The sequence below is a fragment of the Pseudomonas sp. SDO5532_S415 genome, from assembly GCF_054071155.1.
In genome coordinates, this window is the sequence record NZ_JBSVWS010000033.1 from 1 (window position 1) to 41,306 (window position 41,306).

40 protein-coding genes and 3 tRNA genes are annotated in these 41,306 nt (G+C 59.1%); 17 read left to right on the top strand and 26 right to left on the bottom strand.

Going from position 1 to position 41,306, the window contains the following annotated elements:
• Window positions 1–77: 77 nt before the first annotated feature.
• Window positions 78–2,117, bottom strand: coding sequence for an oxidoreductase (locus tag ACW9HW_RS11050; protein WP_095192784.1), 2,040 nt, complete (start codon window positions 2,115–2,117; stop codon window positions 78–80).
• A gap of 210 nt (window positions 2,118–2,327) precedes the next feature.
• Here ACW9HW_RS11050 and ACW9HW_RS11055 point away from each other — a divergent pair, with 210 nt between their 5' ends.
• Both ACW9HW_RS11055 and ACW9HW_RS11060 read left to right on the top strand, forming a co-directional pair.
• A complete protein-coding gene (locus tag ACW9HW_RS11055; RefSeq protein ID WP_457399858.1) occupies window positions 2,328–3,458 on the top strand; it encodes a nitrilase-related carbon-nitrogen hydrolase in 1,131 nt (376 codons plus the stop codon).
• A 3-nt stretch (window positions 3,459–3,461) separates the two neighbouring features.
• Window positions 3,462–4,502 carry an AraC family transcriptional regulator gene (locus ACW9HW_RS11060; RefSeq protein ID WP_457399860.1) on the top strand — a complete coding sequence of 347 codons (1,041 nt, stop codon included), beginning with the start codon at window positions 3,462–3,464 and terminating at the stop codon, window positions 4,500–4,502.
• A 340-nt stretch (window positions 4,503–4,842) separates the two neighbouring features.
• Here ACW9HW_RS11060 and ACW9HW_RS11065 read toward each other — a convergent pair whose 3' ends face one another.
• The 10 genes from ACW9HW_RS11065 to ACW9HW_RS11110 all read right to left on the bottom strand — a co-directional run bounded on the left by ACW9HW_RS11065 (window position 4,843) and on the right by ACW9HW_RS11110 (window position 14,993).
• Window positions 4,843–5,685, bottom strand: a complete 843-nt coding sequence (locus tag ACW9HW_RS11065; RefSeq protein WP_095192787.1) for a DUF2242 domain-containing protein — start codon at window positions 5,683–5,685, stop codon at window positions 4,843–4,845.
• A gap of 201 nt (window positions 5,686–5,886) precedes the next feature.
• On the bottom strand, window positions 5,887–7,758 hold the full coding sequence (locus tag ACW9HW_RS11070) for a SurA N-terminal domain-containing protein (RefSeq protein WP_095192788.1): 1,872 nt from the start codon (window positions 7,756–7,758) through the stop codon (window positions 5,887–5,889).
• Between the two features lie 102 nt (window positions 7,759–7,860).
• Window positions 7,861–7,938, bottom strand: a tRNA-Leu gene (locus tag ACW9HW_RS11075).
• 53 nt (window positions 7,939–7,991) lie between these two features.
• Entirely contained in the window at window positions 7,992–8,264 is a 273-nt protein-coding gene (locus ACW9HW_RS11080; RefSeq protein ID WP_002552737.1) for an HU family DNA-binding protein, read from the bottom strand.
• Window positions 8,265–8,413: 149 nt separating this feature from the next.
• The gene (lon, locus tag ACW9HW_RS11085; protein WP_095192789.1) at window positions 8,414–10,810 is read right to left on the bottom strand and encodes an endopeptidase La; all 2,397 of its coding nucleotides are present in this window, start codon (window positions 10,808–10,810) and stop codon (window positions 8,414–8,416) included.
• A 161-nt stretch (window positions 10,811–10,971) separates the two neighbouring features.
• The gene (gene clpX, locus ACW9HW_RS11090) at window positions 10,972–12,255 is read right to left on the bottom strand and encodes an ATP-dependent Clp protease ATP-binding subunit ClpX (protein WP_007946893.1); all 1,284 of its coding nucleotides are present in this window, start codon (window positions 12,253–12,255) and stop codon (window positions 10,972–10,974) included.
• Between the two features lie 112 nt (window positions 12,256–12,367).
• Window positions 12,368–13,003, bottom strand: a complete 636-nt coding sequence (gene clpP / locus ACW9HW_RS11095) for an ATP-dependent Clp endopeptidase proteolytic subunit ClpP (RefSeq protein ID WP_090456702.1) — start codon at window positions 13,001–13,003, stop codon at window positions 12,368–12,370.
• 93 nt (window positions 13,004–13,096) lie between these two features.
• Window positions 13,097–14,407 carry a trigger factor gene (gene tig / locus ACW9HW_RS11100; protein WP_095192790.1) on the bottom strand — a complete coding sequence of 437 codons (1,311 nt, stop codon included), beginning with the start codon at window positions 14,405–14,407 and terminating at the stop codon, window positions 13,097–13,099.
• A gap of 401 nt (window positions 14,408–14,808) precedes the next feature.
• A tRNA-His gene (locus ACW9HW_RS11105) sits at window positions 14,809–14,884 on the bottom strand.
• A gap of 32 nt (window positions 14,885–14,916) precedes the next feature.
• Window positions 14,917–14,993, bottom strand: a tRNA-Arg gene (locus ACW9HW_RS11110).
• Between the two features lie 275 nt (window positions 14,994–15,268).
• Between ACW9HW_RS11110 and folD the strand changes: the two genes are divergently transcribed.
• Together folD and pbpG are read left to right on the top strand one after the other, a co-directional pair.
• Entirely contained in the window at window positions 15,269–16,123 is an 855-nt protein-coding gene (gene folD / locus ACW9HW_RS11115; RefSeq protein ID WP_095192791.1) for a bifunctional methylenetetrahydrofolate dehydrogenase/methenyltetrahydrofolate cyclohydrolase FolD, read from the top strand.
• Window positions 16,124–16,361: 238 nt separating this feature from the next.
• Window positions 16,362–17,300 (top strand): D-alanyl-D-alanine endopeptidase, encoded by a 939-nt coding sequence (pbpG, locus tag ACW9HW_RS11120; protein WP_095192792.1) that lies wholly within the window; start codon window positions 16,362–16,364, stop codon window positions 17,298–17,300.
• Window positions 17,301–17,359: 59 nt separating this feature from the next.
• On the opposite strand, the gene ACW9HW_RS11125 is transcribed toward pbpG, so the two are convergent.
• The 3 genes from ACW9HW_RS11125 to ACW9HW_RS11135 all read right to left on the bottom strand — a co-directional run bounded on the left by ACW9HW_RS11125 (window position 17,360) and on the right by ACW9HW_RS11135 (window position 18,618).
• The gene (locus tag ACW9HW_RS11125; protein WP_095192793.1) at window positions 17,360–17,575 is read right to left on the bottom strand and encodes a hypothetical protein; all 216 of its coding nucleotides are present in this window, start codon (window positions 17,573–17,575) and stop codon (window positions 17,360–17,362) included.
• A gap of 17 nt (window positions 17,576–17,592) precedes the next feature.
• On the bottom strand, window positions 17,593–17,799 hold the full coding sequence (locus ACW9HW_RS11130; RefSeq protein ID WP_095192794.1) for a DUF6021 family protein: 207 nt from the start codon (window positions 17,797–17,799) through the stop codon (window positions 17,593–17,595).
• 90 nt (window positions 17,800–17,889) lie between these two features.
• A complete protein-coding gene (locus tag ACW9HW_RS11135) occupies window positions 17,890–18,618 on the bottom strand; it encodes a peptidase C39 family protein (RefSeq protein ID WP_095192795.1) in 729 nt (242 codons plus the stop codon).
• A gap of 167 nt (window positions 18,619–18,785) precedes the next feature.
• On the opposite strand from ACW9HW_RS11135, the gene ACW9HW_RS11140 reads away from it, so the two are divergent.
• Window positions 18,786–18,956, top strand: a complete 171-nt coding sequence (locus ACW9HW_RS11140) for a hypothetical protein (protein WP_170948626.1) — start codon at window positions 18,786–18,788, stop codon at window positions 18,954–18,956.
• 78 nt (window positions 18,957–19,034) lie between these two features.
• Here the strand turns inward: ACW9HW_RS11140 and ACW9HW_RS11145 are convergent, their stop codons facing one another.
• On the bottom strand, window positions 19,035–19,784 hold the full coding sequence (locus tag ACW9HW_RS11145) for a TerC family protein (protein ID WP_095192797.1): 750 nt from the start codon (window positions 19,782–19,784) through the stop codon (window positions 19,035–19,037).
• Window positions 19,785–19,813: 29 nt separating this feature from the next.
• Window positions 19,814–20,056, bottom strand: a complete 243-nt coding sequence (locus ACW9HW_RS11150) for a hypothetical protein (RefSeq protein WP_095192798.1) — start codon at window positions 20,054–20,056, stop codon at window positions 19,814–19,816.
• A 135-nt stretch (window positions 20,057–20,191) separates the two neighbouring features.
• Between ACW9HW_RS11150 and nhaR the strand changes: the two genes are divergently transcribed.
• Window positions 20,192–21,091 carry a transcriptional activator NhaR gene (gene nhaR / locus ACW9HW_RS11155; RefSeq protein WP_095192888.1) on the top strand — a complete coding sequence of 300 codons (900 nt, stop codon included), beginning with the start codon at window positions 20,192–20,194 and terminating at the stop codon, window positions 21,089–21,091.
• A gap of 4 nt (window positions 21,092–21,095) precedes the next feature.
• Here the strand turns inward: nhaR and ACW9HW_RS11160 are convergent, their stop codons facing one another.
• Window positions 21,096–22,250: an MFS transporter gene (locus ACW9HW_RS11160; protein WP_457399864.1), complete on the bottom strand. Its 1,155-nt coding sequence runs from the start codon at window positions 22,248–22,250 to the stop codon at window positions 21,096–21,098.
• Between the two features lie 406 nt (window positions 22,251–22,656).
• On the opposite strand from ACW9HW_RS11160, the gene sstT reads away from it, so the two are divergent.
• On the top strand, window positions 22,657–23,889 hold the full coding sequence (gene sstT / locus ACW9HW_RS11165; RefSeq protein WP_095192889.1) for a serine/threonine transporter SstT: 1,233 nt from the start codon (window positions 22,657–22,659) through the stop codon (window positions 23,887–23,889).
• Between the two features lie 125 nt (window positions 23,890–24,014).
• On the opposite strand, the gene ACW9HW_RS11170 is transcribed toward sstT, so the two are convergent.
• Window positions 24,015–24,524 (bottom strand): DUF1993 domain-containing protein, encoded by a 510-nt coding sequence (locus ACW9HW_RS11170; protein WP_457399865.1) that lies wholly within the window; start codon window positions 24,522–24,524, stop codon window positions 24,015–24,017.
• A 139-nt stretch (window positions 24,525–24,663) separates the two neighbouring features.
• On the opposite strand from ACW9HW_RS11170, the gene ACW9HW_RS11175 reads away from it, so the two are divergent.
• Entirely contained in the window at window positions 24,664–25,311 is a 648-nt protein-coding gene (locus tag ACW9HW_RS11175) for a YceH family protein (protein WP_457399866.1), read from the top strand.
• Window positions 25,312–25,435: 124 nt separating this feature from the next.
• On the opposite strand, the gene ACW9HW_RS11180 is transcribed toward ACW9HW_RS11175, so the two are convergent.
• On the bottom strand, window positions 25,436–25,954 hold the full coding sequence (locus ACW9HW_RS11180; protein WP_095192802.1) for a cupin domain-containing protein: 519 nt from the start codon (window positions 25,952–25,954) through the stop codon (window positions 25,436–25,438).
• A gap of 201 nt (window positions 25,955–26,155) precedes the next feature.
• Window positions 26,156–26,974, bottom strand: a complete 819-nt coding sequence (locus ACW9HW_RS11185) for a shikimate 5-dehydrogenase (RefSeq protein WP_457399868.1) — start codon at window positions 26,972–26,974, stop codon at window positions 26,156–26,158.
• Between the two features lie 245 nt (window positions 26,975–27,219).
• On the opposite strand from ACW9HW_RS11185, the gene ACW9HW_RS11190 reads away from it, so the two are divergent.
• The 3 genes from ACW9HW_RS11190 (at window position 27,220) to ACW9HW_RS11200 (ending at window position 28,399) form a co-directional block, all read left to right on the top strand.
• Window positions 27,220–27,582 carry a hypothetical protein gene (locus tag ACW9HW_RS11190; RefSeq protein ID WP_095192804.1) on the top strand — a complete coding sequence of 121 codons (363 nt, stop codon included), beginning with the start codon at window positions 27,220–27,222 and terminating at the stop codon, window positions 27,580–27,582.
• 315 nt (window positions 27,583–27,897) lie between these two features.
• Window positions 27,898–28,092, top strand: coding sequence for a hypothetical protein (locus ACW9HW_RS11195; protein WP_034149937.1), 195 nt, complete (start codon window positions 27,898–27,900; stop codon window positions 28,090–28,092).
• A gap of 115 nt (window positions 28,093–28,207) precedes the next feature.
• On the top strand, window positions 28,208–28,399 hold the full coding sequence (locus ACW9HW_RS11200) for a hypothetical protein (protein ID WP_095192890.1): 192 nt from the start codon (window positions 28,208–28,210) through the stop codon (window positions 28,397–28,399).
• On the opposite strand, the gene ACW9HW_RS11205 is transcribed toward ACW9HW_RS11200, so the two are convergent.
• Complete coding sequence (locus ACW9HW_RS11205; RefSeq protein WP_095192805.1) at window positions 28,396–29,457, bottom strand: AI-2E family transporter; 1,062 nt, start codon at window positions 29,455–29,457, stop codon at window positions 28,396–28,398. The two genes, ACW9HW_RS11200 and ACW9HW_RS11205, sit on opposite strands and share 4 nt — an antisense overlap.
• 162 nt (window positions 29,458–29,619) lie before the next feature.
• Between ACW9HW_RS11205 and trhP the strand changes: the two genes are divergently transcribed.
• On the top strand, window positions 29,620–30,945 hold the full coding sequence (trhP, locus tag ACW9HW_RS11210; protein ID WP_095192806.1) for a prephenate-dependent tRNA uridine(34) hydroxylase TrhP: 1,326 nt from the start codon (window positions 29,620–29,622) through the stop codon (window positions 30,943–30,945).
• 105 nt (window positions 30,946–31,050) lie between these two features.
• On the opposite strand, the gene ACW9HW_RS11215 is transcribed toward trhP, so the two are convergent.
• Window positions 31,051–31,914 carry a LysR family transcriptional regulator gene (locus ACW9HW_RS11215; protein WP_095192807.1) on the bottom strand — a complete coding sequence of 288 codons (864 nt, stop codon included), beginning with the start codon at window positions 31,912–31,914 and terminating at the stop codon, window positions 31,051–31,053.
• 98 nt (window positions 31,915–32,012) lie between these two features.
• Between ACW9HW_RS11215 and ACW9HW_RS11220 the strand changes: the two genes are divergently transcribed.
• On the top strand, window positions 32,013–32,921 hold the full coding sequence (locus ACW9HW_RS11220) for a DMT family transporter (RefSeq protein ID WP_457399871.1): 909 nt from the start codon (window positions 32,013–32,015) through the stop codon (window positions 32,919–32,921).
• A 180-nt stretch (window positions 32,922–33,101) separates the two neighbouring features.
• On the opposite strand, the gene ACW9HW_RS11225 is transcribed toward ACW9HW_RS11220, so the two are convergent.
• Window positions 33,102–33,809 (bottom strand): FadR/GntR family transcriptional regulator, encoded by a 708-nt coding sequence (locus ACW9HW_RS11225; protein WP_095192891.1) that lies wholly within the window; start codon window positions 33,807–33,809, stop codon window positions 33,102–33,104.
• Between the two features lie 281 nt (window positions 33,810–34,090).
• On the opposite strand from ACW9HW_RS11225, the gene ACW9HW_RS11230 reads away from it, so the two are divergent.
• Window positions 34,091–35,437, top strand: coding sequence for an MFS transporter (locus ACW9HW_RS11230; RefSeq protein ID WP_095192809.1), 1,347 nt, complete (start codon window positions 34,091–34,093; stop codon window positions 35,435–35,437).
• 39 nt (window positions 35,438–35,476) lie between these two features.
• Window positions 35,477–36,820: a glucarate dehydratase gene (gene gudD / locus ACW9HW_RS11235; RefSeq protein ID WP_457399874.1), complete on the top strand. Its 1,344-nt coding sequence runs from the start codon at window positions 35,477–35,479 to the stop codon at window positions 36,818–36,820.
• A 63-nt stretch (window positions 36,821–36,883) separates the two neighbouring features.
• Here gudD and ACW9HW_RS11240 read toward each other — a convergent pair whose 3' ends face one another.
• Complete coding sequence (locus tag ACW9HW_RS11240; protein ID WP_457399876.1) at window positions 36,884–37,762, bottom strand: LysR family transcriptional regulator; 879 nt, start codon at window positions 37,760–37,762, stop codon at window positions 36,884–36,886.
• 221 nt (window positions 37,763–37,983) lie between these two features.
• Between ACW9HW_RS11240 and ampC the strand changes: the two genes are divergently transcribed.
• A complete protein-coding gene (ampC, locus tag ACW9HW_RS11245; RefSeq protein ID WP_457399881.1) occupies window positions 37,984–39,066 on the top strand; it encodes a class C beta-lactamase in 1,083 nt (360 codons plus the stop codon).
• 155 nt (window positions 39,067–39,221) lie between these two features.
• On the opposite strand, the gene ACW9HW_RS11250 is transcribed toward ampC, so the two are convergent.
• Complete coding sequence (locus tag ACW9HW_RS11250) at window positions 39,222–39,785, bottom strand: DUF4174 domain-containing protein (protein ID WP_095192813.1); 564 nt, start codon at window positions 39,783–39,785, stop codon at window positions 39,222–39,224.
• A gap of 180 nt (window positions 39,786–39,965) precedes the next feature.
• Here ACW9HW_RS11250 and ACW9HW_RS11255 point away from each other — a divergent pair, with 180 nt between their 5' ends.
• Window positions 39,966–40,334 carry a VOC family protein gene (locus ACW9HW_RS11255; protein ID WP_457399877.1) on the top strand — a complete coding sequence of 123 codons (369 nt, stop codon included), beginning with the start codon at window positions 39,966–39,968 and terminating at the stop codon, window positions 40,332–40,334.
• A gap of 9 nt (window positions 40,335–40,343) precedes the next feature.
• On the opposite strand, the gene ACW9HW_RS11260 is transcribed toward ACW9HW_RS11255, so the two are convergent.
• The gene (locus tag ACW9HW_RS11260) at window positions 40,344–41,129 is read right to left on the bottom strand and encodes a sulfite exporter TauE/SafE family protein (RefSeq protein ID WP_457399879.1); all 786 of its coding nucleotides are present in this window, start codon (window positions 41,127–41,129) and stop codon (window positions 40,344–40,346) included.
• Window positions 41,130–41,306: the final 177 nt, after the last annotated feature.

Consider the following 41,306-nt stretch of genomic DNA (forward strand, 5'->3'; position numbering starts at 1 on the left):
TTGATCTTCGGTGCTACCAAGATCCAGTGTGGGAGCGAGCCTGCTCGCGAAAGCCATTGGCACGCCTGGCCTGCGAATTACAACTCAGCCGCCAGTCGCGACCCCTGATTGATCGCCCGCTTGGCATCCAGCTCCGCCGCGACGTCCGCGCCGCCGATCAGATGCACGTTCTGCCCCGCTGCCACCAGGCCGTCCTGCAACTCCCGCAACGGGTCCTGGCCGGCGCAGATCACGATGTTATCCACCGGAAGCACTTGCGGTTCACCGGTTTCGCCGATGCGAATGTGCAGGCCGTCGTCGTCAATCTTCAGGTATTCGACGCTGTTGAGCATCTGCACCTGCTTGTTCTTCAGACCGGTACGGTGAATCCAGCCGGTGGTCTTGCCCAGGCCATCACCGACCTTGGATTTCTTGCGTTGCAGCAGGAACACTTCGCGGGCCGGTGCATGGGGCGCCGCCTTGATCCCGGCGACACCACCACGCGCTTCAAGATGCGTATCGATCCCCCACTCTTTCCAGAACGCTTCGCGGTTCAGGCTGGTGGCCTGGCCCTGGTGAACCAGGAATTCCGAGACGTCGAAACCGATACCACCGGCGCCGATCACCGCGACACGCTTGCCCACCGGTTTGCGCTCAAGCAGCACGTCCAGGTAGCTCAGCACCTTGGCATTCTCCACGCCGGGAATCGCCGGTAGCCGCGGTGCAATGCCGGTGGCCAGGATGATTTCGTCGTAACCGCCCTCGACCAGCTTCGCCACATCCACGCGGGTGTTCAGGCACACCTCGACGTGGGTGGTTTGCAGTTTGCGGCCGAAATATCGCAGGGTTTCATAAAACTCTTCTTTGCCCGGCACCCGTTTGGCGACGTTGAACTGACCGCCGATTTCGCTGGCCGAATCAAACAGCGTCACCTGATGGCCACGCTCGGCAGCCACGGTCGCGGCGGACAAACCGGCAGGGCCCGCACCGACCACGGCGATTTTCTTGAGCTGTTGTACCGGCAGGTAGTTGAGTTCGGTTTCGTGGCAGGCACGCGGGTTGACCAGGCAGCTGGTCAACTTGCCGCCAAAGGTGTGGTCCAGGCACGCCTGGTTGCAACCGATGCAGGTGTTGATTTCATCAGCGCGACCTTCAGCCGCCTTGTTGACGAAATCCGGGTCGGCGAGGAACGGCCGCGCCATGGAAACCATGTCGGCATCGCCTTCGGCGAGGATCTGCTCGGCGACTTCCGGGGTGTTGATGCGGTTGGTGGTAATCAGCGGAATGTTCACTGAACCACGCAGCTTGGCCGTGACCTTGCTGAACGCCGCCCGTGGAACCTTGGTGGCGATGGTCGGAATCCGCGCTTCGTGCCAGCCGATACCGGTGTTGATGATCGTCGCGCCGGCCTGCTCGATCGCCTTGGCCAACTGCACGATTTCTTCCCAGGTGCTGCCGCCTTCCACCAGGTCGAGCATCGACAGGCGGAAAATAATGATGAAGTTCGGGCCGACCGCTTCACGGACCCGGCGCACGATTTCCACCGGCAGGCGCATACGGTTTTCGTAGCTGCCGCCCCAGCGGTCGGTGCGGTGGTTGGTGTGGGCGGCCAGGAACTGGTTGATGAAGTAACCTTCCGAACCCATGATTTCGACGCCGTCATACTCGGCCTGTTGTGCCAGGGTCGAGCAGGTGACGAAATCGCGAATCTGCTTCTCGATGCCTTCCTCGTCCAGCTCTTTAGGCTTGAACGGGTTGATCGGCGCCTGAATCGCGCTTGGCGCGACCTGCTTCGGGCTATAGGCATAACGGCCCGCATGGAGGATCTGCATGCAAATCTTGCCGCCCGCCTCGTGCACCGCGCGAGTCACGATCTGATGTTTGAGCGCTTCTTCTTCGGTGGTCAGCTTGGCCGCACCCGAGTACACGCCGCCCTCGTCGTTCGGACCGATACCGCCTGTGACCATCAGCCCGACACCGCCACGGGCACGCTCGGCGAAGTAGGCCGCCATGCGCTCGAAGCCACCGGGTTTTTCTTCAAGACCGGTGTGCATCGAGCCCATCAGGGTGCGGTTGCGCAACGTCGTAAAACCCAGGTCCAGCGGGGCCAACAGGTGCGGGTAATGAGCGGCGGTCATCGGTAACTCCACATCGAACGATCACGGGAATAATGTGGGCGCTCTGCGGCGCCCCTCTGTCATGGGTTACAGACTATGAGCAGTCCAGTGCGCGCTCAATGACCGTAACTGACAACTTATTGATCCAAATGCGCAGCAGCCCTTGGCAATCGTCGGCATGGGTCATACCCTAGGCATCGAACCCTGCACACGGCCGTCGACTGCTTTCCCATGCGCAAACTTCTGTACCTGACCTTCTCCATGGCGTTGATCGCCGCTCTAACGACCTACGCCATGTGGGCCGCGGATCGCCCGGTGGGCCATTACCTCTCGGACCTGCGGATCGATCTGGCGATCGATGAGGGCACTCCCGCCGACCGCGGCAACCTGTTGGGCATCCAGCCCGAGCTGTTTCCCACCGATTATCAAAGCCCCGAGCGCCTGCACCGCAAACTCGCGGCCTACCTGCACAAAGCCCGGGAACAGGGCTTGCTCAACGACAAAACCATCGTGGTACTGCCCGAACACGTCGGCACCTGGCTGATGGTCAGCGGTGAAAAGGATGAGTTGTACCAGGCCGCCACGCTGAAGGAAGCCATGAACTGGCTGGCCGTGAGCAATCCGTTGAAGTTTGTCCGTGCGTTGATCAGTGCCGAGGGCGGCAGTCGCCTGGATGACGCCCACTTGCGCATGAAAGCCAAAGGCATGGCCAAGGAGTATCAGGCGCTGTTCGGCGGCCTGGCGAAAGAGTTTCAGGTGACGTTGGTGGCAGGTTCCATCGTGCTGCCCGAGCCCAGCATCATCGACGGCACCCTGAAAGTCGGTCGCGGCGCACTGTTCAACAGCAGCGTTGTGTTCGGCCGTGACGGTGTGCCCATCGGCCAGCCACAGCGGCAGATGCACCCGGTTTTTGAACAGCAGGATGCGATCGAGGCCAATGGCGAGCACACCCTCAACGTCGTCGATACCCCGGCCGGTCGCCTGGGCGTGCTGATCGGCGGCGACAGTTGGTACCCGGACAACTATCGCAAGCTCGACGATCAGCAGGCACGGATTGTCGCGGTCCCGGCGTTCGTGGCCGGCCGTGGCACCTGGGATCAACCGTGGCGTGGCTACAAGGGCTCGTCGACACCCGGTTCCGTCAGTCTCAAGGCCGGGGAGATCAGCGAAGGCCAGGCCTGGCATCGCCTGACCCTGACCGCTCAACCACCGTCCAGCCAGGCGATCGCCGGCATGAGCGTGTTCTTGCGTGGACAGTTCTGGGATCAGGCCAGCGCCGGCCAGAGTTTTCTCAGCAGCAACGGTCAGCACTTCGCCGACGGCAACGCCCGTGGCGCTCGCCTGCTGAACCTGTGGTTGTAAGCCATGAAACCGCAGCCGATGCGTCTGGGCGATCTATCGGTCGGCTTCGTCCACAGCCTGGCCGACGCCGTGCGCAGCCATGGCGTCGACCCGCAGCCCCTGCTGGAACAATATGGACTTGATGCGGCGCGCCTCAGCGAAGCGGGTGCCCGACTCTCGATTCCGCGCTACATGCGCCTGGGCCACAGTGCCATTCAGTTGACCGACAACCCGGCGCTCGGCTTGCGCATGGGGCAGCTCAGCCGCCTGAGCCAGGCCGGCCTGGCCGGCGTCACCGCTGCCCAGGCGCCGACGGTGCGCGAGGCGGCACGCTGCCTGATTCGCTTTGAAGCCTTGTATGGCTCCAACTATCGCGGTCAATCGAGCTTTCACGAAGACCCTCAGGGGGCCTGGCTGCGCTTCTATTCCATCAGTCCCTACAACAGCTACAACCGCTTCGTAGTGGATTCGATCATTGCCGGGTGGTTGCAGCAATTGTCCAGCGTGAGCCCTGCCCCACTGCGCGCCGAACGTATCGATATCGAATTCGAAGCACCTGACTACCACGCGGCCTACGACATGCTGGGCGATTGCCCGATTCAGTTTGGCGCCGAGCACAACCAATTGCGCCTGAGCCTGGCCAGCCTCGCCCAGCGTAATCCGCAACACTGTCCGAGTACGTGGCGGCACTTGTTGATGTTATGTGAACGGGAACTGGAGCAACTGACACGCACCCGCAGCCTGCGTGAACGCATCATTCAGTTGCTGGGGCCGTTGCTCAATGGTGGCCGGGAACCCGACCTGGAAGAAGTGGCGGCACGCCTGAAGCTGCCCGTCTGGACACTACGCCGCAAACTGGCCGAAGAAGGTACGCAGTTTCGCGCGATTCTCAACGACACACGTCGCGACCTGGCCATGACCTACATCCGCGATACAGAACTGGCGTTCGGCGAAATCGCCTACCTGCTCGGCTTTGCCTCAGCCGAAGCGTTTCAACGTGCCTTCAAACGCTGGACTGGCCAGACACCCGGCGAGTTTCGTCGCAGTCACCGCCAATCCGCCTGACGCTCACAGTTCTGTAGCATCTTCCGCCGGCTCCAGCGGGTCCAGTTCAAAAGCCTGATACTCGAGCAGTTCTTCCTGATAATCGTCCATTTCGAATCCCCCGCAACTCATTGAAAAAGTCTTAATAAATGACCAGTGCCCCGAGCATAAAGTCCCCGCATGAAAGAAAAATGACGCGGACACGACGCTTCGTCGCTACTGGATAAAACGTAGCAGGCAGTCAGGAATTTATCACAGGATTTTTTCGATACAGCGCGCAGGACAGCGGTGTATTTGACGCGGATCAATCTTTACCGCAGCTACGGGACCGGTGCGGATTCACCTGGCCCCGTAACGCCAATCATTGCCCGGTAATCGGCATGGCCTGAATCGGCTCCGAAGGAGGCGGGATGTCGCTGGGGTTGGCGGGTGGTGTGATCGTTTCCGTGGCCGGCGCCGGCTCGGCACTTGGAGTGGCGGCAATCGGCGCGGCTTCAGGCGGCGGTGCTACCGGCTCGGACGCCGCTGGAGCCGCTTCGGCCGGCGTCGTTGTCGCTTGCGGAGCCGGGGCAGGCTCTGCCGCCGCTTCCGGGGCCAGTGGGGCCGGTGTGGCCTTGGGTTCAGGCACGCCCAGATCGGCTTTCGGCTTCTCCGGGATATGGGCCGCTGCTTTCACTTCCTTGGGCAGGAACAGCTCGACCAGGGCGAAGAAACGCTCGTAAAACTTGGCCGACGATACGGTTTCGCTCGCGACCTTGACCATCGAATCGTCCGAAGAGCCGATCGGCATCGAGACCGAACCCAGCACGCCGACACCGAGACTGGCGGAGTTATTGGTCTTCTTCAGTGCATAACGGTCCTGCAAGGCGTTGGCGAACACCGTGGCGTGATGCCCGGCGCTGCCGTCATCGGCACAGACCACACTGAAACTGATTTCCATGTGGGTCTCACCGGTCTGCTGGAAGCTCTTGTGCCCGCTCACCAGCTTCGGATCACTGCTGGTGATGATGTAGCCCTGGCTCAGCAAGGCCCGACGAGCAGCTTCGCAACTCTGAACATCAGTCACGGGGTAGTTACGGGAGAATGTTCCGGAGTCGTCGAAGTTCTCATGCTCATAGATGGCGGCTTTCTTCGACGAGCACCCGGCCGCGGCGGCCAGCACCAGCGCCAGCCCGGCAACACGCATGGGAAGTGATTTAAACATTGAACATCCTGAGGAAAACGGTCCGGGGCGTATTGTGCAACAGATCGATGGTTAGCGTCGCATCGATTGTGTCTTAAAACAGTTACAGGGGTGTTGACTGCGATATTAAGCAAAAGTCCCCCACGATTGTCAGTGCAGCTGTAACAAAAAACCCCGGCCTTTCGGCCGGGGTTCCTGTGTAGCGCATCGCTCAGGCTGACATCAGAAACGCTTGATGTCGGCCTCGCTTTCCAGCTGCTTGCGATAAGCCGCAAAGTCTTGCTGGCCAACGCGCGAAGCGAGGAAGCGACGGTATTGAGCCTTCTCTTCTTCAGTCGGCGCTGCGGCTTCATTGACGCCGCTCAGACGCACGATCATCAGACTGCCATCAGGCAGGGTCACGCTCGTGAACGTCGGCTTGTCCTTGGCGGCAGGCTTGGGCATGCGGAACAGCGCCTGCAGCACGGTTGGGTCGATCCCTTCCTGAGCGCGGGTCGCGGCTTCGGTAACCTTCCAGCTCTGACCGTCGACTGGTTTGTCCAGAGCGGTCTTGCCATCGCGCAGGCTGGCAATCAGCTCATCAGCCTTGGTCTTGGCGGCAGCACTGGCGTGCTCCTTGGCCAATTGCGCACGGATCGGGCCAGACACGCTTTCCAGCGGCAATTGCGCAGGCTTGAGATGTTCCTTGGCACGCAACACGATCACGGTTTCCGGATCGAGCTCGATGGCGGTGCTGTTGGCACCCTCTTCCAGCACTTCCTGGCTGAACGCCGCGGTGATCACGGCACGGTTGGCCGCAATGCCCTCGCCACCTTCACGGCCGAACGGCTTGGAGGTGTGAACGGTCAGTTTCAGATCCTGTGCCGGTTGGGCCAGATCGGAAGCTTCGAACGAGGCGTCTTCCAATTGCTTGGTCGCTTCGACGAAACGCTGCTCGACCTGTTGAGCCTTCAATTCGCGGGTCAGCTTGTCTTTCAGGCTGGCGAGCGTCGGCACTTCAGGCGCTTCCACACCCAACAGCTTGATCAGGTGGAAACCGAAGTCGGTGCGAACCGGCTCGGAGACCTGATCCTTGGCCAACGAATACAGGGATTTTTCGAACGCTGGATCATAAACGCCAGGACCTGCGTAGCCGAGGTCACCGCCATTGTTGGCCGAACCCGGATCCTGGGAGAACTCCTTGGCCAGGGCTTCGAACTTCTCGCCTTTGGCCAGACGGGCCTGGATATCGTCGATCTTGGCCTTGGCTTGCGCCTCGGTGGTCTTGTCGTTCACTTCGATCAGAATGTGCGCAGCCCGACGTTGCTCGGACAGGTTTGCGATTTCTTTCTGATACGCCGCTTGCAGGTCTTCGTCCTTGACGCTGACCTGATCGAAGAAGGAAGCCTTCTTTAACTCCAGATAATCGATGACCACCTGATCCGGCGTCATGAATTCCTTGGCGTGTTCGTCGTAATAGGCTTTGACTTCGTCGTCGGTCAGTTTCACAGCCGCCGGGTCAGCCTTGATGTTCAGGGTGGCGAAATCGCGGGTCTGTTTTTCCAGACGGGCGAATGCCAGAACCTGTGTATCAGTGACAAAACCGCTACCCGCCAGACCGGCGCGTAGCTGGCCGATCAGCATTTCCTGGGCCAGCATCTGGCGGAACTGCATACGGCTGTAACCGAGTTGACGAATGACCTGGTCGAAACGCTCAGGACTGAACTTGCCGTCCACCTGGAATTCAGGCGTTTGCAGGATGACCTGGTCCAACGCCGCTTCGGAGAAAGCGAATTTCGAGTTTTCTGCGCCTTGCAGCAGCAGCTTGCGATCGATCAGGCCTTTGAGGGCCGATTCGCGCAGCATCTTCTCGTCGAGCAAGGACGCATCGAAATCCTTGCCCAGCTGTTGCATGAGTTGACGGCGTTGCATATCGACCGCCTGGCTCAGCTCGTTCTGGCTGATTTCTTCGCCATTGACCTGCGCCGCCTCGTTTTTGTTCGTCGTGGCCTGAAAAATGGCGTCGAAACCGGTCAAGGCCATCAGTACGACGATGACCCCGATAATGGTCTTGGCAATCCAGCCTTGTGAATTGTCCCTGATATTCTGCAGCATGCGTCCCCCATAAACGGTTGAACTTCAAAATTAGGCAACCGTGGAGCGTGGGTAGAATCCGGATAGAAGAAAGGCGCATCCGAGGATGCGCCTTCTCGTAACTGGCGGAGCGGACCGATGACTCGAACTTGCGAGCCTCGGTGTCTCGGACCGGCGACCTGCCGACTGGACTACCGCTCCGCTGCCAGGTCAGGCATGACCCCGACCCGGATAGGCAAAAACCTGAATCGAACTTAGTTGACAGCTTCTTTCAGTGCTTTACCGGCTTTGAAACCTGGTTTTTTGGCTGCTGCGATTTCCAGCGTCTTACCGGTCTGTGGGTTACGACCAATGCGAGCTGGACGATCAGTTACGGAGAAGGTACCGAAACCAACCAGAACAACAGAGTCGCCAGCCTTGAGAGCGCCAGTGACGGATTCGATTACAGCGTCCAGCGCACGGCCAGCAGCAGCTTTCGGGATATCAGCGGATGCAGCGATAGCATCAATCAGTTCCGACTTGTTCACTCTAAGTCCCCTTATATCTATTTGAGTATGATTCTAAGTTTTTTTGGTGAAAGCAAAAACGAGTGCTGAATGGCCTACAGACACTTAAGAGCCGCTTTATAACAAGGGCTCTAAAAAGCTGTCAAGGAAGCCCCCCAGGCAAATACGTACTAATGCGTGCTAATTCTTTCCTTAGAATCGGACTCGCGCTTTTCATCCTTCGCGACAATCTCCGGAGCCACATCAGGCAAGGGCTCCGGCGCGTATTGCAGCGCAATTTGCAGGACCTCGTCAATCCATTTAACCGGTTTAATCTGGAGATCTTGCTTGATATTGTCAGGAATTTCCTTCAGATCGCGAACATTCTCTTCGGGAATGATCACAGTCTTGATTCCGCCACGGTGAGCAGCGAGCAGTTTTTCTTTCAAACCACCAATCGCCAACACTTGACCACGCAAGGTGATTTCACCGGTCATGGCCACGTCCGCACGCACAGGAATGCTGGTCAATGCCGATACCAGCGCCGTGCACATGCCCACACCGGCGCTAGGGCCGTCTTTCGGCGTCGCCCCTTCCGGCATATGGATGTGGGTGTCGCGCTTCTCGTGGAAGTCCAGGGGAATCCCCAGGCTCTTCGCGCGACTGCGCACCACGGTCAAGGCGGCGGTAATCGATTCGACCATGACGTCACCCAGGGAACCGGTCTTGATCAACTGGCCCTTGCCCGGCACGACGGCGGCTTCGATGGTCAGCAATTCGCCGCCCACCTGAGTCCACGCCAACCCGGTCACCTGACCGATCTGGTCCTGTTGCTCAGCCAGGCCGTAGCGGAACTTACGCACGCCCAGGAAGTGTTCCAGATCCTCAGCGGTGACCTTCACCGAGAAGCGTTTTTCCAGTGCATGCTCTTTGACCGCCTTGCGGCAAACCTTGGCAATCTGGCGCTCCAGGCCACGCACACCGGCTTCGCGGGTGTAGTAGCGAATGATGTCGCGGATCGCTTCCTCGTCGAATTCCAGTTCGCCTTTTTTCAGGCCATTGGCCTGAATCTGCTTGGGCGAAAGGTATTTGACGGCGATGTTGATCTTCTCGTCTTCGGTGTAGCCCGGCAGACGAATCACTTCCATCCGGTCCAGCAGCGCCGGCGGGATGTTCATGGAGTTCGAGGTGCACAGGAACATCACATCGGACAGGTCGTAATCGACCTCCAGATAGTGGTCGTTGAAGTTGTGGTTCTGCTCGGGATCGAGCACTTCAAGCAACGCCGACGCCGGATCGCCACGCATGTCGCTGCCCATTTTGTCGATTTCGTCGAGCAGGAACAGCGGGTTGCGGACGCCCACCTTGGTCATTTTTTGAATCAATCTTCCTGGCATCGAACCGATGTAAGTACGGCGATGACCGCGAATTTCCGCTTCATCACGCACACCGCCAAGGGCCATGCGCACGAATTTGCGGTTGGTGGCGTGAGCGATCGACTCTGCCAGAGAGGTTTTACCCACCCCCGGAGGACCTACCAGGCACAACACCGGACCACGAATCTTCTTCACGCGTTTTTGCACGGCGAGGTATTCGAGAATCCGCTCTTTGACTTCTTCCAGACCATAATGGTCGGCATCAAGAATGTCTTCAGCGCGCGCCAGATCCAGGCGCACCTTGCTCTGAGCCTTCCACGGCACCTGGACCAGCCAGTCGATGTACGAACGCACCACGGTCGCTTCCGCGGACATTGGCGACATTTGCTTGAGCTTGTTCAGTTCGGCCTGGGCCTTGGCAAGCGCGTCTTTTGGCAGGCCGGCGGCATCGATACGCTTTTTCAGCTCTTCGACTTCGTTGTGACCTTCATCGCTGTCGCCGAGCTCTTTCTGAATGGCCTTCATCTGCTCGTTCAGGTAGTACTCGCGCTGACTGCGCTCCATTTGCTTTTTGACGCGACCGCGAATGCGTTTTTCGACTTGCAGCAGATCGATCTCGGCATCAAGCAACGCCAGGACATGCTCGACCCGTGCCGACAAATCGATGATCTCGAGGATTTCCTGCTTCTGCTCGATTTTGAGGGCCATGTGCGCGGCCATGGTGTCGACCAGGCGACCAGGCTCGTCGATGCTGTTGAGCGACGACAGGACCTCGGCGGGGACTTTCTTGCCCAGCTGCACATATTGTTCGAACTGAGACAGCAGGCTGCGAACAAACACTTCCGACTCGCGCTCCGGCGCGTCGACTTCGTCGATCAGCGAGACTTCGGCACGGCAGTGACCGTCCACTTCGCTGAAGCGCTCCACGGCGCCCCGCTGCTCGCCTTCGACCAGAACCTTGACTGTGCCATCAGGCAGCTTCAGCAGCTGCAGAACGGTCGCAATCGTACCCACGCGATAAAGTGCGTCTTCACCAGGGTCGTCGTCAGCAGGGTTTCTCTGGGCCAGCAGAAGGATCTGCTTGTCGCCTGTCATCGCTGCCTCGAGGGCTTCGATGGATTTCTCGCGCCCCACGAACAGCGGGATAACCATGTGCGGATAAACCACGACATCACGCAATGGCAGGAGAGGCAATTCGATGGTTGTCTTCATGATTTCGCCTCTACGGCGGCCATAAGGCCGGAAACAGATGGAAGTAAGCTTGAAACCAAGATGGGGGCAGCCTTGAAAAAAAACAAGCACAAAGAGAGTGTAAAAACCTGCAAAAAGCAAAGGGGCCCGAAGGCCCCTTCTTTGTACCGGCTGCGTGACGCTTAGGCGTCTGGCGCGGCCTTGGCAGCAGGCTCACTGTTTTCGTAGATATACAGTGGCTTGGACTTGCCTTCTATAACGCTTTCGTCGATCACTACTTTACTCACCTCGGACTGCGAGGGGATTTCATACATAGTGTCGAGCAACACACCTTCGAGAATCGAGCGCAGGCCACGAGCACCGGTTTTGCGTTCCAGCGCGCGCTTGGCGACCGATTTCAGCGCGTCGGCCCGGAATTCCAGGTCCACGCCTTCCATCTCGAACAACTTGGCATACTGCTTGGTCAGAGCATTTTTCGGCTCGGTGAGAATCTGCATCAACGCAGCTTCATCAAGCTCGTCCAGCGTCGCAAGGACCGGCAGACGACCGACGAACTCCGGGATCAGACCGAACTTGACCAGATCGTCAGGCTCGACTTCACGCAGGGATTCACCGACTTTCTTGCCTTCTTCCTTGCTGCGAACTTCTGCGTTGAAACCGATGCCGCCCTTGGTGGAACGGTTTTGAATAACCTTTTCCAGACCGGAGAACGCACCACCGCAGATGAACAGGATGTTACGGGTGTCGACCTGAAGGAATTCCTGTTGCGGGTGCTTGCGACCGCCTTGAGGCGGAACGGAAGCGACCGTACCTTCGATCAACTTGAGCAGGGCCTGCTGCACGCCTTCACCGGAAACGTCCCGGGTGATCGACGGGTTGTCGGACTTGCGCGAGATCTTGTCGATCTCATCGATGTAGACAATGCCCATCTGGGCCTTTTCCACGTCGTAATCGCACTTCTGCAACAGCTTCTGAATGATGTTCTCGACATCTTCACCCACGTAACCCGCCTCGGTGAGGGTGGTTGCGTCGGCAATGGTGAACGGAACGTTCAGCAAGCGGGCCAGTGTTTCGGCAAGCAGGGTTTTACCCGAGCCTGTCGGGCCGATCAGCAAGATGTTGCTCTTGCCGAGTTCGACGTCGTCATTCTTTTTGTCACGCTGGTTAAGGCGCTTGTAGTGGTTGTACACCGCTACGGCCAAAACCTTTTTCGCGCGCTCCTGACCAATCACATACTGATCAAGGATGCCGCTGATTTCTTTAGGCGAAGGCAATTTATGCGCGCTGCTCTCGGCCTGGGCTTCCTGCACCTCCTCACGGATGATGTCATTGCACAGGTCGACGCACTCGTCGCAGATAAAGACCGAGGGGCCGGCAATCAATTTGCGTACTTCATGCTGGCTTTTGCCACAGAAGGAGCAATAGAGCAGCTTGCCGTTGTCCTCGCCGTTGCGGGTGTCAGTCATTCGTTCGATCCAAATCCGATAGGCTTGCAACACAAGATGAAGGCTATTGCGGGCTTTTTCAAGCCCGCTGGTGATCAGACCAGCCGACCAAGCCTATTTTGAGCTGCTTATTTTAAGCGGGGCGCTGGGTGATCACTTCATCGATCAAGCCGTACTCACGTGCAGCGTCTGCACTCATGAAATTATCGCGGTTGGTATCGCGCTCGATCTCTTCAAGCGTGCGCCCGCTATGCTTGGCCATTAGCGTGTTGAGACGCTCGCGGATGAAGAGGATTTCCTTGGCATGGATTTCGATGTCCGATGCCTGGCCCTGGAAACCGCCCAGAGGCTGGTGAATCATCACGCGCGAGTTCGGCAGGCAGTAACGCTTGCCAGGGGCACCGGCTGTCAGCAGGAACGCGCCCATGCTGCACGCCTGGCCGATACAGGTGGTCGAGACGTTGGGTTTGATGAACTGCATGGTGTCGTAAATCGACATGCCGGCTGTCACCGAACCGCCCGGGGAGTTGATATAGAGATGGATGTCCTTGTCCGGGTTTTCCGCTTCAAGGAACAGCAATTGCGCACAGATCAGGTTGGCCATGTAGTCCTCTACCGGGCCAACCAGAAAAATCACTCGTTCCTTGAGAAGGCGCGAGTAAATGTCGTAGGCGCGTTCGCCACGAGCGGACTGCTCGACAACCATCGGGACCAGGCCGCCTGCGGCCTGGATATCAGAGTTCTGCTGAATATACGAATTACGGAACATGCTCTGCAGTCACTCCCAAATAGTTATGTCTTGAATACGCATAAGCCAGCTCGAAAGCTGGCTTATGGTGTGTACTTCTTAACGCAGCAACAATCAGTCGGCTTGTGGAGCTTCTACCGGCTTGACCGCTTCTTCGTAAGAGACCGATTTGTCGGTCACGCTAGCTTTCTGCAGAACAGTATCCACAACTTGTTCTTCCAGCACAACCGAACGGACTTCGTTCAGTTGCTGGTCGTTCTTGTAGTACCAGGACACAACCTGCTCAGGCTCTTGGTAGGCCGAAGCCATTTCCTGAATCATTTCACGAACGCGGGCTTCGTCAGGCTTGAGGTCGAATTGCTTGACCACTTCAGCGACGATCAGACCCAGGACAACGCGGCGCTTGGCTTGTTCTTCGAACAGCTCGGCCGGCAGTTGGTCAGGCTTGATATTGCCGCCGAACTGCTGAACAGCCTGCACGCGCAGACGATCAACTTCGTTGGACAGCAGAGCCTTTGGCACTTCGATCGGGTTGGTGGCCAGCAGACCGTCCATTACCTGATTCTTGACCTTGGATTTGATCGCCTGACGCAGTTCACGCTCCATGTTCTTGCGAACTTCGGCGCGGAAGCCTTCCAGACCGGTTTCCTTGATGCCGAATTGAGCGAAGAACTCTTCGGTCAGCTCTGGCAGTTTTGGCTCGGAAACAGTGTTCACGGTCACGGTGAACTCAGCGGTTTTGCCAGCCAGGTCGAGGTTCTGATAGTCCTCTGGGAAAGTCAGGTTCAGAACGCGCTCTTCGCCAGCCTTGGCGCCAACCAGACCGTCTTCGAAACCAGGGATCATGCGGCCGGAACCCAGTACCAGCTGGGTACCTTTGGCGGAACCGCCAGCGAACACTTCACCGTCGACCTTGCCGACGAAATCGATGTTCAGCTGGTCTTCGTTCTGAGCGGCACGATCAGCCACTTCGAAACGGGTGTTCTGCTTGCGCAGGATGTCCAGCATCTTGTCCAGATCAGCATCGGACACGTCAGCGCTCAGGCGCTCTACGGTGATACCTTCGAAACCGGCGACGGTGAACTCAGGGAACACTTCGAATACAGCAACGTATTCCAGGTCCTTGCCTGCTTCCAGCGATTTAGGCTCGATCGAAGGCGAACCAGCCGGGTTCAGCTTCTGCTCAACGACTGCTTCGTAGAAAGAGGACTGGATGACGTCGCCCACGGCTTCCTGACGCGCTTCAGCACCGAAGCGGCGCTTGATTTCGCTCATTGGCACTTTGCCTGGACGGAAGCCTGCGATCTTGGCCTTTTGGGCAGTCTGCTGCAGACGCTTGTTGACCTGAGTCTCGATGCGCTCAGCCGGCACGGTGATGCTCATGCGGCGCTCAAGAGCAGAAGTATTTTCAACAGAAACTTGCATGGATATTCCTCGTTGCACAGACGTTAGCCGGCCGTTTCCGACCCCAGAATCAAGGGCATGCATTCTAGTGGGTCAAACTCAAGAAGTCACCCTACTGAAAACGGGTAAAAACGCAGCAGGCAATTTATAGGTGCGAATGCACGGATGCACCTCGCCCCGGTGGCAAATACAGCCAATAACGCCAAGGCTCTGCGCCAACCCTTCTATATATAGAAGAGGTTGCCGATCATCTCCCTGACAGACGACCTTGCAAGCAAGGCCGGCGGGGAGCGCGGTATCATCGAGAAACATAAATACGACGAAACGCCCTGCCCCTGCGACCCGGTACTGCAGCCGCTGGATACTCAAATCCCTGAAACAAAAAAGGCGCCAGACTGTTAAATCTGGCGCCTTTCGAAATATGGGGTGGACGATGGGGATCGAACCCACGACAACGGGAGTCACAATCCCGTGCTCTACCAACTGAGCTACGCCCACCATATCGCGCTACTTGTGCCAAAGCTGCCTAATGGCGCACCCGGCAGGACTCGAACCTGCGACCATCCGCTTAGAAGGCGGATGCTCTATCCAGCTGAGCTACGGGCGCCTTATTAATCTGTACTCTTGGAGGACTACAAACTAAATGCTTTCCAGCCTCGCAGAACCGTAATTCCACTTGACCTTCTTAACCAGTGCTAGGCTGTGCCCGACAAGTGCGACGAATAGTATAGAGCCCCCCGAAGGTCGTCAAATCCTTTTTAAAAAAAATTCATTTAATTAAAGGAGTTAGGGGAATTTGCAGACCAAGCGCCTTTGCCCTCACCGCATGACATGCGAGAATGCGCTCTCTTTTTTTCCCCTCTCGATGGTTAATCACGCGCAATGACTGCACAACTAATCGACGGCAAATCGATCGCCGCCAGCCTGCGCCAGCAGATCGCCCAACGCGTCACCGAGCGTCGTCAGCAAGGCCTGCGCACGCCGGGCCTCGCGGTGATCCTGGTCGGCAGCGATCCTGCCTCTCAGGTTTATGTCTCGCACAAGCGTAAAGACTGTGAAGAGGTCGGCTTCCTTTCCCAAGCTTATGACCTGCCTTCCGAAACCACTCAAGAAGCGCTGACCGATCTGATCGATCGCCTCAATGACGACCCGGCGATTGACGGCGTCCTGCTGCAGCTTCCTCTTCCCGAGCACCTGGATGCGTCCAGACTGCTGGAGCGCATTCGCCCGGACAAAGACGTCGACGGCTTCCATCCTTACAACGTCGGTCGTCTGGCCCAACGCATTCCGCTGCTGCGCCCGTGCACCCCCAAAGGCATCATGACGCTGCTGGAAAGCACCGGTGCCGATCTGTACGGGATGAACGCCGTGGTGGTCGGTGCTTCCAATATCGTTGGCCGCCCGATGGCGATGGAACTGTTGCTGGCCGGTTGCACCGTAACCGTCACTCACCGTTTCACCAAGGATCTGGCCGGCCACGTCGGCCGTGCCGACTTGGTCGTAGTGGCCGCCGGCAAGCCTGGCCTGGTCAAGGGTGAATGGATCAAGGAAGGCGCGATCGTGATCGACGTCGGTATCAACCGTCAGGACGATGGCAAACTGGTCGGTGACGTGATCTACGAAACCGCCCTGCCCCGCGCCGGCTGGATCACTCCGGTGCCGGGCGGCGTCGGTCCGATGACCCGCGCCTGCCTGCTGGAAAACACGCTGTACGCAGCCGAAACCCTGCACAGCTGAGATCTTTTGCAGAGGTAGCCAGCGACTCAAGGAACCCCGCCCATGGCGGGGTTCTTTTTTGCCCGGGGAACAGGATTGACCATCCGCCGGAAAGTGACTTTTTTTTCATGTTTACAGGCACTTTCCCCCCTCCCCCGAACAACCATCGACAGTTATTCAGCCATACTCCAGAATGTCGCGCTTTTTAAGAATTAGCCCGTTACATAACGGTGTATCAACACTTTATGAGTCTGCCAGCGTGAAAATCCGTCTATCCATCCTGAGCCTATTTTTTGCAGTTACAGGGACTTTCATCACGCCAATTGCCAGCGCTGGCGAAACCACCGCAGCGCCTCGAGACACCTCGCAACTCAAGCTCGCTTCCGGCAGCACCTTGTTGCTGGACATGCAGACCAACAAAGTCATCTATGCCAACAATCCCGACGTGGTTGTTCCCATCGCATCCGTCAGCAAACTGATGACGGGCCTGGTCGTGGTTGAAGCCAGGCAGAACATGGACGAATACATCAACATCAACATCAGTGACACCCCGGAAATGAAAGGCGTGTTCTCCCGGGTAAAACTGAAGAGCGAACTGCCACGCCGGGAAATGCTGCTGATCGCGCTGATGTCGTCTGAAAACCGCGCCGCCGCGAGCCTGGCCCACCACTACCCGGGTGGATACGCCGCCTTCATCGCCGCGATGAATGCCAAGGCCAAGGCCCTGGGCATGACCAACACCCATTTTGTCGAACCCACCGGTCTCTCGCCGCGCAACGTATCCACCGCTCGCGACCTGAGCAAACTGTTGATTGCCGCGCACAAATACCCGCTGCTGACAGAGTTGAGCACGACCAAGGAAAAAACCGTCACATTCCGCAAGCCCAAATACAGCCTGGGCTTTCGCAACACCGACCATTTGGTCCGCAAGCCAGACTGGGACATCCAGCTGACGAAAACCGGTTTCACCAACGAAGCAGGCCACTGCCTGGTGCTGGTGACCCGGATGAGTAACCGCCCGGTTGTCCTGGTACTCCTTGATGCTTATGGCAAGTACACACACTTTGCCGATGCCGCGCGTATCCGCAATTGGGTCGAAACCGGCAAAAGCGCCAACGTCGCGTCTGCGGCCTTGCAGTACAAATCGGACAAGAACCTCAAGCATCGCCAGAGCGGCGTGGTTGAAGCTTCGAAGTAACCTCACGGCAACCGCATGAAAAAAAGCCCCGAACATTCGGGGCTTTTTTTCGTCAGCGATCAATCGTTGGGTAACGGCATCTGGTCATCATCCGGAATGCCATCCCCCTTGCTGGGATCTCGCCAGCCCTGCGGATGTTCCGTCGGTACCACCGTCGGGCGGGCCAGCGGATCTCGCAACGGACTGTCCGGATCCAACACCGGATCGACACTTTCTTCGGGCGTGGTCGGAACGTTTTCCGGACGCTTGTCATTGAAGCTCGAATCGGTAGACATACGCACCTCCATGGGATCTAGGGCTTCAGATCACCGAGCGGATCATAGGGCTTTGCCGGAGTCTTGGGATTGTCACCCGGTTTCACATCCCTCGGCGCCTTGGCCGGTCCGACGGGGTCGACCTGAGGGTCGGCAAGATCCGGGGAATCCGGGTCGAAACCCAACTCATCGCCGGACGAATGTTCGGACGAGTGCGGGCCGGAAGGGGTATTGGAATGTGCCATGGACGCCTCCTGAAAGCGGCCCGAAACATCCGGGCCTTAAGTATCAGATACCTCCAGCGTGCCGCAGTGCCTGACAGATGACGAACGGGCTTATTGCGCGCGCAAGGCCTTTTTGGCCGTCGCTGCCGCCTGCTCCTGGCCGGCCTGAGCAAGATCGTTCGCCGCCTTGAGCCAGCGCTGCTGATCGACTTCGGCGGGAATCTGCGTCGGCGCCTGAATCAACACCGCCCAACCACCGGCGTCTTTGAAAGCCGATTCGAACGAGCCGAAGCTCATCAGCAACCGCTGATCCATCCCAGCACGCAACAGCACGGTCTGTTTCTGGCGGTTATACCCGGACAAGATGGCATAACGCGGCTCGGCCCAGAGTGCAGAACCCTCGGTAAAGCGCACCATCACCGGATAACCGGCCGCCACCTGGGTCAACAAGGCCGGCAGATTGCTGTCCAGCGGATAGACCATCATCCCGTACTCACGGGCCAGGCTCTGCATGTTTTGCTGCAACTGGGCCTCGGCGCCCGGCAAGTGCAACGGTTTATCAAGCAAGCCCGGGGTAATCACGATGCCTTGCTGGGACAACAGGCTCGCCAGCACTTGCGGGCCGCTCTGATTGGCCACGCCGCGATAGAACCGGCCGCTGAGTTCGACACGCTCCGGCAGACGCTTGATCTGCGGCGCTACGCTGCCGGCGCAGCCGGCCAGCCCCGCGACGCATCCGACGATTACCGCCGCCGATAGAATTCGAGAAATTACCCGCACCATCATCACTCTCTTGATCAGACGCCAGGCAATCCGCTTCCCGGCTTGGCCGTCGATCATAGGACGCCACGCGGCGGCGGTATAGCCTTAACCGGTAGTTGACCAGGTTCGATAGAGCGAACTGGTTGGTCCCAGTCGACCTTCGGTCAATAGCCTGCAACACACCAGCGGCTAGACTGTCACTTGCAAAGCGTGTGCGCCCGCTGCAGGGCAAAGAGGAGGCATCGATGAGCCTGACAATGACAATCGTGATGTTGATCTCCGGCTGGCTGGCCGTCGCCGCCGCCATGTTATGGGGGGTTCTGCGCATTACCCGTCGCCACCATCACCACCCTGCCCGGCCGGCACCCTTGGTGAAATCCGACAAAGCCGCCACGCGTCACGCCTCCGCCCACTGATCGACATTTTCCAGCGCACATAAAAAAACGGTCACCTGGACTCTTGCGAGTTCAGGTGGCCGTTTCGTTCAGCGCCAGTTATGCGTCAGCGGTTACACGCTTGTGCTTCGCCCGACGGGACATCATGTTCAACACCTCGATCGCAGCCGAGAACGCCATGGCAGCGTAGACGTAACCTTTCGGTACGTGGGCGCCGAAGCCTTCAGCGATCAGCGTCATGCCGATCATGATCAGGAAGCCCAGGGCCAGCATCACCACCGTCGGGTTGTCGTTGATGAACTTGGCCAGCGGGTCAGCCGCCAGCAACATCACCAGTACCGACACCACCACCGCAATGATCATGATCGGAAGATGCTCGGTCATGCCGACAGCGGTAATGATGCTGTCGATGGAGAAGACCATGTCCAGCATCAGGATCTGGCCGATCGCCGCGGCAAAGCCCAGAGTCACGGTAGAAGTCGCCGACTTCGGATCTTCCGGTGCCGGGTCCATGCTGTGATGGATTTCGGTGGTGGCTTTCCACAACAGGAACAGGCCGCCCGCGATCAGGATCATGTCTTTCCAGGAGAACGCGTGGCCGAAGAGGTCGATCACAGGCTCGGTCAACTGGACGATGAACGCGATGGTGCTCAACAGGCCGAGTCGCAGGATCAGTGCCATGCCGATACCGATGCGCCGCGCCTTCTGCCGGTGCTGCTCGGGCAGTTTGTTGGTCAGGATCGAGATGAAGATCAGGTTATCGATGCCGAGCACGATCTCCATCACTACCAGGGTGGCCAGGGCAACCCAGGCGGTGGGGCTGGCGGCTAGTTGTAAAAGGTATTCCATGGGTCAGTCCTGACTCGCTGTAAGACGGTTTAGATTTCCTGGGAGGAAGATTCGGATTTATCCGCGTCTTTTTCCGATGATTCTTTCTTGCTGATCAACCCGCCCGTGGCTTCGCTGAGCGCCTGCTCAGCAGCTTTGTGGGTGTCGTCGATGGCTTGCTTGGCACTTTCGGCAGCCTTGCCCATCAGTTGCTGAGCGCTTTTTTCGGCCTGATCACAACCGGCCAGTACCAGCACAGACGCAATCAGCAGAGCCGTGGTTTTAAGCTTCATGATGTTTTCCTCGATAGAACAAACGGGACCGTTACGATGGCCCGTTGATAGCGACGCATTCTAGGGAGATGAACACTTCAGGAAAATTCGTATTTTCAGCGGTTATACTTCGACTTTTACGAACTGTAGATGATCATGCTCAACTATCGACAACTGCATTACTTCTGGGTAGTCGCCAAAACCGGCAGCATTGTCCGCGCCTGCGAGCAGCTGAACCTGACGCCCCAGACGATCAGCGGGCAGATATCGCTGCTCGAACAAACCTACGGCATCGAGCTGTTTCGCCGGGTCGGCCGGCAACTTGAACTCACCGAAGCCGGCCGCCAGACCCTGCCCTACGCCGAGCAGATGTTCCAGCTGGGCGGCGAACTGGAATTGATGCTGCGGGCACAACCCAATGAACAGCAGATTCTGTTTCGGGTCGGCGTGGCCGACGTGGTGCCCAAATCCATCGTCTATCGGCTGATCGCACCGACCATGGAACTGAGCGAGCCGCTGCGCATCACTTGCCGCGAAGACAAGCTTGAACGTTTGTTGGCCGATCTGGCGATCCAGCGCCTGGACCTGGTGATTTCCGACAGCCCAATGCCCTCGCACCTGGACATCAAGGGCTACAGCCAGAAACTCGGTGAATGCGGGATCAGTTTCTTCGCCACCGCCGAATTGGCGACGCGCTACGGTCAGGACTTTCCCCGCAGCCTGCACGGCGCTCCCCTGCTGATTCCCGGGCCTGAAACCGTGGTGCGCAGCCGCTTGCAACGCTGGTTCGCCGAGCAGCAGATCCAGCCGCAGATTGTCGGCGAATTCGATGACAGCGCATTGATGCAGGCTTTCGGTCAATCCGGCAGCGGGATTTTCATTGGCCCGAGCGTGATTGCCGATGAAGTGAAACGCCAACTTGGCGTAGAGGTGATTGGCCAGACAGACGCGGTGAGCGAGTCGTTCTACGCCATTTCGGTGGAACGCAAGGTCAAGCACCCTGGCATTGTCGCCATTACCGAAGGTGCCCGACGCGAGTTGTTTACCGAATTGTGACGCCTCAGACGCAGACTTCGCGGGGCTTGAAGGTCATCAGCGCGATGGCCAACAGGATCGAGGCCAGGATAAAGCCGGCCGCGGCGAAACCAAGGCCTTGCAGGCCGACACTGTCGATCACGCGCCCGCCGATCATGGCGCCCAGGCCGATCCCCAGGTTGCCCCCGGCGATGTTCAGCGACGCCGCAAATGCCGGCGCTTCAGGCGCAGCCTTCATCAGGCGCACGTGACTGACCAGGAACAACGCAGCCTGGGTCACACCCCAGATGCCCATTGCCGCCGCCAGTCCGAGGGGCGAATGAATGTTCGGCACCAGCGCCACCAGGCCGGCAATCATGAAGGCGCAGAACATCATCGAGGCTAGCAGCGGATGGCGATCCACCGCGCGACCACCCAACGAGTTGCCGATCAGCCCGACCGCGCCGAAACCCATCAGGCACCAGCCGACCACCGCGCCGTTGAATCCGGCCAGGCGTTCAAGGATGTCCGCCAGGTAGGTGTAGGCGGTGAACATGCCGCTGAACACCACGATCGACAGCAGCACATGCCCGACCATCAAGGGGCTGCGCAGGATCTTGAACTGTGAGAGGAAGCTGACTTGATGCTGATGCAGGCTGGTTTTCGGCAGGTAGATAAACAGCAGCAACGCCTTGGCAAAAGCGATCAACGCCAGAAGGGTGAAAGCACTGCGCCAGCCGAACGCATCGGAAATCAGTGTACCCACCGGAATGCCGAACACCGTGGCGCAAACAATGCCGAAGCCAATCTTGGCCACGGCGCGCCCGGCCTGATCCGGCCCGACGATGTCCACCGCCGTCTCACTGGCCAGTGACCAGAACACCGGCAAGCCCAATGCCGGAATCAACCGGGCAAGGGCCATCACCCAGATGTTCGGCGCCAGCGCCGCGAGGATGTTGGCCAGGCCAATCATGATCAGCACCGAGATAAACAGCTTGCGCCGCTCGAAGCGGGCGAAATATGCCGTGAGGAACGGCCCGAACGCGGCGACGGTAAAGGCAAACAGGGTCACCAGCAAACCCGCTTGCGGGATGCTGACGTCAAGGTCGCGGGCAATGGCCGGCAACAGGCCGACGATGATGAATTCCGTGGTCAGCACCGTAAAACCGGCGGCTGACAACAGAAGAATGGGCAACAACATGCAGAACTCCAGAAAACGACGACACCAGCGATAGCCCGAAGGCCCACTGGCAAAGATGAAAATGAGGATGGCGAAGCTTAACAGAGTGTTTCCGCACACGGTTGCATGAACCTGCACATTGCGCCGCACATTTGGGTGGCAGATCGTCACAGGGCTGAAGGATCGGGCCCCCGCTGTGATAAAGTCCGCGCCCTTGTGGCGAGGGAGCTTGCTCCCGCTGGCCTGCACAGCAGGCCCATTTGTCGGTGCCGTTTCGCTGCCCGGCGGGAGCAAGCTCCCTCGCCACCGGAATCAGCGCCGGCATTAGCCCCGTGTTCCCTCTTTCGGTTTCCCGCCTGCGGCCTGCCCTGTTTCTTGCTGCAAACCTGCGGAACCATGCATTTATAAAAAACCAGAGATGCCGTTCATGACCGCTTCATCCCCTTCGCTATTGCAACGCCTGAAACGCACCAGCCTGGTCACACAAATCATCATTGGCTTGATCGCCGGGATTGGCCTGGCCCTGATTGCGCCTGAAGCGGCGAAGTCCACCGCCTTCATTGGCAAAGTCTTCGTGTCCGCCCTGAAGGCGGTCGCGCCGATTCTGGTGTTCGTGCTGGTCATGGCGTCGATCGCCAACCACAAGCACGGCCAGGAAACCCACATCCGGCCGATCCTGTTTCTGTATCTGCTGGGCACGTTCGCTGCCGCCGTGGTCGCGGTGGTTGCCAGCATGATGTTCCCATCGAGCCTGGTCCTCTCGACCCAAGACGTAGCCGTCACCGCACCAGGTGGCATCAGCGAAGTGCTGCAAAGCCTGTTGCTCAGCGTGGTCGACAACCCGGTCAGCGCACTGATGAACGCCAATTTTATCGGCATTCTGGCCTGGGCCATCGGCATGGGCGTCGCCATTCGCCATGCCGGTGACACCACGCGCGAGGTGCTGGGTGACTTGTCCAACGGCGTGACGGTGATTGTGCGTCTGGTGATCAGCTTTGCGCCGCTGGGGATTTTCGGCCTCGTGGCCTCGACCCTCGCCACGTCCGGCTTCGGCGCCTTGATCGGTTATGCGCAACTGCTCGCCGTGTTGCTGGGCTGCATGCTGTTCGTGGCCCTGGTGATGAACCCGGTCATCGTGTTCTGGAAACTGCGCCGCAACCCGTATCCACTGGTGTTGATGTGCTTGCGGGAAAGCGGTATCACCGCGTTTTTCACCCGCAGTTCGGCGGCGAACATTCCGGTCAACCTTGAGTTGAGCAAACGTCTGGGCCTGCACGAAGACACTTACTCGGTGTCGATCCCGCTCGGCGCCACCATCAACATGGCCGGAGCGGCTATCACCATCACCGTGCTGACGTTGGCGGCGGTGCACACGCTGGGCATTGCCGTGGACATTCCAACGGCCATTCTGCTGAGCGTCGTCGCAGCCATTTGCGCCTGTGGTGCCTCGGGCGTGGCCGGTGGTTCGCTGCTGCTGATCCCGCTGGCGTGCAGCCTGTTCGGCATCCCGAGCGAAATCGCCATGCAGGTGGTGGCGGTCGGTTTCATCATCGGTGTGCTGCAGGATTCGGCGGAGACCGCGTTGAATTCTTCGACCGATGTACTGTTCACGGCGGCGGCTTGCCTGGGTGAAGAACAAAAGACACAGCGATTGGCGTGACAGCCAACCCTGTAGGAGCGAGCTTGCTCGCGATGATCGACCAGACACCGCGGGCAATCAGACAGCTCGCGTTATCGTTGACGACCATCGCGAGCAAGCTCGCTCCTACAGGAACTCCGGGCGGTTTAGAACGCGCCCATGTAATCGCGCTTGCCCACTTCCACGCCGTTATGACGCAACAGTGCGTAAGCCGTGGTGACGTGGAAGAAGAACTGCGGCAAGCCGTAGGTCAGCAAGTAAGCCTGGCCGGAGAAGCGCTTCTCTTTAGGCGTGCCCGGACGGGTCACGATTTCGATGCCTTCCTTGCCGTTGATCTGCTCCGGTTTGATCTCGCCGATGAACGCCAGCACCTTGGCGATCAGCGCTTGCAGTTCGGCGAAGGTGGTTTCGGTGTCGTCGTATTTCGGCAATTCGATCTCGGCCAGACGCGCGGATACACCTTTGCTGAAATCAACCGCGATCTGCACCTGGCGCACCAACGGGAACATATCCGGGTACAGGCGAGTTTGCAGGAAGGCGTTCGGATCGATGTTCTTGGCGGCGGCATGGGCCTCGGCCTTTTTCAGCACGTCGCTCAGGGCGTTGAGCATTTGCTGGAAAACAGGAACGGAAGCGTCGTACAGGGAAATGGTCATGGCAGTCTCATGTGATGACAGGAGGGAAACGTCGGCCGATTATAGCCATGCCCGCCCCTCCTGCGGCTTGTCTTTTATCCTGCAAGGATTAGGCTAGGCGGCTTCGATGGCATGCTTCGACTGCATAGGGAAAAGCGCGATGAGCACTGAACAACAACAACAGACCTTCGACGAACCGCGCCTCAACAGCACGGAAATCCGCATTCTGGGTTCGTTGATCGAGAAACAGGCCACCAGCCCGGAAACCTATCCGCTGACCCTCAATGCGCTGGTAATTGCCTGCAATCAGAAAACCAGTCGCGAACCGGTGATGAACCTGACCCAGGGTCAGGTCGGCCAGAGCCTGCGCGCGCTTGAAGGACGCGGCTTCACCAAACTGGTGATGGGCAGCCGCGCCGATCGCTGGGAGCATAAGGTCGACAAGGCCCTGGAGCTGGTGCCGGCGCAGGTGATTCTGATGGGGTTGCTGTACCTGCGCGGCCCGCAAACCGTCAATGAACTGCTGACCCGCAGCGGGCGCATGCATGATTTCGAAGACAGCGAGCAGGTCGTGCATCAGCTTGAACGGTTGATTGCCCGGGGGCTGGCGCTGCTGATTCCACGCCAGGCCGGACAGCGGGAAGACCGCTATATGCATGCCATGGGTGATCCGGCGGATATCGAGGCGATTCTGGCCGCGCGGCAGAACCCGGTTGAGCGCAGTGGCGGCGGTGTTTCGGTCGAGCGGATCGAAGAGCTGGAAGCGCGGATTGCGGCGTTGGAAGAGCGGTTGGCACGGTTGGAATAGCGACACGATCCAACTGTGGGAGCGAGCCTGCTCGCGAAGGCGGAGTATCAGACACCATTAATGTGACTGACAGACCGCTTTCGCGAGCAGGCTCGCTCCCACAGTGGCTTGGAAGTCGCTGTTACTATTCCCCCTCCCAATAATCCACCCCATCCCCCTGCCGGGCCACGGCGACGAATCCCGAGGCATTGCCCTCGGCGTCGACCTTGAAGTCATCCATCACCACATACTTTCCGGAATCCGGGTATTCGCAGATGTCCGGTGATTGCTGGGTGCTGACCGCCAGGTAACGCAGTTCGCCGTTACTGGTATTGATGATCTGATGCGCCCTTTCCGGACCACCCGCCGGGCAGGCAATCACGTCACCGGCGCGGATCGCAAAGCGCTCGGAGCCAAGACGCACCTCCCCTTCCCCGGCCACGACGTAGAACATTTCCTCATTGACCCGGTGGCTGTGAAACGGGCTGCCGCGCATGCCGGGCTCCAGCGCATACAAGCGATAACCGAGCTTCTGTGCGCCCAGTTGCTGACCGATACGCGCAATGCGTTGTTGATAGCGACCGGCGGTTTCTCCGGTCGGGGCAAATTCTTCGGGCAGTGGTTCTAACTCGACCTGATCCAGATTGAGAATCGCGGGGTGCATGGGAACCTCGGTCACGGTGATTGTTGTTGGAGGGCAAGTCTTTGCTTGCTGGCCAGCAGTATAAGCCGAGGAGCACCTGCGAGACCGAGTCGCCGCTTTCGCGAGCAGGCTCGTTCCCACAGGTTATGTGAGCGCCACAAATCCCTGTGGGAGCGAGCCTGCTCGCGAAGCCGTCAGTCAGGTCGGCAAATAACCTGAAGATCACCCCCGCGCAAACGCCACCGCCGCCCGAAACTGCTCCTCCGTCGGCCGCACGCCGGTGTACAACACAAACTGCTCCAGCGCCTGGATCGCAATCACTTCCAGCCCGGTAATCACCTGCTTACCCTCGGCACGTCCCCGCACGATGAGCGGGGTTTCCGAAGGAATCGCCACCACATCGAAGACAATGCCCGCAGCTTTGATGACATCTGCCTCGAACGCCAGTTGACCCGCCTCCGGCCCGCCATCCATGCCGACCGGAGTGACATTGACCAGCATTTGCGGACGCCGCGAGCCCAGCTCGGCTTGCCATGGGTAGTCCAGGGATTCGGCCAGGGCACGGCCGGCGCGCTCGTTCCGGGCCACGATCAAGCCGTTCTTGTAGCCACCGTCGCGCAAGGCACTGGCCACGGCCTTGGCCATGCCGCCGCTGCCGCGCAGGGCAAACGTGGTGTCCTTGGGCACCGCGTGGATGTCCAGCAACTGGGCAATGGCGATGTAATCGGTGTTGTAGGCCTTGAGGTGGCCGTTGGTGTTGACGATGGTGTTGATCGACTGGATGGCAGCGGCCGAGGCGTCCAGCTCATCGACCAGGGCTATGCAGGCTTCCTTGAATGGCATGGACACGCCGCAGCCGCGAATACCCAAGGCGCGAATGCCGCCCACCGCCCCCGGCAAGTCCTGACTGCTGAACGCCTTGTAATAAAAATTCAACCCCAATTGCTCATACAGATGATTGTGAAATCGCAGGCCAAAGTTCCCGGGGCGCCCGGAGAGGGACATGCACAGCTGGGTGTCTTTGTTCGGGTTCATCTGCATGCGGATCTCCTTGCAATACACTTTCGGATGGACGGAAACAGCCGGCCGACCTGTTCTGTTCGATCATGATTCCATGCCTGCACACGGCCTCGTTCGACCGTCAGCAAGCCGGTACAGACCTTACACAAAATTTACCCAACGGCTGTGCTGATTCTCAAAAAAAAGCTGTCTTAGAAGTATCCCCGCGACAATCCTTGGGCCTATTGCAGACACAAGCGCCGGGGGCGATGAACCGAGGAACTATCATGATCCGTAAAATCCCCACAGTTGCCTTGCTGATTGGTGCTCTGGCTATCACAGGGCAAGCGCAAGCCCATGGTGGTGGCAATGACGCGGCGGTATTCGGGGCGATTGTGGGTACGGCCATCGTCGGCTCCGCCCTGATCAACGCCAACCGGCCGGTGTATGTCGCGCCACAACCGGTCTATGCCCCACCCCCTCCGGTTTACTACGCACCGCCTCCTCCGGTTTATTACCAGCCGGCGCCGGTGTACGTGCAACAACCGATCTACTACCGTCCGGCACCGGTCTACTATGGACCACCCCGTGGTTATTACGGCCCGCCACGCGGCTACTACGGCCCTCCCCGCGGCTATGGCCGCTGGTGACAGACGCATCATGGCCCCGCCTTTGTAGGAGCGAGCTTGCTCGCGATGGTCCCGAGAGCGCCGCGCACACCCGCTATGCACGCGTTATCGTTCACATCCATCGCGAGCAGAGCTCGCTCCTACAGATGTCAGCCGTTCGTCGGCCCGCGTCTGGATAAATCTCGTCAGTGTCGTTATCGGGACAGCATCGGCTGTTCAAGCGGGCAAGATTGACTCGCCCCTGCCATTGGGGAAACAGTCATATTTATGTCATGTCAGCACCGCAAGCTTGAACCTGTCCGCCAACAACAGGTTGATAACAACAAGGACGCCCTCATGCCCACGCAGAACCCGCACCGCATTGTCGGTCTATGCACCTCCAGCAAGGTGTACAACGCCCTGACCGAACTCAAGCACCTGGAAGGTCATCGCAGCGCCAAGTTTCTCTCGCTGCTGACGCAAAACCTGGTGCGCAAAGGTCTGCTCAACGAGCAGGAAGTGGTCCATATGCTCGATCAGGTGGTCGACTGAGCGACAGACGGCCAGTTGGCCTCAACGACATCAATGACCACTATCGAAAACGGTGATTGTCGGAAAAATCGGCCGCCCCGTAAGGTAGCTCCATAGATTGATGGAGGTACTTATGATGTCTCAGGTTCAGATCATGTCCGTTATCGGCAGCGCCGTCCCCGCATCCCTCAGGGAATCGGGCCTGCTTGCCTGCTGGTATCTGGTACTGGACGGCGAACCGATCAGCGGCCCGCTCACTTCACTACCCGCCGCCCAGGCGATGTCGCAGCGCGTCAGCGCGGGCCAGACAGGCAAACTCAACGCCTAAGGCAGCTGAACCCGCGGTCTGGTTTCAAGGAAAATGTCCCAGCTCGACATGAACAACGCGGCAATCAATGGTCCGATGACAAATCCGTTGAGCCCGAAAACCGCCAGGCCGCCGAGGGTCGAGATCAGGATCAGGTAGTCCGGCATCTTCGTATCCTTGCCCACCAGTATCGGGCGCAGCACGTTATCCACCAGCCCGATCACGAACACCCCGAACAGCCCCAGCACCACCCCCTGCCAGATCGCCCCCGTAAACAGGAAAAATGCCGCCACGGGCGCCCAGACAATCCCTGCGCCCACCGCCGGCAACAGCGACAAAAATGCCATCAACACCGCCCAGAGCAATACGCTCGGGATGTCCAGAAACCAGAAAATCAAACCGCCCAATGCGCCCTGCGTGATCGCCACCAGCAGGTTGCCTTTTACCGTGGCCCTGACCACGCGATTGAACTTGAGCTGCAAACGACGCTTCTGCTGTTCTTCCAGCGGCACCGCCGCGCGCACCTGGCGTGCGAGTTCCGCGCCGTCGCGCAGAAAAAAGAACAACAGGTAGAGCATGATGAAAAAACTGATGATGAACTCGAAGGTTCCCTGGCCGAAACTGAAAGCCTGGCTCGCCAACACTTGCCCCCCTGCCACCGCGCTCTTGATGATTTTCTCCCGCATCCCCTCCAACCCACCCAGGCCGAAGCGATCCATCAAATGCTGGAAGTACGGCGGCAGACTGTGCTTGAACTGCGCCACATAACCGGCGATGTCCAGCTCGCCGCTTTCAATGCTTTTGTAAACCGCTGCGCCCTCCTGAACCAGAAAGAAACTGAGGACAATCACCGGCAGAATCGCAATCACCAGACAGATGCTCAGGGTGAGCAATGACGTGATGTTGCGTTCCCAGGCGAATTTCAATTGCAGTCGACGCTGCAGGGGCGCAAAGAGGATGCCGAGGATCACCGCCCAGAACACCGCGCCGTAAAACGGCAGCAGAATCCAGACAAAAGCGATGCTCACCACACCCAGCAGAACCGTCAGGGATTTGTCTTGCAGTTTTTCTTCGTTCATGTCCGATCCATGCCAGTGCGCCGGGACGCAGAATTGCGTCCTGATGCTTAGGCCGCCACGGCTCGCGCGAGTGCCATCCGTTTGTTCATCAAGCATAGATCCAGATCAATAAACCCTCGGGACAAGGTGTTTACCCTCGACGACTTTTGCGATCGACCCGCCATGAAGCTCATTGCCCCCGAACTGCTCGCCCCTGCCGGCACCCTGAAAAACATGCGCTATGCCTTCGCCTACGGTGCCGATGCCGTGTACGCCGGCCAACCGCGCTACAGCTTGCGAGTGCGCAACAACGAATTCGACCATGCCACCCTGGCTCTTGGCATTGACGAGGCACAGGCTCAGGGCAAGCGCTTTTATGTGGTGGTGAACATCGCGCCGCACAACGCCAAGCTCAAGACCTTCCTCAAAGACCTGGCGCCCGTCATCGCCATGGCGCCCGATGCCCTGATCATGTCCGACCCCGGCCTGATCATGCTGGTGCGTCGACACTACCCGCAGATGCCGATTCACCTCTCGGTGCAAGCCAACACGGTGAACTGGGCGAGCGTCGAGTTCTGGCAGCAGCAGGGTTTGAGCCGGATCATCCTGTCGCGGGAACTGTCCCTGGAAGAAATTGGCGAAATCCGCCAACAAGTCCCGGCGATGGAGCTGGAGGTGTTCGTCCATGGCGCGCTGTGCATGGCCTACTCCGGCCGCTGCCTGTTGTCGGGCTACATCAACAAGCGCGATGCCAATCAGGGCAGTTGCACCAATGCCTGCCGCTGGAAGTATTCGGCGCAGGAAGCCACGGAAAATCAGCTCGGCGAAATCGTCCAGCACTGCCAGCCGGAACCGACCCTGGGTCTCGGCGCGCCCACCGAGCAAGTTTTCCTGTTGCAAGAAGCCAATCGTCCGGGCGAACTGATGCCGGCCTTCGAAGACGAGCACGGTACCTACATCATGAACGCCAAGGACCTGCGCGCCGTGCAGCATGTCGAGCGCCTGACCCGGATGGGCGTGCACTCCTTGAAAATCGAGGGGCGGACCAAATCACACTTTTATTGCGCACGAACCACGCAGGTCTATCGCCGTGCGATCGATGACGCAGTGGCCGGCCGCGCGTTTGACCGCAGCCTCATGACCGACCTGGAATCCCTCGCCCAGCGCGGCTACACCGAAGGCTTCCTGCGGCGGCATGTGCATGACGAGTACCAGAACTACCAGAACGGCAGCTCGGTATCGGAACGGCAACAGTTTGTCGGCGAACTGACCGGCGAACGGCGGGAACGGTTGGCCGAGGTGAAGGTGAAAAACCGCTTCGCCCTGGGCGATCACATGGAACTGATGACGCCTAAAGGCAACTTCCACTTCGATCTGCATCAACTGCAAAACGCCAAAGGTGAGCCCATCGACGTGGCGCCGGGGGATGGGCATACGGTGTATCTGCCGATTCCGGATGCGGTGGATCTGCGGTTTGGGTTGTTGATGCGGGATGTGAACGCAACTTAACAATCCCTGTGGGAGCGAGCCTGCTCGCGAAGCCTGACTTCCAGCCAACATCATTGTTGAATGTTAAATCGCTTTCGCGAGCAGGCTCGCTCCCACAGAAAAAAGCTACGCGAACTCCTCACGCAACATCGCCACAAAAGCTTCCCGCGCCGGGTGCACCCCGGCGTTTTCATGCCAGTAGAACAGGTTGTCGATAGCGGTCAGCTCAGGGAATTCGTACCCCACGCAACCCGCGCCCCTGGCGTACTGATCGAACACGCCCTTGGGCACCAGCGCCACCCCCGCCCCGGCGCTGACGCAGCCGACAATCGCGCCGTAACTGGCCAGGCTGACAATCGGCAGTGCCTGCCCCTGGCGTAACAGCCAATGCTCCAGCGCCGCCCGATACGGACACCCCTGGGGCCACATGAACACGGTCTTGTCGTGCAAATCCGCCATATCGCGCACCGGCCCGAGTGATGTCGAGGCAATCAGCAGCAGGTCTTCGCGGTACATCGGCGTGCGCTTGAGGTGCGAGCGTTCGACATCCACCGCAACGATGGCGCCGTCGAGGCGATGGCTCAGGGTGTCATCCAGCAACTGGCCCCAGGTACCGGTGGTCAACTCCAGCGCCACCGCCGGGAAACGCTTATGGAATTTCGCCAGCAAGCGCGGCAAGCGACCGGTGGCCGAAGACTCGATGGCGCCGATGCGCAACGGCCCGGACGGTTCGGCTGACGGGTCCACCGCGCGTTTGGCTTCCGCAGTCAGGGCCAGAATTTTCGAGGCATAGGCCAGAAAAGTCTGCCCCGACGGGCTGATGCGCAGCCCGCGACCCTCACGCAGAAACAGCGCGACGCCCAACTCCGCTTCCAGCGCCTTGATGCGCGCCGTGATGTTCGAAGGCACGCAATGCAGCAACTCGGCGGCACGGGCGATGCTGCCCACCTCGGCCACGGTCTTGAACATTCGAATCTGGGCCAGCTCCATATACATCACTCAAAGTGAATGGTTTACGCAGTATAAGTCAGTTGTGGCGAACGATTCGAGTTCTGATACTCAACGCACCTGCCTCTCGGTGCACGACCATGAATCTACTCACGCCCTCCTCCGGTTCTCCCTTGAAAATCATCCTGGCCATGGCCTTCGTGGTGGCCTGCTGGGGTTATTCTCCGACCGGTATCCACATCGGCTTGCAAACCTACGACCCGGTGCACCTGGCGTTGCTGCGCTTTTTGCTGGCATCGCTGTTCATGGCCGTGGTCGCGGTGTTCAGGGGTATTCGTCTGCCGAAACTGCGCGATGTGCCCCTGCTGATGGCGTTGGGTTTCTTTGCGGTAAGCCTGCATCACGTGGCGATCAATTTCGGCCAGCAGGGCGTCAGCGCCGGTGCGTCGAGCGTGCTGGCACAGTCGACGCCCCTGTTCAGTACGTTGCTGGCGCGCTTCGTGTTCAAGGATCGGGTGAGCCTGTGGCGCTGGGGCTGCGTGATCCTGGGATTGATCGGTGTGGTGATTGTGGTGGCAGGCGACCGCGGCCTGGGCAGTATCGATGCCCACGGCTTGTTGATCCTGTTGGCGGCGTTGTCCTGGAGTCTTTACTTCGCCCTGCAAAAGCATCACACCGGGCGTTACGACGGGTTGACGCTGGTGTGCTACACGGTCTGGTCCGGCACGGCGCTGCTGTTGATTTTCTTGCCCGGGCTGGCGGATCAAGTGGCCAACGCCCCCCTGCGCGTGCAGTTTGCGGTCGCTGCCCTGGGGGTTTTCCCGAGTGCCCTGGCGTACCTGGCCTGGGCTTATGTGCTGGCGCATGTGGACCTGAGCCGGGCGACGATGACGTTGTATCTGGTGCCGCCGACGGCGATGGCGATGGCGTCCGTGGGGCTGGGTGAACGACCGACCTTGATGGTGGCGGTGGGTGCGGTGGTGGTGTTGATCAGTGTGCTGGCGTTGAATCTGGAACGCAGGCCAGCGGTGCAGGTGGTTCGTGTCTGATCATTGTTTTGTGTTGAGGCATCTGGCCTCTTCGCGGGCAAGCCACGCTCCCACAGGTTTCGAGCCGGATCCAAATTATGTGACCGACACAATCCTGTGAGAGCGGGCTTGCCCGCGAAGAGGCCGACACATTCAACATTGGTGCAGCCTGACACACCGCCATCGCGAGCAAGCTCGCTCCTACAGCGAAAACCGGTCCCGGCTGTTGGTCAGATGCAGCCACATCGCCGCCCGTGCCGCGTCCGGGTCCTGGCGCTTGATGGCGTTGAGGATCGCCTCGTGTTCGAGGTTGGCCAGTTGCCCGAGCTTGCTCAAATCCACTGCGCCGCGCTCCGCCGCATTGACCCGGGTGCGCGGAATCATGGCGCTGCCCAGGTGTTGCATGATCTCGGTGAAGCACAGATTGCCGGTGGCTTCGGCAATCAGCAGATGAAAGCGCCGGTCGGCTTCGACGCAACTGTCGTTGTTGGCCAGCAGGCTTTGATAGTCGTCCAGCGCTTGGCGCATCTGCGCCACGTGTTGATCGGTCCGACGGACCGCGGCCAGCGCTGCCGCCTGGGTTTCCAGGCCCATGCGAAGCTCCAGGATGCTGCGTACCCCCAGCGCCGTATCGACATTCAACCGTAGCCCCTGCTCCGGTGCCCGCTCCAGCACAAAGGTGCCGATGCCATGACGGGTCTCCACCAGCCCGGAGGCCTGCAATTTGGAGATCGCCTCGCGCACCACGGTGCGACTCACCCCGTGTTCCTGAACGATCGAGTTCTCCGACGGCAGCTTGTCGCCAGGCGACATCTGCCCGAGCAAGATGCTCTGGGTCAACTTGTCCACCAGGTCGTGGGCCAGATTGTGACTGCGCTTGCGGGCAGGTGCGTCGAGGTTTTCTTGCATGGCGATCATCCAAAGGCAGAGCTATCGGAATCGTAGCACTGCGCTCGTCCGGAATCTCAAGAAAACAGCGCATACTTGTATGACAACACTCAATAAATTCCGCAAAAACACCTAAATCTTAGGTGATGAAAAACCACAAACAGCATAACAAACCTGCAAATTATGGCGATTGTGTTGGACAAAGACGGTTGCAGATCGAAAAAATCTAGTTGTATGATGTCTATCAACAACGCAACACCTTGTCACACCCCGCATAAAAATAACGAGTGGGAGAAAACGCAGTGAATACATCCATCTCAGGGATAGACAATGGCGCTGATTCGGCGCTGAAGTCCGCTATCTCGAAAGTCAAACGCCACGTCTTGCCGCTGTTCGTCATCATGTTCATCGTCAACTACATCGACCGCGTGAACATCGGCTTCGTCCGCGCCCACATGGAACACGACCTGGGCATCGGCGCTGCCGCCTACGGCCTTGGTGCCGGCCTGTTCTTCATCGGCTACGCGCTGTTCGAAGTGCCCTCCAACATCCTTCTGCAAAAAGTCGGTGCACGCATCTGGCTGACCCGCATCATGCTGACCTGGGGCCTGGTGGCGGCGGGCATGGCGTTCATCCAGAACGAAACCCACTTCTACATCCTGCGATTTCTGCTGGGTGTAGCCGAAGCCGGCTTCTTTCCCGGGGTGATCTACTACTTCACCCGCTGGCTGCCCGGGGTGGAGCGCGGCAAGGCGATTGCGATTTTCCTCAGCGGCTCGGCGATTGCCTCGCTGATCTCCGGCCCCTTGTCCGGCCTGCTTCTGCAAATCAGCGGCCTGGGCATGCACGGCTGGCAATGGATGTACTTCATCGAGGGCATGTTCTCGGTGGGCTTGTGCGCCTTCGTCTGGTTCTGGCTGGACTCCAAACCCCACGACGCCAAATGGCTGACCCGCGACGAGCAGGACGCACTGGTCAAGGCCATCGACGACGAACAGCTTGCTCGCGAAGCGGCGACGCCGATCAAGCCGTCACTGGGCACATTGCTCAAGGACCGGCAGATCATCCTGTTCTGCGTGATCTACTTCTTCATCCAGCTGACCATCTACGCCGCGACCTTCTGGCTGCCGAGCATCATCAAGAAGATGGGCGACCTGAGCGACTTCCAGGTCGGGATGTTCAACTCGATTCCATGGCTGCTGTCGATTGTCGGCATGTATACCTTCGCTTCGCTGTCGGCCAGGTGGAAGCACCAGCAAGCCTGGGTCGCCGTCGCCCTGCTGATCGCCGCTGCCGGGATGTTCATGTCCACCACAGGCGGGCCGATTTTCGCCTTCGTGGCAATCTGCTTTGCCGCGCTGGGTTTCAAATCGGCGTCATCGCTGTTCTGGCCGATTCCCCAGGCTTATCTGGATGCACGCATCGCCGCGGGCGTCATCGCGCTGATCAACTCGGTGGGCAACCTTGGCGGCTTCGTCGCGCCGACCACTTTCGGCCTGCTCGAAGAACGCACCGGCTCCATTCAGGGCGGGCTGTATGGTTTGGCCGCCACCTCGATCATCGCTGCGATCATCGTCTTCGCCGCCCGCAACAAACCCAAGGCCGCCTCCGCCATTGCACCGGGCAAACCAGCGAGCCATCACGCCTGAAGCATCACGCCTGAACACAAGTTCTCAAAGGATAAGAAAATGACCGCACAAGAAGCCGCCAAAGCCCCGATCATCACCAACATGCAGGTTGTTCCAGTGGCCGGCCACGATGGCATGCTGCTCAACCTGAGCGGCGCCCACGGCCCGTTTTTCACCCGCAACATCGTGATCCTCAAGGACAACGCCGGCCACACCGGCGTCGGCGAAGTACCGGGCGGCGAACGCATTCGCCAGACCCTCGAAGACGCCCGCAGCCTGGTGGTCGGCAGCCCGATCGGCACCTATCAGAAGATACTCAACCAGGTGCGCCAGACCTTCGCCGACCGCGATGCCGGCGGACGCGGTTTGCAGACCTTCGACCTGCGCATCACCATTCACGCCGTCACCGGCCTAGAAGCCGCGCTGCTCGATTTGCTCGGCCAGCATCTGGACGTGCCAGTGGCCGCCCTGCTCGGTGAAGGTCAGCAACGTAATGAAGTGAAGATGCTCGGTTATCTGTTTTATGTCGGTGATCGCAACGAAACGGATCTGGCCTACCGCAGCGAACCGGACGCCGACAACGACTGGTTCCGCGTGCGTCACGAAAAAGCCATGACCACCGACGCCGTGGTGCGCCTCGCCGAAGCCGCCCATGCGCGGTATGGCTTCAAGGACTTCAAGCTCAAGGGTGGCGTGCTCAGTGGCGATGCCGAAATCGAAGCAGTCACCGCCCTGGCGGAACGTTTTCCCGATGCGCGCATCACCCTGGATCCGAATGGTGCATGGTCGCTGAAAGAAGCGATCCGGTTGTGTCGGGACCAGCATCACGTACTGGCCTACGCCGAAGACCCCTGCGGCGCGGAACACGGTTATTCGGGCCGCGAAGTCATGGCTGAGTTCCGCCGTGCCACCGGCCTGAAAACCGCCACCAACATGATCGCCACTGACTGGCGGGAAATGGGCCACGCGATCCAGTTGCAATCGGTGGACATCCCATTGGCCGATCCGCACTTCTGGACGATGCAGGGTTCGGTGCGGGTCGCGCAGATGTGCCACGAGTGGGGCCTGACCTGGGGATCGCATTCCAATAACCACTTCGACATTTCCCTGGCGATGTTCACCCACGTCGCGGCCGCCGCACCGGGTGAAATCACCGCCATCGACACCCACTGGATCTGGCAGGACGGCCAGCGCCTGACCAAGGCTCCGCTGCAAATCGTCGACGGCTGCGTGCAAGTGCCACAAAAGCCGGGATTGGGAGTCGAGCTGGATATGGACCAACTGGCCAAGGCCCATGAGCTGTACAAAGGCATGGGACTGGGTGCACGGGATGACAGCGTGGCCATGCAGTTTCTGATTCCGGGGTGGACGTTCGATAACAAGCGGCCGTGCCTGGTGCGCTAAAGACGGGATCACTGAACATCCCTGTGGGAGCGAACCTGCTCGCTCCCACAGGTGTTGAGTCAGTTAATTCATCTGTACCGTTTGCAGCAGCCATTCGCGAAATACCGTCATCGCCGACGTTTCCGGTCGCGACTGCAAACGGGTCAGCCAGTAGCCACCGGTGGTGATATGAATCGGGAAAGGCTGCTCGATCATATTTGCCGCCAATTGCCGCGAAAACATCAACGGCGGCGCCAGCGCCACACCTGCACCTTGCAAAGCAGCCTCCATCATCGCCAGTGACGAGTCGAAGACAATGCTCCTCGGCGAAGGGCCCAGCGTCGAAAGCCCGGCAGCCTGAAACCACTCGGGCCACTCGTCCGTGCGGTACGAGCGCAACAGCGTCTGCCGCAAAAGATCGTTCGGCGATTTCATTTGCCGGGCAATCCCGGGCACGCACAACACCGACAGCGCCGCCTCGATCACCCGCACCGCTTCAATGCCATGCCACGCTCCCGCGCCAAAACGAATGGCGTAATCCAGCCCCTCGGCGGCGACATCCACCCGATTGTTATGGGTCGACAGGCGCAAATCCATAAACGGATGTTTCGCCTGGAAGTCCGCCAGTCGCGGCAACAACCAACCCACCGCAAAGGTCCCCACCGCCCCGACCGTCAACACCTCGCGAAAATGCCCGCCTTCAAAACATTCCAGCGTTTCGGCGATGCGGTCGAAGCACTCGCGCAACACCGGCAACAGGGTTTCCCCTTCGCGGGTCAGCATCAGCCCGCGGGGCAAGCGTTTGAACAGGGTCACGCCCAATTGAGATTCAAGACCTTTGACCTGATGACTCACTGCCGCCTGCGTGACGCACAACTCCACCGCCGCCCGGGTAAAACTCAAGTGCCGCGCCGAAGCCTCGAAGGCGCGCAGTGCGTTAAGCGGTAATTGCGGCCGGATCATGCCAACTCCCAAATTTTTCTAATGGCGCATGCAAAATATCATCGGTTGTCCAATCTTGGCAGACTGCATAGATTTGCTTCGCTCATCTGCGACCCGAATCGCAAAGCCGTTCGACCAACACCCTGAATACTCATGGAAGTGACTCAGTCATGCCTGATAAATACCTGAACAAATTCACACGCTACGGCGCCCTGGCCCTGCTCCTCGGTGCCAGCCAGTGCATGGCTGACGACCGCATCAAGGCCATCGTCGACGCCGCCATCCAACCGGTAATGCAACAACAGAAGATCCCCGGCGTGGCGATTGCCATCACCCTCAACGGCCAGGCGCATTACTTTAATTACGGTGTAGCGTCGAAGGAAAACGACAAGGCTGTCTCCGAAAACACCCTGTTTGAAATCGGCTCGGTGAGCAAAACCTTCACCGCCACCCTCGCCGCCTACGCCGTGGCCAGCGGCAAACTGTCGTTATCCGACAAGGCCAGCAACGTTCTGCCGCAACTGCGGGGCAGCGCGTTCGATGACATCAGCGTGCTGCAACTGGGCACCTACACACCCGGTGGCCTGCCCCTGCAATTTCCGGATTCGGCCGATGCGCCGGACAAGATGCTCGACTATTTCAAACAGTGGAAACCGGCGTATGCCGCCGGCACCCATCGACAATATTCAAACCCGAGCCTGGGGCTGTTCGGCTATCTGGCGGCGAAAAGCATGGGTGCGCCATTTGACGACGTGATGGAAAAAACCCTGCTGCCGAAACTCGGGTTGAAGCACACCTTCCTCAAGGTGCCCCAAGATCAAACGGGACTTTACGCCCAGGGCTATAACAAGGATGACCAACCTGTACGGGTCGGGCCGGGAGCACTGGACTCCGAGGCATACGGGGTGAAGACCAGCGCGGCAGACATGCTTCGCTATGTCGAAGCGAACATGAAACCGGCGACGCTGGAAAAACCATTGCAGCAAGCAATCGCGATCACCCACAGCGGTTACTACACCGTCGGCGACATGACCCAGGGCCTGGGCTGGGAGGCCTACCACTATCCGGTCACCCTCGAAAAGCTGCTCGCCGGCAACTCGACGCCAATGGCCATGGAAGCCCACACCGTCCAGTGGCTGCACCCACCCCATCCATCAACGGACAATGTGCTGTTCAATAAAACCGGCTCGACAGGCGGGTTCGGTGCTTATGTGGCTTATGTGCCGTCGAAAGACATCGGCATCGTGATATTGGCCAACAAGAACTATCCAAACCCGGAACGGATCAAAATCGCTCATTCGATATTGACCGCGCTGGGCAAGTAATCTGAAAACCCCTCACCTGTGGGAGCGAGCCTGCTCGCGAAGAGGCCGGCACATTCAACGTTGATGTTGCCTGACACATCGTTTTTGTCGGAGCGCCGCCCGGAGCCGGCTCGCTCCCACAGGCAAGTCACTTGCCACAAAGGTAGTGCATCAATTCAATCATCCGGCTGCTCAGGCGGCTTGGCGGGCTTCGCCGGTTTTGCGGGTTTTGCATTCTTGGCGCCCTTGGCCGGGGCTGCCTCGGCGGCCACCGGTGGCGGGGCCGGTGGAGCCGCTTCCTGCTCGGCCACCGGCAGGGCGTCAACAGTTTCGAAGATTTTTTTCAGGTCGACCGACTTCGATTCCTCCCCCGAGCTTTCGAGTTTCTTCTCGCCGTCCTTGCCCACCAAAATCACTTTCGGCAACGCCCCGGCACCGAGTTTCAACGCGCGGATCAGCGCCATGGTGTCCTGTTGGCCAAGGTCTTTGCCATCAAGTTGACCGGACATGTTCAACACGCTGTACACCCTGATGTTGCGCTGGGCGACCCCCTGCTTGTTGGCCGGATCTTCCAGGGATTTCTTCAGGTTCACCCAGACAGGATCAACGGTGCTGCGCGTGATCACGATCAACGGCCGGGCCCTGCCCTTGTCTATATCCAGAGGTGAATCGCCATCGGCGGCGAACAAGGGGCTGGCAACAGCCAGAAGGGTAGCCAGGGTCAGTGACCTGATGAGCATGCGCATCTCCTTTTGATATCCACGCTCTAATGATTGCGCATTGCGGCGTTCGTTCCGGTGACGCTTCGCAAATGTGTTCGGCCTTGCCCCAAGCTTAGGTCAGGGCGGTCATTGCGCAACAGGCTGGGCTAATCTGAAAACATCAAAGAGCGCTGGCTGAACCGCCGTGAGGACCCTCATATGAGCGCGCAGTTGAACCACACCATCGTCTGGTGCCGCGACAAACACCGGTCGGCACATTTTCTGGTCGAACTCCTCGGCCTGCCCGCTCCGGAACCGTTCGGGCCGATGCTGATCGTCAGGCTTGATAACCATGTGTCACTGGACTTCTACGACAACGATCCGCCGATCGCCTCGCAGCATTACGCGTTTTTGCTCGCTGACGACGACTTCGACCGCTCGTTCGCGCGACTGCAGGCACGCGGGCAGTCGTGGTGGGCCGATCCGGGCAAGCAGCGGCCGAAGGAGGTCAATGATTATGCGGGTGGGCGGCGGGTGTATTTCGATGACCCGGATGGGCATCTGCTGGAAATCTTCACCCGCGAATGATGCTGGCAATCAGAACGCCAGTTTGTAACCGATCAATACCAACATCGTGGCCAGGCAAGGACGCAACAACTCATCGGAGATGCGCCCGGTCAGGTGGCTGCCCAGGTAAATCCCCGGCAGCGAACCGACCAGCAAGTAACCCAGCACCTGCCAATCCATATTACCCATGCTCGCATGGCCAAGACCGGCGACCAGGGTCAGGGGCACGGCGTGGGCGATTTCCGTGCCCACCAGGCGGCGGGTCGGCAACAGCGGATAAAGAATGAATAACGCCACGGTGCCCAATGCGCCGGCGCCGATGGACGTCAGCGCGACCATGGTGCCCAGGACCAGACCGGTGATCACCGTCAACACATTGAGGCGCTTCCCGCTTGGCTTGTAATTACCGCCGGCACGTTTGTGGGCGAAATCGAGCAGGCGCTTCTTGAACAGGATCGCCAGCGCCGTGGCAAACAGCACGAAGCCCAGAGCCTGTTTGATGATCGCGTTCATCGCATCGGGCGCTTCGTTCAGACTGCTCAGGAACCACAACGTCAACGCCACGGCCGGCACGCTGCCGAGGGTCAGCCAGCCGGTAATCGACCAGTCGATGTTGTTGTTCTTTTTGTGGACCAGCACGCCGCTGGACTTGGTGATGGCCGCGTACAACAGATCGGTGCCGACCGCCGTTGCCGGATTGATGCCAAAACCCAGCAGGATAGGCGTCATCAACGACCCGCCACCCACGCCCGTCATGCCGACGATGAAGCCGACGACCAGCCCGGCGACAACCAACCCGATGTTCACTAAATCCATTGATACGCCCACATAGACCGCAGGGAAATTTCAGGCCCGCAGCATAGCGATTTTTCTTATAACCACTTATATCGATGCGATCTATCTTTATGCATTTCGTCCATTTTGCTCTATGTGGGAGCGAGCCTGCTCGCGAAGAGGGAGTGTCAGGCAATACATGAAGCGCCTGACACAACG

Excerpts from the sequence above, each read along its gene's own strand:
- ACW9HW_RS11205 (WP_095192805.1), bottom strand. The coding sequence starts at position 29,457 with ATGAACGAAGAAAAACTGCAAGACAAATCCCTGACGGTTCTGCTGGGT.
- ACW9HW_RS11050 (WP_095192784.1), bottom strand. The coding sequence starts at position 2,117 with ATGACCGCCGCTCATTACCCGCACCTGTTGGCCCCGCTGGACCTGGGT.
- ACW9HW_RS11195 (WP_034149937.1), top strand. The coding sequence starts at position 27,898 with ATGCCCACGCAGAACCCGCACCGCATTGTCGGTCTATGCACCTCCAGC.
- ACW9HW_RS11175 (WP_457399866.1), top strand. The coding sequence starts at position 24,664 with ATGAGCACTGAACAACAACAACAGACCTTCGACGAACCGCGCCTCAAC.
- trhP (WP_095192806.1), top strand. The coding sequence starts at position 29,620 with ATGAAGCTCATTGCCCCCGAACTGCTCGCCCCTGCCGGCACCCTGAAA.
- ACW9HW_RS11180 (WP_095192802.1), bottom strand. The coding sequence starts at position 25,954 with ATGCACCCCGCGATTCTCAATCTGGATCAGGTCGAGTTAGAACCACTG.
- ACW9HW_RS11215 (WP_095192807.1), bottom strand. The coding sequence starts at position 31,914 with ATGGAGCTGGCCCAGATTCGAATGTTCAAGACCGTGGCCGAGGTGGGC.
- ACW9HW_RS11225 (WP_095192891.1), bottom strand. The coding sequence starts at position 33,809 with ATGCAAGAAAACCTCGACGCACCTGCCCGCAAGCGCAGTCACAATCTG.
- ACW9HW_RS11185 (WP_457399868.1), bottom strand. The coding sequence starts at position 26,974 with ATGCAGATGAACCCGAACAAAGACACCCAGCTGTGCATGTCCCTCTCC.
- ACW9HW_RS11260 (WP_457399879.1), bottom strand. The coding sequence starts at position 41,129 with ATGGATTTAGTGAACATCGGGTTGGTTGTCGCCGGGCTGGTCGTCGGC.
- ACW9HW_RS11220 (WP_457399871.1), top strand. The coding sequence starts at position 32,013 with ATGAATCTACTCACGCCCTCCTCCGGTTCTCCCTTGAAAATCATCCTG.
- sstT (WP_095192889.1), top strand. The coding sequence starts at position 22,657 with ATGACCGCTTCATCCCCTTCGCTATTGCAACGCCTGAAACGCACCAGC.
- ampC (WP_457399881.1), top strand. The coding sequence starts at position 37,984 with ATGGCTGACGACCGCATCAAGGCCATCGTCGACGCCGCCATCCAACCG.
- ACW9HW_RS11055 (WP_457399858.1), top strand. The coding sequence starts at position 2,328 with ATGCGCAAACTTCTGTACCTGACCTTCTCCATGGCGTTGATCGCCGCT.
- clpP (WP_090456702.1), bottom strand. The coding sequence starts at position 13,003 with ATGTTCCGTAATTCGTATATTCAGCAGAACTCTGATATCCAGGCCGCA.
- ACW9HW_RS11240 (WP_457399876.1), bottom strand. The coding sequence starts at position 37,762 with ATGATCCGGCCGCAATTACCGCTTAACGCACTGCGCGCCTTCGAGGCT.
- ACW9HW_RS11125 (WP_095192793.1), bottom strand. The coding sequence starts at position 17,575 with ATGTCTACCGATTCGAGCTTCAATGACAAGCGTCCGGAAAACGTTCCG.
- ACW9HW_RS11255 (WP_457399877.1), top strand. The coding sequence starts at position 39,966 with ATGAGCGCGCAGTTGAACCACACCATCGTCTGGTGCCGCGACAAACAC.
- nhaR (WP_095192888.1), top strand. The coding sequence starts at position 20,192 with ATGCTCAACTATCGACAACTGCATTACTTCTGGGTAGTCGCCAAAACC.
- ACW9HW_RS11150 (WP_095192798.1), bottom strand. The coding sequence starts at position 20,056 with ATGAAGCTTAAAACCACGGCTCTGCTGATTGCGTCTGTGCTGGTACTG.
- ACW9HW_RS11060 (WP_457399860.1), top strand. The coding sequence starts at position 3,462 with ATGAAACCGCAGCCGATGCGTCTGGGCGATCTATCGGTCGGCTTCGTC.
- ACW9HW_RS11140 (WP_170948626.1), top strand. The coding sequence starts at position 18,786 with ATGAGCCTGACAATGACAATCGTGATGTTGATCTCCGGCTGGCTGGCC.
- ACW9HW_RS11160 (WP_457399864.1), bottom strand. The coding sequence starts at position 22,250 with ATGTTGTTGCCCATTCTTCTGTTGTCAGCCGCCGGTTTTACGGTGCTG.
- gudD (WP_457399874.1), top strand. The coding sequence starts at position 35,477 with ATGACCGCACAAGAAGCCGCCAAAGCCCCGATCATCACCAACATGCAG.
- ACW9HW_RS11145 (WP_095192797.1), bottom strand. The coding sequence starts at position 19,784 with ATGGAATACCTTTTACAACTAGCCGCCAGCCCCACCGCCTGGGTTGCC.
- ACW9HW_RS11135 (WP_095192795.1), bottom strand. The coding sequence starts at position 18,618 with ATGATCGACGGCCAAGCCGGGAAGCGGATTGCCTGGCGTCTGATCAAG.
- lon (WP_095192789.1), bottom strand. The coding sequence starts at position 10,810 with ATGAAGACAACCATCGAATTGCCTCTCCTGCCATTGCGTGATGTCGTG.
- ACW9HW_RS11170 (WP_457399865.1), bottom strand. The coding sequence starts at position 24,524 with ATGACCATTTCCCTGTACGACGCTTCCGTTCCTGTTTTCCAGCAAATG.
- tig (WP_095192790.1), bottom strand. The coding sequence starts at position 14,407 with ATGCAAGTTTCTGTTGAAAATACTTCTGCTCTTGAGCGCCGCATGAGC.
- ACW9HW_RS11250 (WP_095192813.1), bottom strand. The coding sequence starts at position 39,785 with ATGCTCATCAGGTCACTGACCCTGGCTACCCTTCTGGCTGTTGCCAGC.
- folD (WP_095192791.1), top strand. The coding sequence starts at position 15,269 with ATGACTGCACAACTAATCGACGGCAAATCGATCGCCGCCAGCCTGCGC.
- clpX (WP_007946893.1), bottom strand. The coding sequence starts at position 12,255 with ATGACTGACACCCGCAACGGCGAGGACAACGGCAAGCTGCTCTATTGC.
- ACW9HW_RS11130 (WP_095192794.1), bottom strand. The coding sequence starts at position 17,799 with ATGGCACATTCCAATACCCCTTCCGGCCCGCACTCGTCCGAACATTCG.
- ACW9HW_RS11200 (WP_095192890.1), top strand. The coding sequence starts at position 28,208 with ATGTCTCAGGTTCAGATCATGTCCGTTATCGGCAGCGCCGTCCCCGCA.
- ACW9HW_RS11190 (WP_095192804.1), top strand. The coding sequence starts at position 27,220 with ATGATCCGTAAAATCCCCACAGTTGCCTTGCTGATTGGTGCTCTGGCT.
- ACW9HW_RS11070 (WP_095192788.1), bottom strand. The coding sequence starts at position 7,758 with ATGCTGCAGAATATCAGGGACAATTCACAAGGCTGGATTGCCAAGACC.
- ACW9HW_RS11065 (WP_095192787.1), bottom strand. The coding sequence starts at position 5,685 with ATGTTTAAATCACTTCCCATGCGTGTTGCCGGGCTGGCGCTGGTGCTG.